The sequence below is a fragment of the Pseudomonadota bacterium genome (assembly GCA_041395565.1).
In the GTDB taxonomy this organism is placed as follows: Bacteria; Pseudomonadota; Gammaproteobacteria; order UBA9214; family UBA9214; genus UBA9214.
Map to the genome: position 1 here is coordinate 340,157 of JAWLAI010000006.1, position 49,529 is coordinate 389,685.

A 49,529-nucleotide genomic window follows, 5' to 3' on the forward strand; every position below is an offset into this window, starting at 1 on the left:
CGGGTAATGCATGGCGTGGCTTGTGCGTGGGCATGGCGGTTTCCTTGCGCGGATTGGCAACAGCGGATCGCAGGCATTCTACCGATCCTGCGTGAAATGGCCAGCCTGCGCCGGCCGGCGGCGCTCAGTCCAGATAGCGGGACTGCCACTCCAGGAACTTCGCGTGCGCATGGGCTGCATACGATTCGCGGTCCTTGAAGTGCGCGGGATCGAATGCGTCGTAGATATAGTAGTTCACACGATGGTTGCGCGTGACGCTCATGTGCCAGATCTTGTGCAGCAGCGTCTGTGGACTGCGCCACTCGAAATCGTCCTGCGACTCATAGTGCAGGAATACCGGCAGGATCGGAATCCCCGTGCGCAGCGAGATATCGAAAGCGCCGTAGCGAAATGACTCGAAGATGCGCCGTCCCTTGCAGCCGCCTTCCGGGTACAGCGCGATGTTCTTGCCGGCGCTCAGTTCGCGCGCGATTTCCTCAGCCGCCGCATTGCGCGACTCCTTCGATTCACGCCTGACGTAGAGTGTACCCGCCGCCGCGCTGATGCGGCCCACGATCCACCAGTCCTTCACCTCGATCTTGGCCAGCGAATGGACGGGCAGGGCGGCGGGTATGCCGATATCCTCGAACGCCGATGGGTGGTTGGCGATCAGTATGTACTGCGCGGGCAGCCCATGGGTCGTGTATTTCTGATGCACGCGCAGGTCGACGCCGAGTGCCCGCACGAAGCTGCGCGACCAGGCCCGGAACAGGGGGAAATAGAAGCCTTCGATCAGGGCTTGCGGCAGCCAGGACAACAGATACATCGCCAGGGTGAATACGGCGAGCTCCAGCCAGCAGACGCTACGCCAGAGGACGCTGCAGACAAAGCGGATCACGACCCCTGCCTCCTCCTGCCATATGGTCTTGCCAGCATACTAACAGTCGCGCCCGGTTGCCAGCATGCGCATGTCGCAACGGCGGGTGGCCGACTGCGCGGCCGCGGCGCGACTCAGAACTGGAAGGCGTCCCCGCTAGCGGCCGTCCCGAGACTGTCCTCGAAGTATTCCAGCCGGTCCATGGCACGCTCGATCCTGCGCGGCTGTTCCTCGAGCTGGTTGGTTAGTGTCTCGACCCTGGCCGCGTTGCCGCCATCCAGCGGCACCTTGTCGTTGTCGATCAGGTAGGGCGTCACCAGCACGACCAGCTCGGTGTTCTGGCTGGTGATCAGCTTGTTGGAGAACAGGTTGCCGATGCCGGGTATATCGCCCAGGATCGGCACTCCCTCGCGGGTCTTGCCCTGGTTGCGGGTGATCAGCCCGCCGATGAATACAGTCTGTCCGCTTTCCACCAGCATGGAGGTGGTGACCTCCGTGGTCGACTGGGTGGGCAGACCGTTGAGCACGTCACCCTTGCTCACCTCGGGATGAATCTCGAGGAACACGCGGCCCTGCCCGTCCACCGACGGCTTGACCTTCATGATCACGCCGGATTCGAGGAACTCGACCGAGGTCGTGGTGACGTTGTCGATGGTGGTGGTGACGTTGTAGCCGAGCCGGTTGCCGATGATGGTTTCCGCCTCCTGGTCTTCCAGTGCCAGCAGCTTGGGTGTGGACAGGGTGCGGGTGCGACCACGCGTGCGCAGTGCATCCAGAAACAGTTCCACATCCGGCGTCACATAGTTGAAGAACAGGCCGGGCGATCCCGGGCTGCCCAGACCCTGGGTACCGATCGCCGCCTCGCCCGACTCGAAAACCTTGGCCCAGTCCAGACCGTAGGATTCGGAATCGCTCAGGGTAACCTCGAGTATCTTGGCCTCGATCAGGATCTGGCGTGGCTGGCGGTCCAGTTCCTTCAACAGCTGCTGGATGCGCCCGAGGAACGGCGGGGTGTCCTCCACGACGAGCAACCGACGCGCGGCCAGCGTGGTAACCTGGCCGTAGCTGGACAGGTGGTTCTTGACGATGCCAGCGATGACCTCGGGATCGGAGTACTGCACCTTGAAGGTACGCACCTGGGTCGGACCGCCCGGTTCCGACTTGCCGGCCTGATCACGTTCCAGGATGAAATAGCTGCCATTGCGATGTTCCACGCCGTAGCCGGCGGATGTCGCTATCGAGCGGATCGCCTCCTCGACCCCGACGTCGTAGAGGTTGACTGACACCTCGCCCTTGACATCATCCGACAGCAGGATGTTTACGCGTGCCGCGCGTGAGAGCATCTCCATGACCTCGGCGATCTCCACCTTGCGCAGGGTGAGCGTAATCCGGCCGTCGTGAATGATATCCGACGCCACGGCCAGCGCATCCCCGACCTGCAGCAACAACATCGCTGCCAGCAACAATCGCAGCATCCCCTGCCGCTGATTACCATGTTCCGTTGGCATGTACATCCTTTCCGGCTCCATCCTGTGCCCTGAGCTCGAGTACCCGCTGCGAACCGTTCCGCTCCAGCAGCACCTTGTGTTCTTCCACGACGACCACGCGGTAACCGTCTATGTCCTGGCCTACACCCACGATCCTGCCACCGATATCGGCAAACGAGTCCCGCCCTGCCAGCACGATCCCCCGCAATTCCATGCCGTCGCCTTCCGCCTGCGCGGCAGCACCGGCGGCGGCAGCCGGCGGCGGCACGAAGGGATTGACGCGCAGCGGTTCCTCCGCGCCGGCTGCCGACGCCATGCCCAGTGCCAGCAGCAGCAACACGGGCTGCAGGATCCTAGGCATCCGGCGCCTCCCGGTAAGACACGATCGTCAGGCTCGCGATCAGTTGCGGCGTCGAGTCCGTGACCGGCCCGGGCGTGATATCGAACTGCTTCACCACCACGTAGCCCAGCTCCTCGCGCATGTCCTGCAGCCAACGGTACAGATCGAAGTAGTCGCCGGACACACGCACATTGAACAGCACCTCATCGAACACCTGCATCCGGTTGCCCGTACCGGGTGTCACGCTCAGCAGCTCGATGTGATTGCGCCACGAGATGCCCTGCAGGCGCCCGATGATGAACGACTCCATCTGGTTGCTCGGCAGATCGATCATGTCGCCGTGCAAGCGATGCTGCAGCGCGGCCACGCGCTCCTGCAGCTCGGTCATTTCGCGCTCGAGCGTGTCGCCCCTGGCGGTGACATTCTCCAGCAGTCTGAGCGTGGTCAGGGATTTGCGGTAGTCGCGGTATTCGGGCCAGACCGCATAGGTGGCCACTGCCGTGACGACCACCAGGGCGGTGGACAACATGAGCAGCAGCAACGTGCGCGGCGGCGTATTGACCAGGAACGATTGCATCAGCTGGTACCGTGGCTGTTGACGGTGACAGCCAGGTTGAAATCCACAAACCGGCTGCCGCTGGCCACCGTGGTATTGAGGATGCGCACGTCCGCGATCTCCGGCTGCTGGTAAAGGCGCCGCACGAATCCGGACAACGCTGCATGATCCTTGGCCTGGCCACGAATCTTCATATGGGTCTCGATCTTCCAGGCCTCCTGGCCAGCGTTCTCGCCGGCGGCCGGTATGACGATGAAGTAGCCGTTGCTGCCGGGTTCCTGCTTGCGCTGCACCATGCTGCCGGCGCGGTTGAATTCCCAGCCGCGAAACCAGACGTCACCCTCGACCAGGGCACGATCGACGGCGGCGAACATCGCCGGGGCCGCCGCCCCGCTGCGCAGGCCATCGAGCAGGGCAAGACGGCTCTCGAGTTCGGCACGGCTGGCATCCAGTTGCGCAAGCTGCTCGCGCTGTTGCGCGGTGATCGCCTGGCGCGCCTGCAGCGCGGTGATACGGACTTCGGCACGGCCGGCTAGCAGATGCAGTGCCGCCAGTGCCAGCAACAGGCCCAGCACCACGCTCACCAGCATGCCCCCGATCGCGCGCGCCCGTCCCTGCAGCCAGATCCGGTTGCGGTAATCGGTCGGAATGAGATCGATCTCATGCATTGCCGATCAACCCGTTCATGGCAAGTCCAGTCGCAATCGCGATTTCCGGCGATGGCGTGACTGCCAGCGTCGGCCGGTTACCCGGCGTCCGGTGAAACGCCTGCAGCGGATCGGGGATCGTCTCCACGTCCAGCTTGATCAGCATGTTGAGCATGGCATCCGCACCCTGCCAGCGCGCCAGGCTGCCGAGCAGGTAGACGCGGCTGACCGGTTCGCCCCGGGTCTGCGACGCGGCGTAGATGAGCGTCCGGTTGATTTCGTCGGCCAGCTTGAGAAACGCCGGCTTGACGATCTCCTGCAGCGTGATCGAGGCCTCCCGGTCCATGCCTTCGCGCAACCGTCGCCGGTCCTTCACCCACGGGTCCAGGCTGTTCACGGCCACCAGCTGGCGCACCGCATCCAGGGGCAGCTCCAGTGCGTCGGCGATCAGCTCGAGCACCTGGTTCTCGCCGAAGCTTATCTCCTGGTCGAAGAGGAGACGGGCGCCGGAAATCACAGTCAGGAAGCTCGACTCGCGTCCGAAATTGATCGCCAGCACGTTGCGGTGCACCCCCTGCTCTCCCATCGCGCTGACCAGCCGGCGGATGGCCGATGGCCCGATCTCCAGATGCCGGGTCTGCAAGCCGCTCTTGCGCAACAGTTCCAGATAGTGGATCACGCGCTCGCGCTGCGCCACGGCAACGATCGCCAGGCGTTCTTCCATGCCCCGTTCCGAACGCACCGGCAGATAATCGATCACGTAGTCGCGCAGGTCGCCGTCGATACGGTCCGTCAGCGCGGCGATCACCGCCGCGTCTTCCGCGCCGTTCTCGGCAACCTGGTAGGACAGCGGCATGATCCTCACGTCGGAGGACGGCAGCGTGGTGACGATGGTGCGGCCGCTGAACCGTGCCTGCGCCAGGGCACGGCGGATCAGCGCGCGGAAGTGCGGCAGATCGGCCAGGATGGCCTCCCGGCTGTCGGGATACTCCAGCGATGTCGAGGCATGCAGGGTGATCTCACCCGTCGGGTCGACAGCGAGCTGCACCAGGTGCATGGCATGCTGCGCGCATTCCAGGCCGATATGCCCCGTACGCCGGGCACCGCTGCCCGTATAGACGCGTTGCAGAACATCTGCCAGTGCAGCCATGCGCGTGTTTTCCCCTGGATCCGCGAATCACCGTAGGTGACTGTCTTGAAAGTGGAATCTAGTACCACTTGATCGGCCAGGCAGGTCCGTTCTTGAGCTTAAGCGGGGCCCGCGCACCTGTCTGGCTGCGCCGGGGGAAGGCGGTTGTAGGCGGGTTGTGCGCGTGCTCAGGCGACGGTTTGCGCGCGTGCCGCGCCGTCCAGCAGCCGGCAGACGATATTGGCCTTACCGCGGAAGGCGGACTTGCGCTCCTTGGCGGCGTAGAGGGCGTCGTCGGCCGTGCGGTAGATCTCCTCCTGGGGCAGCACCACGCCGGCCGGGACACTGGCCAGCCCGACACTCAGGCCGATGCTCATGCCTTGGCACTGACCGTGGGCCTGCAGGATGGCGTGAATCTGCTGCAGGCTGCGCGTGATCAGTGCAACGGGTTGCTCGCTGACGAATAGGAGCGCGAACTCATCCCCGCCCATGCGGATGAGATAGCCATCGTCGCCCACCGCCGCGGCGAACTGCCTGCTGACGCAGCGCAATACCTCGTCACCGAAGTCATGACCGCAGGAATCGTTGATCGGCTTGAAATTGTCGACGTCCAGGTAGGCAAAGTGAAACGCGTGACCGGCGGCATGCCAGGCGGCGGTTTTCGCATCGAAGGTGTTTTTCAGGAAACGCCGGTTCCAGGCGCCGGTCAGCGGATCCTTGTTGGACAGGTGCAGGATCTTGCGGTTGGTCTGCTCCAGGTCGTAGCGTGTCTGCAGCTCCGCCTTGCGGATGGTGATGTTGCGCATCACCAGCAGCAGGCTGATCAGGCCGGCACTGAGCATGATGAACTGCAGCGACCAGAGCGTGGCGTTGTCGAACCGCTCGTAGGATGCCAGCGTCGAGACGGTGAACGTCAGATAGATCAGCACCGTCACCAGCAGGGCCTCGCGCAGGCCCCAGGGCACGAGCGGCGCGACCATGAACAGCAACGCCACGCTGGCGAACAGTACCTGATTGAAATCGCCGGTCTTGTGCGCCAGCAGCACGAAGGCGGTGCCGCTGATCATCAGCAGTGTGGTGCCGAGCATGTAAAGCGCCCGCGCATCGCGCGCGGCCCGCGCCGACACCATGATATGGGTGGACAGCAGCGCCAGCAGACCGCTGGTGTAGACGGTCGAGTTCGAGAAATGCAGGGTGTGGAACAGCACGGCACCGGCGCTGTAGATGCACAGCAGCACCAGCCCGAGCATGATCAGGCCATGCCGGGTTTCCTCGAGTGTGGCGCCACGTGCGAACAACGCCACCTCGTCCGAGTCATACCCCGTTGATGACCATGACTTTTTCATATTTTCGACAAAAAACCGGCGCATAAGCCACCCTATCGGCCAGTCGCGGGAAAAACATAGACTGCATCACACATCCCATCCCCGCGGCCTGGCCGGCACAGCGTGGTCGCGAACACATCATTCTGAATATATTCGATTTTTATCCCGACGCGCAGTCTGCAGGACCGGCCGGAATGCCGGACATCAGAGATCCAGGGCGAGACGCGAGCCGGTATGGACGGTCTTGGAGCCGGGAAAGATCATGAACATCACCCCCTCGAGCTGCTGTTCGACCGCGGCCTGGAGCTCCGGGCACAGGTCGGGCGTCAAGCCGGTGAGCTGCCAGGCGACCGGCTGCGCCTGCGACTGGCAGGACGCTTCCCCGTCCGCAGGACCCAATGCGCAGAGCTGCGCGGCAAGATGCAGCACGGCCGTCTCGACAGCATGGTCGAGCTGCTGCGCGGGGCGCACATGCTGCATGACCGGTTCCCACAGACTTTGCGGCAGGCCCCAGCGCGCGAGCAGCTCGCCGCCCAGGCGGGCGAAGTCAAACCCCAGCAGCTCCCGCTCGACCTGGTGCAGCGCACGCTGTTCCGCGTCGGCACGCTGCAGTGCCGCCCGGGCTTCGTGCGGGATCGACTGGTACATGACCAGATGCCCGATATCCAGCAGCAGACCGCCGACGAACAACCGCTCGCGCTCGGGCAGCCGGCAATGTCCGGCGAGCGTACGCGCCGCGATGGCACGATAGACACTGCGGGTCCAGAACGCGTGCATGTCGATCACGTCGATGGGGATGGCTGCGAAGGTCTGGGCCACCGAGGTGGCCAGGACCAGATCGTGCACCTGCTGCGAACCCAGCAGACCGACGGCACGCGCGATCGTGGCGACCTGCGCGCTGAAACCGAAATAGGGGCTGTTGGCCACGCGCAGCAGGCGGGCTGCGACGGCGGGATCCGAACCGATGGCATCCTCGATGTCGGCCACCGTGTAATCGGGGTCGTCCAGCACCTCCTTCAGGCGCAGATACACGGCCGGCAGCGTCACGAGCTGCGCGTCCGCGGTGACCTTGTCCCAGAGCGGGGTGGTAAGCGGTTGGTCCATCAGCCGTACCTCCTGGATTGATATCGGTTGCCCGGCTGCGGCCTTGACTCGACGGCAGGGCTGCGCGGCGCGGGGTGCGTCGTGATCGTGCAGAAGGCTTCCGTCTGCAGCACGACCAGGCGCGGGTCAGTGTTTCGTGTCATGCACCGGACCCTGCCATACCCCCCGAGACCGCCCCTGCACCGCCCGTACCTAGGGCGCGCACTGGATCTGGATGTTGTCGAAGAACACGTAGTCGGAAGATCCCATGTTTGGCGATGTCAGGATACGCAGCACGGCGTTGGCGGAGTTGTAGGCGCTGATATCGACGCTGTATGGCTGGTAGGCAGTCTCATTGGCCGGTCCCGCAATACGCGCCACCTCGGTCCAGGGACCGCTTGCCCCGGCGGTCGACATCTGGATCGAGGCGTAGTCGCCGCTGTCGTCGAGTCCTGCAGGCTTGTAATCGAAGGACAGGGTCGCCGTCGCGGCCCCGCTCAGGTCGAGCGCCCGCATCACCCCCTCGCCGCCGCCGTCGTTGTCGCGCACGTGCAGCTGGTAGGTCGGCATGGGGGGCGACTCGTACAAGTCGGCGAACACCCGTTCGTCGTTCAGGGTCGGTCCGTCCGCCTCGTTCACTTCGATCCAGTCACTGGCCCAGGTGAGCGTGCCGTCACTGCCGGAATAGACCTGGGCGTTGAATTCGTCGCGGAAGGTACCATTGCAGCCGCCGCTGCCGCTCCCGCCGCCACCGCTGCCGCCGCCACTGCCGGTCGGCGGCACCTGGTCGGCGTTCACCAGCACGATGCCGCGCGGGCGGGCCAGACCGGAGACGAGGGTCTCCACGTTGCTGCCGTCCGGGTCGGCGCGCTGCACCAGCATGTTGAGCGCGTCCACCCAGTAGATGCGGTCGTTGTCGGCATCGTAGGCGATGTCCTGCGGCGCATTCAGGCCGGTCACGATGGTCTGCACACTGCTGCCGTCGAGGTTGGCGCGCTTGATCCAGTCGTTGCTCGCGCCGCCGCTCCAGAACATCCTGCCGTGCACCAGGTCCAGGGCGCTGCCGACCGCGCCGGTCGGCCCGGTGGCCAGCGTGGTCACCTGGGTGCCATTGAACTTCATGCGCGAGACCTGCCCGCTGCCGAACTCGGTCAGGTAGATGTGGCCGGCCGCCTTGTCCAGGGTGAGACACGACGGCCGGTTGAGCGTGTTGTTGACGAGCGTGGCAGCGCTGCCGTCGAGGTTCGCGCTCATGATCCGGCTGGAGCCGTTGTCGTGGGTCCAGTACATCTTGCCCCCTGCGACATCCAGCTTGATGTCGAACTTGACATAGAGATCGGAATACAGGACCTCGCTGTTGCTGCCGTCCAGGTCCGCGCGCATGATCTGGTAGTTGTTGGTCCAGTACAGCTTGCCGTTGACGGTATCGATATCCAGGCCGGTAGGCCGGTTCAGGCCGGTGAGCACGTCCTCGACATTGCTGCCGTCCTCGTCCGCACGCTGTATCTTGTTGGCCACGTCGTCGGTCCAGTACACCTTCTTCGGCGGTGTGGGGAGGATGGCATCGACGCCCCACTGGATGGCGCGCTGTATCAGCAGCCGGCCGTTGTTGTTGAGGTAGTCCCAGTTGAACTTGTCGCTGCGTCCGACGGGAAGCATGGCACGCGGACCGGGCGCCGTGCCCCCGCCGGCCAGTGTGCCGCCCGCTTCGACGACTGCAAGACTGCTTGTGCCGTTCAGCCGACCCAGCACCTGCAGGCCCGGTGCCGGCGTGCCGCTGACGATCTGGCCCTCCATCGGCGCACGGCCGAGCGGAATCACGCCGAGCGGGAACACGGCCGTGATGTAATGCGTGTTGTCGGTGATCTCGATCTGCGAGGTGACGGCCTCGCTACCGGCACTGGCCATCCCCAGGTTGTCGAGCTGATTGCGCTCCTCGCTGATGACGGCTCTGGCGGTGGCGGCGAGCTTGTTGCCCAGATCGCTATCGCTCACCGTCTCCGAGACGTAGGCCATGTCGTTGTTTGCCAGGGCGCTGTCGAAACTGGTTTGCGAAGCCTCGTCGTCGATCAGGTTCACCACATAGCCCCAGGCCTCGAACAGCGCCTGCTTCTTGAGATCGGCCGCCGCCGGACTGACAGCGTTGCCGACGACCAGCAGGATGCTGCCGGTCCCTTGCGGCAGCATGCAGGTGACGCCGCATTCGCAGGCCAGGGTGACGGAAAGCCGGGGATGCAGGGATGGATCGCTGTGATCGCTGCTGGCAAAGCGCGCATTGACCGCGTTGCCGCTGACTGCCTTGAGTAACATACCGCGATCACTGGCAGGATTGTCCAGCCAGGTTTGCGCCAACGCGGTGAGATCCCAGCCGTACCAGCTGCCGTTCACGCCATCGACGCTGGTGGTCGCTGCAGCGACAGCCTGATAATCCCCTCCCGGGGTTGCCCATGACACACCGGTTTGACGATCATCCCAGGTCGCCGTCATTTCCTCCCATGCGGCGCGAACCGGATATAGGCTCATTCCGACCGGCGCGGTAAAGCTGTCAGCGTTGAGGAAATTCAGTTCGAGAGTCGCAGACTGAATCTGTGCCCCGGGCGGGAGCAAGGACTGCAGCTCGAAATCCAGCAGGGTATGACCGCCGCTCGTAGAAACACGCAGCTCGGAACCATTACCGTAATTCGTCCGATGTTCGTTACCCGTGCGATTCGCAAGATAGGTGTCGTTTCCCGCGCCGCCGGGTTGCAGGACGAATGTTACGGTTGGCTGGTAGAGCGGTACCTCTGCACGCACGATTGTGTGGCTGGCACCGCTGTCCAGCGTGCCGGTCGCCGTGACCGAGGCGCGGTCCGACAGGCTGCCGTCCACGTACTTGAGCTCCAGGTAGGGCCGCTGGCTGGCCGTGCTGTCCTCCTTGCTGGTGAATTCCGAGGTCTTGCTGCCGAGCAGGTCGGGTGGCGTGATGACGACACCGTAGTTTGGCTGGCTGCCGTTGACCCAGGCCTGTACCTGTGCGGTCAGATTGACGTCGACATACTGGTTGATCGGCGTGCCGGCCGGGATCGTCGCGGCCGTTGCGATATCGATGCTCGAGCTGACGCTGTTCCACGTCACCGTCGTCTCGTCCCAGTCTGCGGTCACCCGGTGCACCTGGACGGCGCTGGTGTGGTCGAAGCGCAGCACGTACCAGCGCGCGACGGCGGAGACGATGGTGGCACCGGCCGGTATACCGGCGTTTTCCAGGTCGAAGCGGTAGTACGGCCACTTGTAGTTGCCGCCGAGCAGACTGCCCTCCAGGCGCAGCTTGTTGTCGCTGCCGTGATTGGTGTCCTTGCTTTGATAATCGGTCCAGGCGTCGTCGCTGACCGGGACGCTGACGGTCGTGATGAGGCCGCTGACACTGTTGGTGGTCACAGTGGTCGAGTAACGCTGGCTGCCGAAGGGCTCGTCGCTCAGGTCGGCGTACGGACCGCAGCCGGCCGTGGCGACCTGCTGCAGGGCGTGCTGCAGACCGGCGCGGGCGGTATAGACGGCCTGGGCCTGCTCATCGGCACCCGCCGTGGCCCGCACCTCCAGCACGGCCTCGTCGTTGAGCATGAGCGCGGCCACGGCGATCAGCGCCAGCAGCAGCACGACCGGCAGCAGGACGTAACCGCGCCCGGCCACCGGGGTGCATGGGCGCAGCCGCAGCGGAGCGGACCCGGCCCGCATCACAGGTCGCCTCCCACCCGGACGCGGGTCGTCAGGCGCACGCGCTCGCCGCTGTCCGCATCGGTGAGGGCCAGGGTGATCTCGACCTGCGCGTGAGCGCCCGGCACATCGGGCAGTCGCTCCACCCGGAACTCGCTGACCTGTTCCGCAACGGGCGACTCGATGAAATCCTGCCCGTTCACCTGGCCGTTGCCGGATTCGTCCCAGGGCACCGGCAGACGCATGAGCAGCGTGGTGCCCACGAGGCGGAACACCACCGGGTCGAGCCAGTCCTCGTCGGTAGCGCCGTCCTCGTCGTCGTTGTCGGCGCCGCTCTCGTCGACACTGCCGTCATTGTCATCGTCGACGCCGCAGATCCCCGGGCAGCCGTCGCCGTTGAGGTCGGCTGCAGGGTCCTCGTCGATGCTGCCGTCGCCGTCGTCGTCGACGCCGTTGACCGCATCCTCGTCGGCGTTCGCCCCCTCGTCGTCCGAGTTCGCGTTGCCGCCATCGGTCGTGCCGTCGCCGTCGTCGTCGACCTGGTAGATGCCGGCGGCCGCGTCGAAGGTCCAGTCCGCGGGCGGGTCCTCGTCGAAGCGGCCGTCGCCGTCGTTGTCCGCGTCGGGCACGCCGTTGCCGTCGAGGTCGGTGGTGTGATCGAGCGTCACTGCCAGCACCGTGTGGATGTTCTCCGCGCGCGCGGTGGCGGCATTGTCGGCGAGCGGCACCAGCAGGTGCGGACTGCGCGCGACGGCGCGGGTGATCTGTTCCAGGGCGAAGCGTGCCTCGCGATTCAGGCTATTGGTCCGGCTCACGCTGTCATGCGTGGCGAGCACATGGCCGGTCACCCCCTTCAAGGCGGCAATCAGCAGGACGCCGAGCGCCAGTGCCAGCAGCAGCTCGAGCAGGGAATAGCCGTGCTGCCGGGTGCTAGTCATAGGCACTGAGCAGGGTTTCCAGCGTCACCCCGCTGGTCGCGCCGGCGACCCGCACCCAGAGCAGATCGTCCTCCGTACCGGTGAACGGATCGTCGTCGCCGTCGGCGTTGTCGCCGTCATAGCGGGACAGGTACACATTGCGCGTGATCCGGCGCCCGCTCGGCAGCAGCACGCTGTCGCTGTAGCTGCTGGGCACGGTCGCGGAACCTGCCGCCTGTGCGGCGGCATCCAGATCGGCGAAGGGCTCGGCCAGCAGTGCTTCCAATCGCCCGGCGAGCGCGTAGTGCTCCTCGACCCGGCCGGCATGGATGCCGGCCCCGGCCACACCGGGTGCCAGCGCCTCCAGTGCCGGCGCCAGCGCCACCATGATCAGCACTGTCGCAACCAGCACCTCGACGTAACTGAGTCCGGCCTGGCATGCCGGAAACCGTACCTGCGGGCCGCTGCGCTGACCAGGCGCGCAGCAAACGGGACGTGACGACAGCGCCGGGATGCGCACGCGTCCCGCTCCGGTGGTCGCAGCGTCAATCACGCCCGGCACGCGCCCGCCTAAAGCTGCAGGCCCAGCCCTGGGGCCAGCAGGCACAGACCGGCACCGGCCAGGCGCGGATGGCGCAGCAGCCAGCCGTCCCATACGATCCGCGGCGTCAGGACCTCCCGGTTCAGCGCCTGCTCCAGCCATTGTTCGCCGCGCATGCCGATGCGCAGCGACACGAGTTCCCGCCCGCCGCAGGGCGCGTTGAGCCGGCGTTCCAGCACCGGCACCCACCCGGGGACCAGCAGATAGAGCATGCCGACCATACCGGTGGCGGTACAGATAATGAGCATGAGTGTAGCGGGCATGTGCACGGTTCCCTCCCTGAACATCAATGACCCAGGTGACCTGCAGCCAGCGGTGTCGGCCTTGTCATTGCACCGTCACCCGCCCGCTGACACCGTCCAGCGTCACGACGCGGTCCAGCCCGGACCGCCCCAGGCGCAGCGTGGCCTGGCGCAGGAACACCCCGTACGGGTTGCGGCAGACGGGTCGGCCGCTGGCATCGAACACGGCATCGGTACTGCTGTTGCAGGTCGCCCGGTAGACGGGGCTGCTGGCCAGGGCATCGATGCCACGCGTGCTGTCGCCCTGCAGGCTGACGTCGTAGAGCCGCTTGCTGACGGGATCGTAGACATCGTAAACGGGTGTCGGTGGACTGGTGCCCATATCGGCGCGGAATACCCGGATGCGCTGCTCTGCCGGTATCACGCTGTAGCCGTAAGGGGTGCCGGTACGCAGCGCCTCGCTGCGCGCGAAGCGGATCGCCTCGGCGTAGACCCGGGCTGCCGCCTCCAGCCGCTGGGGATCGACACTCGACAAAAAGGGGATTGCCGCGACAGCGACAATCCCCAGGATTGCGACGACCACCAACAGCTCGACCAGGGTTACGCCATGACTAGACCGCATCTGAACAGGGTCTCATCGCAACCCGCTGCCGCGCTCAGTACAAATCGTAACTGACGCCGTTACCGTCGGTATTGGTATCGTCGGCGATGAACTTGCCGGAGGTGGTGTCGTAACGCCAGCCGCCCGCGGCGCCGGCGCCCGTCATGGCCAGGTTGCCCGTGGTCACGACGGTGATGGTCGCGACCTCGGAGACCGGGTTGGTCGGGATATCACCCTTGATGTAGGGACCGAACGGAAACTCCGGGGTACCGTCGGCGTCGATGTCGCGGATACTGCAGGTCTGGCCGTTGGCGTTGGAATAGAATTTCAGCTGTTCGGAAAAGGCCGCCGCCGTGTCGGCATTGCCGGTGCCGGCCGTGCCGCCGGTGCAGGTGCCGCCGGTCGAGGCCACGGCACCCGGGTAGTTGTTGCTGTGCTGCTGGTTGTACAGGTCGATGGCGCTGCGGATCCCGGCCAGGTTCGAGCGCAGGGCCGAATCCCGCGCGTCGGCCGTGGATGATGCGAACTGGGGCACCACGATCGCAGCCAGGATGGCCAGGATGATGGCGACGATCAGCAGTTCGACCAGCGTGAAACCGGCTTCCCTGCCGGCAACGGGTGTACGAGTTGTCATGGTCCTCTCCTGGAAACCCGAATTGTTCAGAATGCGAACGGGTTATCGGCGCCGCCGCCGACTGCTTTACAATTTTTTACAGCAAATCAATGCCATTGGAATTTTCTGACGCGACCACCGGCGCCCGCCCCGGCGCCGGTATTAATACTTTCGTATTAGGAACTTAGTGACGGATAGCGCAGCCATGGCACGGACGGGGTCAATGCACCGCCTGCGACAACTTGAAAATCGGCAGGATCAGCGAACTCACGATCAAGCCCACCACGGCGCCCATGACGATCAGCATGACCGGCTCGACCATGCGCGAGAAGGCGGCCAGCTGCTTCTGCAGTTCGCGTTCGTAATAGTCCGCGACCCGGCCGAGCACGCGCGGCAGACTGCCGGTCTCCTCGCCGGTACTCACCATCTGGCGCACCAGCGGCGGGATGAATTCCTCCTGCTGGAACGCCGCCGCGAAACCGCCGCCCTCCTTCACCCGCTCCTCGATGGTGAGCAGGAACTTGCGGAATACACGGTTGGAAACGACCTCGCGGCAGGATACCAGGGCATCCGGTACGCTCACGCCGTTGGCCAGCGACAGGCCGAGGACGCGCATGGACTGGACCAGATAGATCTGGATGAAGATGCTGCGCAGGCCGGCCACGCGCAGCTTCAGCCGGTCAAGCGTCGCGCTGCCGCCCGGCGTCCGCAGCCACCAGGCACTGCCGCCCGCAATGGCGGCCACGGCGAGCAGGAGCAGCGGCCAGTACTCGACCAGCACATGGCTGGCATGCATGAGCACGATGGTCGTCGCCGGCAGCTTGTCCGCGATGCTGGCGAACAGGGTGGCGAACTTGGGAAACACCACGACCAGCACGAACACCACCACGAACAGCGAGAACACGATCAGGAACGCGGGATAGGTCAGCGCCGAGACGACGGTATTGCGCAGCTGCTCGCGCTTCTCGTCCATCCGCAGCAGCTCCAACAGCACCGTGTCGAGGAAACCGCCGTCTTCCGCGGCCGCGACCAGTTTCACGTAGGTTCCCGGGAATAGGACGGGATACTGCGCCAGCGCCCAGGAGAACGGCTTGCCCCCGGTCACGTGCTCCTGCAAGCCGGCGATGATCTCCGCCATTTCCCGGTTCTCGACCTGCCGGCCGAGCGCCTTCAGTGCGGCGTGCAGCGGGGTGCCGGTTTCCAGCAGCAGCGACAGCTGCTCGGTGAAGAACATGCGCTCGCGCACCCCGGCCTTGCCGCGTCGCCGCCGCATGCGCACGGGCTTGCCGGGCGCGGCCGCCTTGCCCGGCCCCTGTCTTGCAGCGGTGATCTCAATCGGCATGCACTGGCATCCTAGGCGTTGATGACACGCGCGATCTCCTCGATGGTCGTTTCGCCGTTGCGCACATGCTCGAGTCCGTCGAGAAACAGCGTGTGGAAGCCGCGCTCCCTGAGATAGGCATTGAGCTCGTCGCGTCCGGGATTGGTGGTGATCAGCCGCTGCAGAGCCTCGTCGCTGGCGAGCACCTCGTGGATGCCCATGCGCCCGCGGTAGCCGGAGTCGTAGCACTCGTTGCAGCCGCGACCGCGCGCGAGGTGGATCTGCCGGCTGCTGTCCCAGCCGAAGCGCGCCACCAGCTCGGGCTCGGCAATGTAACTGGTCCTGCAGCTCGGGCAGATCGCACGCACCAGGCGCTGCGCGACCACGCCGATCAGCGCGGTGGACAGCAGGTAGGGTTCCACGTCCATGTCGATCATGCGCGTGATCGCGCCAACGGCATGGTTGGTGTGCAGTGTCGAGAGCACCAGGTGGCCGGTCAGCGCGGCCTGCACCGCGATCTCCGCGGTCTCGCGGTCGCGGATCTCGCCCACCATGATGATGTCCGGGTCCTGGCGCAGGGTATGCCGGAGTATGGTCGAGAAACTCAGACCGATGTTGTCGTGCACCTCGTTCTGGTTGACGATCTCGATCTGGTATTCCACCGGATCCTCGATGGTCACGATGTTCTTTTCCATGCTGTTGAGGTAATTCAGCGCCGCGTACAGCGAGGTGGTTTTGCCGCTGCCGGTCGGGCCGGTCACCAGGACCAGGCCGTGGGTGCTGTCGAGCAGCGACTTGAAGGTCGCCAGGTTGTCCCTGCTCATGCCCAGCTTGTTCACGTCCAGCAGCGCCTGGTTCTTGTCCAGCACGCGCAACACGATCTTCTCGCCGAACAGGCCGGGCAGCGAGCTGAAGCGCAGGTCGACCGCGCGCCCCTGGGTATGCACCTGGATGCGGCCGTCCTGCGGCAGCCGGCGCTCGGCGATATCGAGATTCGCCATGACCTTGAGGCGCGAGACGATCGCCGGATGATACTCCGCGCTGAGCGTGTTGACCTCGTAGAGCACGCCGTCGATACGAAAGCGCACACGCGTGCGCTGGCGCGAGGGTTCGATATGGATATCGCTGGCGCCGTCGCGGATCGCGCGCTGCACCAGCGAGTTGACCAGGTTGATGATCGGACTGCCTTCCGCCATCTCGTCGATGGCCGCGTAATCGTCGCGGGCGAGGTTCTCGACGATCGCGAAATCCTCGTCCACCTCGCCGATCAACTCGATGGTATCGACGTTGCCGGCATAGGCATCGTTGATGGCGTTCAGGATATCCTCGCGCCGCGCGATCACCGGCCGCACGCGGCACCCGGCGAGTTTCTCGACTTCGCCGAGGGCGGGGATGGCCTGGGGATCGGACGTGGCCAGATACAGTACGCCCCGGATCCGCTGCAGTGGCAGCACCTGCAGGCGGCGGGCCACCCGCCGGTCGAGGGTGTTGATCACCGCGGGGTCGTAGATGCCGGCGCGCAAGCGCACGCAGGGGATTCCGAGCTGCTCGCCGAGCGCACTCAGCACCTCCTGCTCCGAGACCCAGCCCTTGTCGATGATGATCTGGCCCATGCGGCGTGCGGTGCGCTGCTGCAGCACGATCGCCTCGTTGATGCGCTCCTCGGACAGCAGGCCGCGCGCCAGGAGGATATCGCCCAGGCGCTGCGCCCGCCCGTGCGGGCCCGGCTGGGCTGCGGGATCGGCACCCATCAGGGTGACGTAGTCACTGAAGGATGTCAGCGCCAGGATGTCCTGGATCAGGCTGTTGGCATGCACCAGCTTGAGCCAGCCGCCGCGCCGCACGGCCTGCTCCTGGAGGTCGACCAGCGCCTCGAGCGCGGCGCTGTTGAGCAGTCGCACCGAGCCCAGGTCGACGACCAGCTGGGTATCGCCCTGTCGCAGACAGTCCGTGGCTGCCTCGGTCAGGGAGCGGATCTCGCCGTCATTGAGCAGCGCGGTGCGCGGCACCAGGTGGGTCATCACACCCACGCGCGTGCGCAACACCTCGTCGGCGCGGTAATCCGGCGCCGTGCTCACGCCCCGCGCCTCATCGCTGCGGCTGCGTCGGTGGCTGCGCTATATGCCTGCCTGTTGTTCATGGCACGTCGGCACCGCGTGCCCGCTAGCCGGCCCGCGCCGGACGTTCGCTGGCTAGGCCTGCCAGAAATTCCTCCAGCGGCCTGGGCTTGCCGATGCCATAGCCCTGCAGGTAATCCACACCCATCTGTGTCAGGCGTTCGGCGAGCGCGGCGTTTTCCACATATTCCGCAACCGTCTTCAAGCCCATGACGTGACTGACCTGGATGATCGACGCGACCATGGCATGCGACACCTTGTCTTCCAGGAGATTGCGCACGAAAGTGCCGTCGATCTTGACGTAGTCGACCGGCAGTTCCTTGAGATAGCTGAAGGAGCTCAGGCCGGTACCGAAATCGTCCAGCGAGAAGTGGCAGCCGACCGCGCGCAGTCTTTCCATGACGGCGAGTGCCGTATCCCGGTTGCCGATGGCGGCCGTCTCGGTCACCTCGAAGCAGAGGCAATCGCTGGCGATGCCGTAATGCCTGATCTTGGCGATGATGAACTCCGCCAGCGACGCATCGGCCAGCGACTGTCCGGACAGGTTGATGCTCACCATGCCCTGCCCCGGCGTGCGCGCCAGACCCGCCACCGCCATCGTGGCCAGCGTCTGTTCCACCACCATGCGGTCGATCGCGGGCATCAGGTTGAACCGCTCCGCTGGCGGCAGGAAGCGGTCCGGACTGAGGATTTCGCCATTCTCGCCGACCAGTCGCAGCAGCACTTCGAAATGATACAGTTCTGCGCTCGCGGCAACCGGCTGGATGACCTGGCAGTACAGGCGCTGGCGCTGTTCCCGCAGTGCGCGCTGGATCAGGACCACGCACTGCATGCTGTTGCGCCGCGCCACCAGGTCCTCGTCGTCCAGCCGGAACGCCTGGATCTGGCCCTGCCCCTGTTCCTTGGCGGCGCTGCGCGCCAGCTCCGCGGCCTCCATCACCTCGCCGGCATCGTGCACATGCGACTCTATCGTGGTGACACCGGCCGAGATCTGCACCTCGCAGGTGATCCCGCCCCAGTCGACCCGCAGCTGCTTGACGCGGTCGCGCAGTGTCCGCGCCACCGTCATGCCTTCATCGATGCCGCAATTCTCCAGCAGCACACCGTAGCGGCCCTCGCCAAGATAGGCGACGCTGTCGGTGCCGCGCAGTTTGTCGCGCAGCAGCCTGCCAACGCTGCGGATGACATGATCACCGACCTCGCGGCCATGCGCCTCGTTCAGCACCTGCAGCTGGTCGATGTCGATGTTCATCACACACTGGACCGCATCGCCCTTGCCGGCCTCGTCCAGCTTGCGCTCCAGCAGGGTCGTGAATGCATGCTGGTTCATCAGGCCCGTCAGCGGGTCGTAATGCGACGTGGCGATCTTGGCGACCTTCTTTGCCATGACCCGGAGCAGGTTACGGTCGCTGTTGTAGAAATCCTGGCGGTAGATGTGGTTGAGACAGATGAGCACGCTGTCCACGTCGCCACGACTGTTCGTGACGGTGCAGGACAGCAGCTTGTAGGGCAGTTCCAGTCCCAGCTCGTCCCGGCGCCGGTCGCTGATGTCGTTGATGAGCATGCAGCCGACTTCCCGTTCCGCCTGCGGCAGATAGTTATTCAGCAGTTGCCGGATGAGCTCGCCGGGTTCGTGTACCGGATCGTGCTTGCCGGTGGCATACAGCACCCGCTCCCGTTCCGGGTACAGCAGCGCGACCATGTCCACGTCGAGGTAGTCGGCATAATCGTCGATCAGCTGCTGCAGGGTGACCGCCTCCTGCTCCATGTCCTCGCTGTCTTCCGTGTCATAGACGAGATTGAGCTCCTCGTAGCGCCCGGCCAGCTCCTGCGCCATGGTATTCAACTCGGCAGTCAACCGGTATTCCTTCTCGATACAGGCGGCAACGGCGCCGAAGGCCGCGTCCACCCGCTCTACATTCGCCCGTGCGCCCGCCACCTCGCTGGCCTGACCCAGCGCGACGAGCAGACCGGCAACCTCACCCGCAGGCGTACGGATGTCAGTCACAAAGGTCACCGTATCGTCGGCGGTGCCCAGCGCCAGCCGCGTTTCCGTACCCGCAGCGTTGTACTTCCTGATCCCGTCGATGCGCACGCTCGTCCGTCGGATCCGCGACCTGTTGGCGGGATCGGCGGTCAGCACCTTGCCGGCCAGCGTACACACGTATAGCTCCAGCGCCTCCGGCAACAGGAGGCGCAGCAGTGCGAAGTAGCGCTCGAAGCCGATGTCGTTCAACGGATTTGCTGACATGTCTGTGCCCCGCCGATATCATCGTGCTGGAAATATTGCTGCAACCTGGCAAGCAGCCGGCGGATGCTGACCGGTTTTTCCAGGAAATCCAGGTTACCCATGTCGCGCGACCAGGCACGGTGCTCGTCTTCCGCACGCGCGGTCAGGATGAAGATGCCGAAGCTGCGCCCGGGCATCTCCTGTGCGATCCGGCCGCACAGTTCCCTGCCGTTGAGCTGCGGCATGTCGAGATCGGTGATCAGGAGATCGGGCGGATTGGCGCGTACCTGCTCCAGCGCCTGGTTGCCGTTGCAGGCCTCCGCCACGTCATAGCCTGCCTTTTCCAGCGCCAGCCGCATCACCCGGATCACATGGGGTTCGTCGTCGACGATCAAAATCCGTTTCTTTGTCATACCGCCTGCCGTAGTAGCCCAGCTTCCTTGTTGAACTCTATGATGAACTCCGACCCCTGGCCGGGGGTGCTGCTGACCTTCAGCGTGCCGTGATGCAGCTGGATGATCTCGCGCGCCAGCGGCAGCCCGAGACCGTGCCCGCTCCTGCTTGCCGCCGCCTCGTTATGCGAACGGTAGAACTTCTCGAAGATCCGTTCCTGCTCCGTGGGCGCGATGCCGATGCCGTTGTCACGCACCGAAATGCGCACGGTCTGCTCGGTCTCCTCGACCGACATCCTGACCATGCCGCCCTCGTCGCTGTACTTGATCGCGTTGGTCAGCAGGTTGTTGATGGCGATCCGCATCAGGTCCTTGTCGAGCGCCACCGGACTTATCTCCCGCGGCAGATCCAGCTCGAAATCGAGCCGTTTGTCCTGGCCGCTGCGCGCACAGGTGTTGAAGGCGTCCTCGAGCAGTTCGCGCAGCTTGACCCGCTTGCGCTCGATCGCAATGCTGCCGGTCTCGATCTTGGTGAGACTGAGGATATTGTTGATCAGCAGCGCCAGCCGCTCGACCTCGTCGTGGATGATGTTGGCGGCCTCGATCCGGAACTGTTCCTCGCGCCCCTCCTCGCCCTGCAGCATCTCGCTGTACATGGCGAGCACGTTCAGCGGGGTCTTCAGTTCGTGCGATACATGGGCGACGAATTCACCGCTGCTGTTGCGGGCGAGCTGTTCCGCGGTGATATCGCGAAACACGACCAGCGTGCCGAGCAGCTCCGAGGTGTCGCGCGGCGAGAACAGCGGGTAGGGCGAGATGGCATACGTGCGTCCCGGCATGGCGGCGGGCCGGTATTCCAGCGCGTCGCTGTGATAGCCATGGCCGCGCCGCCCCCCGCCCTGACCGGACAGGAAGGCGATGACCTCGGGATCACGGCACCAGTCGGCCGGCTTCTTGCCGATGATGTCATCCTGCGCAAGCCCCAGAATCTGGCCGATCCTGGCGTTCGCCAGGCTGACGCTGCCGCTCTCGTCCAGGACCAGGACCGCATCCGGAAACGACTGCAGCACCGACTCGATGCGCGAGCGCTTGTAGGAAAGCAGCTTGCTGGAGGTTTCCAGCCGGTTGCGATCCGCCTCCAGCTCGCCGATGCGCTGCTGGGCGCTGTCGATGAAGCGGTTGAAGCGCCCCATGAAATCCTGCAACTCCTCACTGGCGGCCAGTTCGACCTTGCCGGTCAGGCCGCCCTGGTCGAGCAGGTTGTCGAGCCGGTTGTTGACCTGCTGTATGGGCCGCACCTCGCGTCGGACCAGGAAGTAGAACAGCGGCGTCAGCAGGAAAATGGGCAGCGCGAAGGTTGCGATGAAAGCGATCTGGTCCGATTTCAGCCCGAATTCCGGCTTCAGGTAACCCAGCCTGATATGTCCCGCGACCGCGCCGGCACTGAACAGCGGGGCGTGAAATTCGATGACCTCGCGATCGCTCGCCGGCAGGGCCAGCGCACGCTGCCCGACCCAGCTGGAGGGATCCGATGGTATCGGCACGGCCGGGATGATCACCCCGCTACCGGCGATTTCTTCCACGGGATGCTGCTGACCGTCGACGATGGTCAGATAGGCCAGCGACGAGGTGCTGCGCGTCTGCTGCAGCACCGACAGGATGCTGGTCTTGCCGGGCTCCGGCGTGAACTGCTCGAATGGAATGCGCGACAGGATGCGTACCAGGCTGGCGCCCTGACTGCGGATATACGTCTCCTCGTCGCGCTGCTGATACTGGAACAGGAGCAGCACGGTGACGCTGATCACGGCAAGCGAGGCGACGATCATCGTCAGCCCGAGACGCTCGGTCCTCCACGCACTCACTACCTTGTTGAGCGGCATGCTGCTCTCCGGCCGGGTTGGGTTACACCGCTGTAGCGGCGGAAAACCGACCGTCTTGAATGGCTTAGCAATGCCTGCCGCGCTGCGCGCGGCCACGGATCATGGCTGCCGGCGCGTTGCCCCGGCGGGTGTCCGGGCGTGAAAAAACCGCGGCGGGCCAGCACCATGGCCCGCCCGCGGGATTATGGGATAGGTACTACTTCAGGTCGGCGAGAACCCTGACCAGGACGCTGCCGTCCTGCGGTCCGAGGCCGTGCTCGGCCGGGATCGTGACCAGGCGGGCGCGGCCGCGCAGGGCGGGCACATTGTTCATGTCCTGGCTGTACGCCGGCACGACGTAATCGCCCCAGCCGGCCGGGGTATCGGCCCGCACGATGGAGACATATTTGATGTCGGGATGCGGCTGGCCGTTCAGCCAGAACAGCAAGCTCCCGGGTTGCGGACGCACCAAGTCAACATACAGACCGCGTGAGCGCATGGCGGTATCGTAGAGATCGCCCCCGAAGAAGTCGGTCAGCAGCGAGAACGGGAAGGGAATATCGGTCGCATCCAGCGCCTGTTCGGCACGTACGGTGCCCAGATGCGGAGTGGCGATCGTGACCAGCGCCTTGACCGCCGGATATTTGCCGCGGACCAGGGCGGTCCGGGCCACGACGCCGCCGGCCGAGTGCCCGACCAGCACCTCGGGTTCCGCGCCGTGCCGCCTGGCGATGGCGTCGAGGATCCCCTGCAACTGGTAGACCTGGACCAGGACCGGCGCTTCCGACGGCAGGTCCACGGTATAGAACTTGTTGCCGGCCTTGAGACCCGGCGCGGGGACGAAGCCGGCGCCACCCGGTCCGACGCTGTAGACACCGGCACGCTGCCAGCCATGCTGCTGGAGTATCGTGGTCACCCCGCTCTCGTCCCAGTAATTGGCACCGCTCAGGTAACCGTGTACCAGCACCAGGACCTCGCCACGGACCGTGGCCGGTACCAGCATCACCAGGACCTGAAGGACGACTGCCAGGAAGACTCTGTTCATTGCGACACCCCGCTTTCCCCTGTGGCGTCCGCCGCCCGCGAACGGACGCGGTGGCGACGCCAGACTGTACCGCCCATCAGTATATATTAGTATTCTCTTAATAAGCAAATACGAATATTCAAAAAGCCACAGCCAGAGACGGGAATTATTTCCTCATCGTTAACATGAAGTTATGCCGGGAAGCTGGAACAATCCTCGCCGAGCCCCGTGACCGTCCGCCGGCTCCGCGCCAGTGATCTAATAATATTTCATATAATTCATAACGTTATAAAAGCCTGAGCGCAGGCGGGAAAAATTTTTTGCCGGGTTTCCGAATATTTCTACATTACACGTTTCCGATATACGAGCATTATCAGCCCACTACACCGGGCCTCTCGGTAATGCCCAAATTAACGCCAAATGATTGTGGTTGACACTCTCCGGCCCTGCGGGCGTAATCATATTCAATCATTGATCAGGTCGTGTTGCAGGAGGTGTCTCTTGGAAAACATAACCTTCGATGTTGACGAGTTATCCCGCCTGGGCAGGACCGAACAGGCACAACGCCTCGAAGAGGCCGCGCGCCGGATCGATGATGTGCAACGTGCTGCCGCTGATGATCCCGACTCACTCAACTGGGTCGAACAGCAGCGACAATACCTAGTTGAGATGCAGCATTTGATATTCGAGTGTTAGCCCGACACTTACCTCCATTACAACCCGCCCGTGTGGCGGGTTTCTTTTTTCAGGCCCGCTGAGATCCGGCGGGTCGCCGGCGGGTCCCGCACCCGTTACCCTTCAGTAACGCGACCCGTGAACGAACGAATCGGTATGGACATCCGGCTTGCCAGTGAACTCCTGCTCCTGCTGCTGATCGCGAACGGCACCCCCGTGCTCGCCGGCCTGCTGTTGCGCAGGCGCTGGGCGTACCCACTCGACGGCGGCCGGGTCTGCCGCGACGGCCGCCGCCTGTTCGGCGCCTCCAAGACCGTGCGCGGCCTGCTGGCCGCGCTGCTGGCGACCGCGCTGCTCGCGGCGGCGCTCGGTCTGCCCTGGTGGTACGGTGCGCTGTTCGCCGGCCTGGCCATGAGCGGCGATACCGGCTCGAGCTACCTCAAGCGCCGGCTGGGATACCCATCCAGCTGCGCCAGTCCCGGACTCGACCAGTTGCCCGAGTCGCTGCTGCCCCTGTTGCTGCTCCAGCGCGTGACGGCGACCGGCCCGGCGGAGCTGGCCGCCGTGACAGTCGCCTTCGCAGCGATCGACCTGTTGCTGTCCCGGCTGCTGAATCCCGCTCAGCCACGCTGCAGGTGATGCAGGGTGATCTCGGGCGGGCAGTTCAACCTGACAGCCACCCCGCACACGCCGGATCCGGCCGAGGTATAACCGGACATGCCGAGGTACTCCCAGGCGCCCGCGCAAAAGGCCCGCGGGCAGTCCGCATTGCACAGCAGGGGGACGCCGCCGGGCAGGCAGATCTGGCCGCCGTGGGTGTGGCCGCACAGCATCACGTTGAAATCGGCATGCGCCGCATGGCGGTAGATTTCCGGCGAATGGGCGAGCAGGATCGAAACGGCATCCTCCGGGATGGCGTCGGCGGCCTTCTCCAGATTGTCGGCGCGGTAGAAGTGCGGGTCATCGATGCCGGCCAGGTACAGACGCGACCCGGCGCGCTCGATGGCGACGTGTTCGTTCAGCAACACCCGGATGCCCATCGCCTCGATCGCCGGCAACATGCGGATCGAATCGTGATTGCCCAGGATGCCGTAGACCGCCGCGCCGAGTTGCGCCCGGACCGTCTGCAGACCCGCCATTGCGGCATCGCAGCCGCCCCAGGTCTCGGCGCGGTAATCGCCGGTCAGCACGCACAGGTCGTATTCGACCTCGCGCACGGCCTCCCCCAGCACGTGCGGCATGTCCGGCGCGATGTCGAGATGCAGATCGGACAGCTGCAGGATGGTGAAACCCTCGAACGCGGCAGGCAGCCCGGGTATCGCGATGGTGTTGTGCCGCAGCGCGATGCGGCGCGCGTTGCGCCGGCCGCGGCCGAGCAGCAGCGTCGCGCGCAGCGCGTTGCGGATGATCGCGCGCAGGATGATCAGGTTCTCGATATGGAAGAAGGTGCGGCCCTGGCCGAACACCTGCTGGTGGTGCGCCGTCTCCAGTCCCAGCCGCTGCCGCAGATGCGTCTTGCCCACCCGCGTCTGCAGCAGGCGCAGTGTCTGTTCCTCGATCTCGGCGTTCATCATCACCCCATTGTCCGGCGCCACCCGTCCATTTTCAATCCGCGGACTGTGGTGCCGATCTAACACGGGCGCGCGGCGTTCTGGTACTCTGGGCGCCGCACCCGACCCGGACCGGCACCCCGGCCGCGCTACCGGGCATAGCCAATCAGGAGTGTCCCATGAACCTGGAGAAAGTCGTATTCGCATTCTTCATCGTCCTGTCGCTGACCCTCAACTTCGGATTCTTCATCGGCGAGCTCGATAACCCGAACCACCACAATGTCTACGAGCTCTATGCCGCACTGGTCGTCAGCCTGATCGCGACCATCATGAAATTCGGCGACCGAGCCCATATCGGCGCCGTGCTGCTGGCCACCAGCCTGGTCGCCGACCTGCAGCTGATCGCCGCCGCCATCGTCTGGACGGTGTCGGAACACGGTACCGGTGCCGGTCTCACGCCCATGGTCATGTCCAGTATCGTCTCGCTGTCGGGCGGCGCCCTGCTCGCCAACATCACCTCGGTCGTCATCCTCGTCACGGAAACCGTCATGTTCCGCCGCTAGCGCTGCGGGGTTGTACGCATGAAGAACGTGATCTACCTGCTGCTGCGCCGCATGCGCCTGCCGCTGATCGTGGTGATCCTCGCGTACACGATCTCGATCACCGGACTGGTGCTGATACCCGGCGTCGACGACCAGGGTCATACCTGGCACATGACGATCTTCCATGCCTTCTATTTCGTCAGCTACATGGGCACCACCATCGGCTTCGGCGAGGTTCCGTACGCCTTCACCGACCAGCAGCGGGTGTGGACCAGCCTGGCGATGTACCTGACCGTCATCTCGTGGCTGTACGCCATCGGCGCCCTGTTCGCCATCCTGCAGGACCAGGCCTTTCAGCGCGTGGTGGCTTTCAACGCCTTCACCCGGGCGGTGCGGCGGATCAAGGAACCCTTCTATCTGATCTGCGGGCTCGGGGATTCCGGCTACCTGGTGGCGCGGGAACTCGCCGCCGACGGCATTCAGAGCGTGGTCGTGGACAGCGACGACACCCGCGTGCAATCGCTGCGGGTGGAGAACTTCCCGGTCGACATCCCGGCGCTGTGTGCCGATGTGACCGATTCCTCGGTGCTACTGGCGGCCGGACTCGCCAAGCCCGAGTGCGCGGGCGTCATCGCACTCACCGGCGACGACCATGCCAACCTGACTGTGGCCATCAGCTGCAAACTGCTGGCGCCCGAGCAGCGTGTCATCTGCCGCGCCGAAACCCACGACACCCAGGCCAACATGGACTCCTTCGGCACCGACGTGATCATCAATCCGTTCGACACCTTCGCCGAACGCTTCGCCATGATGTTCCGTTCGCCGAGCATGTTCCTGGTGTACGAATGGATGACCAGCATCCACGAAACGCCGCTGCGCGAATTCGCCGTGCCGCCGCGCGGCACCTGGGTCCTGTGCGGCTACGGGCGCTTTGGCAAGGCCGTGCAGAAGAGCCTGTCCTTCAAGGGCATCCAGACCGTCATCGTCGAGGCGGATCTCGCGGCCACGGCGGCGCCCGAAGGCGCCATCGAAGGCCGCGGCACCGAGGCCATCACCCTGTACGAGGCCGGCATCGAACATGCCGACGGGATCATCGCCGGCACCGACGACGATGCCAACAACCTGTCCATCATCATGACCGCGCGGGACATGAATCCGTCCCTGTTCACGGTCGCACGCCAGAACCTGAGTAACAACGACAATATCTTCAACGCCGCGCATATCGATCTCACCATGAAATCGGGCATGATCATCGGCCGCCGCGTCATCGACCTCCTGACCAATCCCCTGCTGTCTGACTTTCTGCGCATGGCACATACCCAGACCGAGGGCTGGGCGAACGTGCTGGTCAGCCGCGTGGTCGGCCTGCTCACCGACGAGGCCCCGGAGACCTGGACCCTGACGGTGTCGGAACGGCACACCCCCGCGCTGCTGGAGGCCTTCCGCAAGGGACTCACGGTCTCGGTGCGCCATATCGTGACCGACCCGCGCACGGTGACGCAGAACCTGCCCTGCGTTCCGCTCTACCTGCGCCGCAGCGACCAGCGCGAGGTGCTGCTGCCCGAGGACGATCTGCAGCTGCAGCCGGGCGATCAATTGCTGATCTGCGGACGCCGGCACGCCGAAACCCACATGCGCTGGACCGCGCGCAATTTCCACGCCCTCAACTTCATCATCACCGGCAGCGACCGCCCCAGCGGGGCGATCTGGCGCCTGTTCGCCGGCAAGCACAGCGACTGACCCGCACGGCCCGGTGCGACGCGCTGCCGGCCCTGCCGCGGCGGCCGCCGTGGCGGCGGCCTGCAATGGCATGTGAAATGCATGGTTATTAGCGTATCCCCTGACAGACCGGACCGCCGGCAGTGGCAGGCAACCAAGGAGATCTAGAAATGAAAACACTGGAACTACAGCTGGTTACAGTTGGGCTGGATGATGGTAAGCAGGGTATTTTCGTGGGCCTGCCGCTGGTCACCGAGCAGACCGCCGAGGAGAACGGTCAGGTCGAAAACATCTGGTTTTCCAACGTGAAAGAGGTGCCGAGCAACCTGACCATGCAGGAACTGATGCACCTGATCGGCAAGCAGCTGTTCGACAAGCTGGCGACGCTGCAGTAGCCAAAAAACGTCACGTTTCTGACGCGCAGCGGCCGGATTCCGTCACAAACCGGCGTCGCGCGGCACCCGGAGCCGGCAACCGGACACGCCGATCGGATTCTGGTAAACCCGCGGCCGGCGCCTGCCGGGCTTGCCAGCCACAGGTGCCGGCACGGAACCGCAGCGCGCCGCGCAGACCGCCGGAGCGGCAGCGCCGGCACAGGATACACAGCCAACCATGAGCGCGAACATCATCGATCTCGGCGCGGGCCGCATGCCCGCACTGCCCGGCAGCTGCGAACCGGACGACGCCACCCTGCAGCAGCCGGAACTCTACAGCAACCGGTTTCACAGCCTGCTGGAATTCAATTACCGCGTGCTCGCCTACGCCAGGGACGCAGCGTTCCCGCTGCTGGAGCGACTCAAGCACCTGTGCATCACCAGCAGCAACCTCGACGAATTCTTCGAGATCCGCATCGCGGTCCTGAAACAGCGCCTTAAATCGGGCGCGATGCAGGCCGGCCCCGACAACCGCACGCCCGGCGAACTGCTGCAGACGCTGTCGGCGCAGGTGCGCGACTTCGTCGAGGAGCAGTATCGCATCCTGAACGACGAGCTGCTGCCGGAACTCGCCAGACAGGATATCCGCTTCCTGAAGCGCGCCGAATGGAGTGCCGCCCAGGAACGCTGGCTGCGCAATTTTTTTCGCAACGAGCTGGCCCCGATCCTGAGCCCGCTCGGGCTGGATCCGGCGCATCCCTTCCCGAAGGTCATCAACAAGAGCCTCAACTTTCTCGTCTCCCTCGAGGGCAAGGATGCATTTGGCCGCGATTCCGCACTGGCCGTGATCCAGGCACCGCGGGTGCTGCCGCGCATCATCCGGCTGCCGGCGGAGATCTCCGCGGGCAACCGGCATCTGTTCGTGTTCCTGTCCTCGATCATCCACGCCTTCATCGACGAACTGTTCCCGGGCATGACCAGCACCGGCTGCTACCAGTTCCGGGTCACCCGCAACAGCGACCTGTTCGTCGACGAGGAGGAAATCGAGGATCTGGCCCGCGCGCTCGAAGGCGAACTGCGCTCGCGGCGCTACGGCGACAGCGTGCGCCTGGAGGTGGCCGACAACTGCCCGGAAGAACTGCGCAAGTACCTGCTCACCCATTTCGGGCTGGGCAGCGACGACGTCTTCCAGGCCAACGGACCGGTGAATCTCAACCGCATGCTGGCCCTGTACGACCTGGTGGACCGGCCGGACCTGAAGTTCAAGGGTTTCACCTCCGGCATGCCGGCGCGTCTCAAGGGCAACAAGGACCTCTTCGCCGCCATCGCCCAGGGCGATATCCTGCTGCATCATCCCTACGAGTCGTTCCTGCCGGTCATCGACCTGCTCAAGCAGTCGGCCGCCGACCCGAACGTGCTGGCGATCAAGCAGACGCTGTATCGTACCGGCCCGGATTCGGCGATCGTCGACGCCCTGGTCAGCGCCGCGCGCGCCGGCAAGGAAGTCACCGTGGTCATCGAACTGCGCGCCCGCTTCGACGAGGCCGAGAACATCGGTCTCGCCAACCGCCTGCAGGCGGCCGGCGCCCACGTGGTGTACGGCGTGGTGGGATACAAGACGCACGCGAAGATGCTGCTGATCGTGCGCCGCGAGCCGCAGGGCGGCCTGGTCCGGTACGTGCATCTGGGTACCGGCAACTATCACCCGCGCACCGCGCGCCTGTACACGGACTATGGCCTGCTGACCTGCAATCCGCAGATCGGCGAGGACATCCACCACGTCTTCATGCAGCTGACCAGCCTCGGCAAGTTCCAGAATCTCAACTGCCTGCTGGAATCGCCGTTCACGCTGTTTCCGGCGCTGCTCGAATGGATCGAACACGAGGCACAGCAGGCACGCCAGGGCGGCAGGGCGCGCATCGTCATCAAGATCAACGCCCTGACCGAGATGAAGGCGATCCAGGCGCTGTACCGGGCATCGCAGGCCGGGGTGCAGATCGATCTGGTGATACGCGGCATGTGCTGCCTGCGCCCGGGCATACCCGGCATCTCGGACAACATCCGCGTCCGTTCCGTCGTCGGCCGCTTCCTCGAACATACCCGCGTCTACTATTTCCACAATGGCGGTAACGCCAGGCTCTACTGCGCCAGCGCCGACCTGATGGAACGCAACCTGTACCAGCGGGTCGAGGTCGCGTTTCCGGTGCTTGACGCGCAGGCGCGATCGCGCATACTTGACGAACTGGCCATCTATCTCAGCGACAACACCCAGGCCTGGATCCTCAATGCTGACGGCAGCTACACACCCGTTCATCCCGGCGCCGCGGAACCGGTCTGCGCGCAGTCCGCGCTGCTCGAACGGCTGGCCGACAACTGACGCTCCGGACCGCCGCCGGGGCCAGCCCGGATGACGGCCCGCACCCTCCTGCTCCTGCGCCACGGCAAGTCCGACTGGGACGCCGGCGCCGCCGACGACTACAGCCGCCCGCTGGCCAAGCGCGGCAAGCGTGCCAGCAAGCGCATGGGCCAGTGGCTGGCCGCACATGCCCCGCGTCCTGACATCGTGCTGGTTTCGCCGGCGGCCAGGACCATGGACACCGCCAGCCTGGCGTGCGCGGCGCTCGACCTCCCGCCGGAGCGGATCGTGCAGGACGCGCGCATCTACCTGGCGAGCCACGCCACCCTGCTCGGCGTACTCCGGGCGCTGCCGGCAGACGTGCGCACGGCTATGCTGGTCGGACACAACCCGGGCCTCGAGGAGCTGCTGTCCGCGCTGCTCGGTGCGGACCTGCCGCGACCGGACGATGGCAAACTCATGCCCACCGCGGCCGCGGCCCGACTGGAGCTGGACGGCGACTGGCAGGCACTCGGCAGCGCGCCGGTCCGGCTGGTCGGGCTGGTCCGGCCCCGCAGCCTCGCCGAGGACTGACTTCCGCTCCGCCGGCGGCGGCACGATTACGCTATAATCCGGCGCAGTCCGGTTACCCGCAGAGCCCGCCATGGCACGCGTGAAAATCTACAGTACGGCCAGATGCCCGTTTTGCGACAAGGCGAAACAGCTGCTGACCAAGTGGAAGATCCCCTACGACGAGGCGATGATCGACTCTGACATGGCCGCCAGGCGCGAATTCGCGCGGGTCACCAACGGCGCCCGTACCGTGCCGCAGATCGTCATCGACGGCACCTGCATCGGCGGCTTCACCGAACTGACCGAACTGCATATGGAGGACCGGCTCGATCACCTGGTCGAGGACCCGCGGTAACCCGGCATCCGCATGAAAGAAAAGAAGATCTACCGCATCTCGTTCTACAATCACGGCAACATCTACGAGCTGCATGCCCATAGCGTCCAGCAGGGTGGCCTCTATGCCTTCGTCGAGGTGGAGGGCATCATCTTCGGCGAACGCAGCTCGGTCGTGGTGGACCCCGCCGAGGAACGCCTGAAATCCGAATTTCAGGGTGTCAAACGCACCTACATACCGCTGCAGGCGGTCATCCGCATCGACGAGGTCGAGCGCGAGGGCAACAACCGCATCATCGAGGGTGGCGCCGGCACTGGCACGGTCATGCCCTTCCCGCTGCACCAGCCCGACCGCAAGCGCGACACCTAGGCGCAGCGCCGCCGGCACTCTTGCCTTATGCGGCCAAGTGTCGTCCAATTAGGCTGGAACCTATCTCACCATTCCCCGCGGCCGCAACCGTGGCGGTTTTGGTTCCTGGCAAGGCGGGGCACGCGTGTTCCAACCGTAGCCACTGCGCGAGCCGCAACCCGGCATGGGGCGGAATTCGTCCGGCACCCAAGGGGTTGCGCCCGGCCTGCGTGCCTGCTTTGGGGCGCCGCTTACCCGCGCGCCGAGGCTGCGCCGCACTGGCGTGGTGCGAGCGACGACGCGGCGCGACGGTATTATGAGATGGGTTCCAACAACGACAATCAGAAACGCGGAGAAGCGGCATGGACTATTCCAACATCATCACCCCCAAGCGCCTGACCAACATGCAGGAAATGGAGGTTCACGTGAGCGGGCCGGATGGTGCCAATCGCCTGTTCATCTACAGCGGCATGGCCGAGGTCGAACTCTGCGGCGGCATGCCCCATCCGCGCTGGTCGCTGGAGATCATCTGTTTCGACATCGGCAGGAAATACGATTGCGACAACGGCGAGGACGTGATCGGTATCGTGGCCTCGGCCGCGCTGGCGGGCAACCGCACGGATGGCGTGGCCAGCTTCGCCGGCTGGCAGATCTTCGGCGCCGCCGGTGAGCTGGACAAGTCCGATTGCCGGGTCCGCATGAACATCGCCGCGGGTGCGCGCGACACCCAGGCCTTCCTCGAGCAGATCTGCTTCCATGTCAACGTGCTGGCCAAGGTCAGGACCTAGCCGGCAACTCGGGGACAATGGCGCCGGACCGGGCTGCCGATAACGGCGCGGCAGCCGTTCCTCAACCCGGCTGACCCGGAGCCGGCAGCTGCATGGCTGCCGGCCAGACACCCAGATCGATACCCCACACACGCGGCAGCAGGAACCAGACGCAGGCCGTGATCAGGACGATGCCGATCAGATTGAGCCAGAAGCCCGCCTTTGCCATCTGCTGGATCGTCACGTAACGGCTGCTGAAGACGATGGCGTTCGGCGGCGTGGCGACCGGCAGCATGAAGGCGAACGAGGCGGCCACCACCGCCGCCACCATGACCCCGAAGGGATGCACCCCGATAGCAGCCGCGAGCGCCGCCATGACCGGTAACAGCAGCGAAGCGGTAGCGGTGTTGGATGTCACCTCGGTCAGGAAAATGACCAGCGTCACCACGCAGGCGAGCAGCAGCCACAGGTCGATGCCCTCCAGCGCGACCAGCCGGTCGGCCAGCCATTGCGCCAGCCCGGTCTCGTTGAAGCCCTGCGCCAGCGCGAAGCCCCCGCCGAACAGGATGATGATGTCCCAGGGTATGGTCACCGCGGTTTTCCAATCGAGCAGGAACTCGCGCCGTTTGAGATCGACCGGGATCAGAAACAGCAGCAGCGCCCCGGCGATGGCGATGGTGGAGTCCTGCACCTGGCGCAGTGCCGCCGGCTGGTAGAAGCCGCGCAGCACCCACAGGCAGGCTACCGTGAGAAACACCGCGGCCACCTGCCGTTCCTGGCGCGTCATCGGACCGAGCCGCAGCAGCTGCTCGCGGATGTATGCCCGCCCACCCGGCAACTGCCCCCCTGCGCAGCGAAACTGGACGCGGGTCAGGTACAGCCAGGTCAAGACCAGCATCACCAGCGCGACGGGCAAACCGAAGGCCATCCACGTGCCGAAGCTGATGCTGTAGCCGAAGCTGCGCTCGACCACCCCGGCGAATATGGCATTGGGGGGCGTCCCGATCAGCGTGGCCACCCCGCCGATGGAGGCGGCATAACCGATACCGAGCATCAGGGCGACACCGAAACCCGCCGCACCGGCGTCGGTTCCACCGCGGCCCTCCAGCTCGCGCAGTACCGCGGCGGCGATGGTAACCATCATCATGGTGGTAGCCGTGTTGCTGATCCACATGGACAGCAGCGCCGTGGCGAGCATGAAACCCAGGACGATACGCCGCGGGGTCACGCCGACGATGCGAATGGTGTGCAGGGCGATACGGTGGTGCAGGTTCCATTTCTCGATGGTGACCGCGATGAGGAAGCCACCCAGGAACAGGTAGATCAGATGATGGCCATAGGCGCGCGTGACCGCCGCCCCGTCCATCACGCCGAACAGCGGAAACAGTGCCACCGGCAGCAGCGCGGTGGCGGGGATCGGGATCGCCTCGGTCAGCCACCACACTGCCATCAACGCCGCCACGGCGGCCATGCGCATACCCGCGGGCGTCATTCCGGCCGGCAGCGGCAGGGCCAGCAGCGCCAGCAGCAGCGCCGGTCCGAGCAGCAGGCCGACCAGGTGGCGCCGCTCAGGCAAGACTCAGCTCCTGCTGCGCCGGGACGAGAACGAGCTGCCGCAGCAGCGCGGACTCGCGCCGGTAAAAACCCTCGGTGTGGAACGAATCGTCCAGACCAAGGTATTCGTAGTCGAGGTGGTGACAGAGCTCGTGCAGCAGGGTGCGCAGAAATGTCCTGTACGCCACGACCCGCCGTTGCTGCGCGGTGCGCATCCACACGCTGATACGCGCCCTGCGGCGCCGGTCAGCGGGCTCGTACAAACCATGCAGTTCGCCGCGCGCATCGTGCGGACGCGCGCTCAGCACGCGGGTCTGCACGGGAACGACAGCGAGCTGGCCGGTGATGCCGTCGGCCAGCCGCTGGCAGTGCAGCCCGACCCTGGCGGCATCGCCGTGTGCGAGCGCGGCCTGCAGGGCAACGGCGCAAGGTTGCAGCGGCGCCGGGTCCGGCAGCGCAACCGTGTGGATCCGGTCGCTGGCGCGGTAGACGGCGCGGGCCGCGGGAGCAAGTCTGCTGTACCAGGAGAACGCCACGCAGGCATTATCGACCGCCGCCGCGCTGCACGCAAACAGGGTGCAGACGACCGCCCGCGCCGCTCAGAGCGCCGTCATGCGGATACGCCAGCGCGCCGGGAAATCGAGGATGCCCCGGGAACGGCGCAGCCAGCGCAGGTACCGGCGGGAGGCACGGAAGCCTTCCCGGAACGACAGTTTCATGTGGTCGACCCGGTCCAGCTGACCGCCCTTGAGGCCATGCTCGAAACCTGCGCAGAAGCGATCGCGCTGCAGCGTGGAGGGTATCCTGATACCGAGCTCGGCGGGTGTGGGGTAGTGGCTGTCCATCGCGGCACCTCATATTCACGATAGCTTCATTTGCACTATCGGCTACCGCGCCGGAGCGTTGAATATCCGCAACACGCTGTTATCGGGCAGATAAATTTTCCTGCAACGAATATCCCGGGGCGCTGTCCATTAGCAGTACCGATCCAGACCGCCAGGACGTGCACATGAAAACACCCGCTCTCCGCCGCTGGCTGCTCGCGCTGCCACTGGCACTCGCCGCTGCCTGCGCGACCGCGGCACCCGCCAGTGCCGCTCCCGGCACAGCCGTGGCGACCTTCGCCGGCGGCTGCTTCTGGTGCATGGAACCCCCGTTCGACAAACTCGACGGCGTAATCTCGACAACCCCGGGCTATACCGGCGGGCACAAGGAGAATCCGACCTACCAGGAGGTATCCGCCGGCGGGACCGGGCATGCCGAGGCGGTGCAGATCGTCTACGACCCCACGCGGGTCAGTTACCAGCAATTGCTCGACGTATACTGGCACAACATCGATCCGACCTCGGCCGACGGCCAGTTCTGCGACCGGGGGGATCAGTATCGCAGCGAGATCTTCTATCACACCCCGGAGCAACAGCGCCTGGCGCAAGCTTCGAAGGCGGCGCTGGAGCGGGACAAGCCGTTCGAAGACCCGGTCGTCACGCGCATCAGCGCGGCAGGCACCTTTTACCCGGCGGAGGAATACCACCAGGACTACTACCTGAAGAACCCCTTGCGCTACAAGTTCTACCGCTTCGGCTGCGGCCGCGACCCGCGCCTGGAGGAGCTCTGGGGCAAGCCCGGGTAGCAGCCGCCCTCAGTGCCGGAAGAAGAACTCGATGGTCGGGTTGCGGTAATGCCGCCCGAGCCTGCGCTCCTGCCAGGCGATGGCAACCAGCGCGGCGCCGGCGCTGATCAGGACCGTGGCAACGATGATCGCGAGCAACGGCGGAAACAGCACCAGCAGGATGCCGGCTGCGATGAGAAATATTCCTGCACCCATAGCACACTCCGGATATCGATTCGGTTCACCTGCTAATATCGGGTCGATTCGAGCCATTGCAAGGCATGGCAGTCGCATGGAAAAGATCGTTATCCACAAACCCGGCGGCTATGACCGCCTGGTCATCGAACAGCACCCGGAACCCGCAATCACAGCGGATGACACGGTAGTGATCGATGTCCGCGCCGCCGGCGTCAACTACGCCGACTGCGTGACCCGCATGGGGCTGTACGCCTCGGCCCGGCATTACGTCGGTTACCCGGTCACGCCCGGCTTCGAGGTGGCCGGCACGGTACGAGCAACCGGCGCCGCGGTGACCGATCTCGCGCCCGGCACCGCCGTGATCGCCGTCACGCGCTTCAACGCCTATGCCACGGCAGTGGCGGTGCCGCGCCGCCAGGTCTTCCCGCTGCCGCCGGCACTGTCATTCGAGACTGCAGCGGCACTGCCCACAGTCGCCCTGACCGCCTGGTACGGGCTGTTCGAGCTCGCCCATCCGCATGCCGGAGACACGCTGCTGGTGCACTCGGCCGCCGGCGGCGTCGGCAGCATGCTGGTACAGCTGGGGAAGCTTGCCGGCTGCCGGGTGATCGGCGTGGTCGGGGCGGCCCACAAGGCCGCTTACGTCTCGGCACTGGGCGCGGATGCGGTCATCGACAAGTCCACGCAGGCGCTTTGGCAGACGGCAGCACGCCTGGCCCCTGGCGGCTATCAGGTGATACTCGATGCCAATGGCGTGGCGACCCTCGGCGCGAGTTACCGCCACCTCGCGCCCACGGGCCGTCTGGTGATCTACGGCTTTCACAGCATGCTGCACACGCGCGCGGGCAAACCGGGCCGCCTGCGCCTGGCGATCGACTGGCTGCGCACCCCGCGCTTCAGCCCGTTCGACCTCACCACGCGCAACCGCGGCGTCCTCGGTTTCAACCTCAGCTACCTCTTCGAGCACGGCACCACGCTGCAGCGCGGGATGCGGCAGATCCTCGACTGGCAGGCTGCCGGCGCGCTACGCCCGCCGGCGGTGACACCCTACCCCTGGACGGAGGTGGCCGCAGCCCACCGTGCGCTGGAATCCGGCGCGACCACCGGCAAGCTGGTGCTGGTCATGGCGTAAGCGATGCCGCCGCGCCGTCCGGCGCTGCGCACACCGGCACGAGATTCTCGAAGAACTGCCGGCTGGCCGCCTGCCAGGTATGACGCAGCGCTTCCGCGCGGCAGCGCCCACGGTCGAGCTCGAGCGCGGCCAGCGCGGCCTTGCGCAGATCGTGATCGAGGATACCGGTTGCGCCCGGCGTGACCACGTCGCGCGGCCCGGTCACCGGGAATGCGGCCACCGGCACGCCGCAGGCCATGGCCTCCAGCATGACCAGCCCGAAGGTATCAGTCAGGCTGGGAAAGACGAACACATCCGCGCTGGCGACGTAGCGCGCCAGTTCCCTGCCGAAGCGGTACCCCGCAAACAAAACACCGGGCCAGCGTTTTTTCAGCCGTTCCAGATCCGGGCCGTCGCCGACAACGCATTTGCTGCCCGGCAGGTCGAGCGCGAGGAATGCCTCGAGATTCTTTTCCACTGCCACCCTTCCGGCATAGGTGAACAGCGGCCGGGCAACGGCGAGCGGCTCGCGCTCGTCCGGAGTGAAGACGGCGGTATCGACACCGCGCGACCAGCGCACGATGTTGCGGAAACCCCAGTGCCGCAGCAACGCCTCCTGGCTGGCGGTGGCAACCATGGTGCGCGCTGCGGCGGCATGGAAACGCCGCACGAAGGCATAGGACACACGCAACGGCAGCGGCACGCGCTTGCGCACGTATTCGGGAAACTGGGTGTGATACGAGGTCGTGAATGCCAGACTGTTGCGCAGGCAGTAACTGCGCGCCGCCAGCCCGAGCGGACCTTCGGTCGCGACGTGGATATGGTCCGGCTGCAACGCATCGAGCTGTGCGTGCAGCCGGCGCGCGGGCAGCAGGGCCAGCCTGATCTCCGGATAGGTCGGACACGGCACGGTGCGATGGTCGAACGGGGTCAGCAGCCGGACCGTGCAACCCATTTCGGTCAGACCCGCGCACGTATGCTGCAGGGTGTTGACGACGCCGTTCACCTGCGGCAGCCAGGCGTCGGTCACGATGGCGACAGTACGTGCACTCGGAGACCGTGTGGTGACATTTGCTGCGTGCGCGATCACGGACGCAGATTCTTCCCGGCGCAGGTTACCGCACGATTACACCAGGGTTACAGCTGCGTTACGCCGCCGCGGCAGCCGCGGCAGGTGTCATAAAATCTACACGGAACGGTAACGCAACTGTTGCAATCCAGTGGCAGTGTGGATAACGGACAAAGCTGAGGGAGAGCGATACCCGTGTCCGCCTCCACGTATGCCGGCATGTTTTACAGCGTGGCCCGCAAACTCGACAGCGCCGACATCAGCGTCTGCGCGTATTTGAACCGGCTCAGCCGGCGCATCCCGGTACGCGCGCTGTTTCGTACCGTCAGCCGGCTGGGTGACGGCGTCATCTGGTACAGCCTGATGGCGCTGCTGCCGCTCGTCGGCGGCCGCGACGGCCTGTTTATCAGCCTGCACATGGCGCTGACGGCACTCGCCGGCCTGCTGGTTTACAAGGTCACCAAGCGCTGCTCCGGACGCGAACGGCCCTTTGTGCGCCATTCCACACGGGTGGCCTGCGCGATGCCGCCGCTGGACCGCTACAGCTTCCCCTCCGGACATACCCTGCATGCGGTCAGCTTCACGTTGGTGCTGTGCAGCTATTTTCCCCAGATGCTGTGGGTGCTGCTGCCGTTCGCCCTGCTCGTGGCGCTCTCGCGCATGATCCTGGGCCTGCACTACCCGAGCGACGTGCTCGCCGGCGCGTTGATCGGCGCGCTGCTCGCACTGGCCAGTTTCAGCCTCTCCGGGCTGTTCGGTGGCGTCACGGTCAGCTGAAGAACCGTTCGTATATGACCGTACCCCAGCACAGCAACACCAGCCAGAGACTGAAAAACACTGCGGCGGAACCCATGTCCTTGGCCTGGCCCGAGAGCTGGTGGCGGTCGGCGCCGATGCGGTCGATCGCTGCCTCGATGGCAGAGTTGAGCAGTTCCACGACCAGCACGAGTAGACAGCTGCCGGCCAGCAGCGCACGCTCCACGGCGTTGCCGCCGACCCAGAACGCCGCCGGCACGAGCACCAGGCACAACACCAGTTCCTGGCGGAACGCCGCCTCGTTGTCCCAGCCGGCGCGGATACCGGCCAGCGAATACAGACCGGCATTCCAGATCCGCCGCAGCCCGCCCGCCTGATTGTGCTTGGCCATGTCGACCCCCTGTTGAGGAACGGCAAGTGTACACAGACTCATTCTGCGCATCCAGCCGCGCCACCCCGGCGGCTGCAGTAACGGCACGTACAACTGCACATCACCGGAGCATCCAACAGGAGTCGACGCATGCTTGAGGAACACAGTGCAAAATCGCACCACAGCGCGCATTACCGGGCCATCTGGCTGTCCGACATCCACCTGGGAACGCGTGGCTGCAAGACCGATTTCCTCCTGGATTTCCTGCGCCGCAATGAGTCGGATTACCTCTATCTCGTGGGCGACATCATCGACGGCTGGTCGCTGCGCCGCGGCTGGTACTGGGACCAGAAACACAACGATGTGATCCAGAAGCTGCTGCGCAAGGCCCGCAAGGGCACCCGCGTGATCTACATTCCCGGCAACCATGACGAATTCGCGCGCGCCTACGCCGGCATGAACTTTGGCGGCATCGCCGTGGAGCGGCATGCGATACACCGGCTGCACGACGGCCGCCGCCTGCTGGTGACGCATGGCGACGAATTCGACGGCGTCATACGCTACGCCCGCTGGATGGCGGTGCTCGGGGACATTGCCTACCAGGCGGTGCTGGCGCTGAACCACTGGTTCAACAAGGCGCGCCGGCAGCTCGGTTATCCCTACTGGTCGCTGTCGGCCTATCTCAAGCACCGCGTGAAGAATGCCGTGCAGTTCATCGAGGACTTCGAGTCGATGGTGGTGCGCGAGGCGGCCATTCACGGCGTCGACGGCGTGGTGTGCGGACACATACACAAGGCCGAACTCCGGCAGATCGACGACCTCCTCTACTGCAACGACGGCGACTGGGTGGAGAGCTGCACCGCGCTGGTCGAGACGCGGGAAGGCCGGCTCGAGATCCTGCACTGGACCGACGCCGACAACGTGATCGATCTCGATCGCGGCGAACAGCAGGCGGCCGCCGCCTGATCCCACGACTGACCGGTCTATCACATGAATATACTGATGCTATCGGACGTGTATTTCCCGCGCGTGAACGGCGTGTCGACCTCGATCGCCACGTTTCGCCGCGCGCTCGCGGAACAGGGCCACCGGGTCTGCCTGGTCGCCCCCGACTACGGCTACCCGTCGGACGACGAGACGGACATCATCAGGATCCCGGCACGCCGGCTGCCGTTCGATCCCGAAGACAGGCTGATGCGGACCGGCGCGATCCTCGCACTCGAGGACCGGTTGCGCGAACAGCAGTTCGACCTGCTCCACATCCAGACCCCCTTCGCCGCGCACCGGACCGGCATGCAACTCGCGCGCCGGCTTGGCCTGACCGCCGTCGAGACCTATCACACCTATTTCGAGGAGTATCTGTATCACTACATCCCGCTGCTCCCGCGGCAGCTGTTGCGCGCCGCCGCCCGCTACTTCACGCGCGCGCAGTGCAACCGCCTCGCCGCCGTGGTCGTCCCGTCACAGGCCATGCTCGACGTGCTGCGGGGATACGGCGTCCAGCGGCCGATCAGTATCATTCCCACCGGGCTCGAGCCGCAGAGCTATGGCAACTACTCGGGTCAACGGTTCCGGGAGCAGCACGGCATCGCGCCGGATCGGCCGGTGATGGTGCATGTCGGGCGTGTCGCCCACGAGAAGAACATCGGTTTCCTGCTGGAGGTCGTCGCGGCGGTAGCCGCAGTGCTGCCGCATGCCCTGCTCGTGATTGCGGGTGAGGGACCGGCGCGCCGGCAGCTGCGGCGGCAGGTGGCGGACATGGGGCTGCAGGACAACGTCATGTTCATCGACTACCTGCCGCGCGGCCCCGCGCTGTGGGAATGCTACAGCTGCGGGGACGTTTTCGTCTTCGCATCGGCCACCGAAACCCAGGGGCTGGTGCTGCTGGAAGCGCTGGCGCTCGGGATCCCGGTCGTCTCGACCGCCCGGCTCGGCACCACGGATATCCTGGCGGCCGGCAGGGGCGCACTGGTTGCCGATGCCACGGTCAGTGATTTCGCGGCCAAGGTGTGTGCCGTGCTGGGCAGGACCGGCCTGCGCGAACGCCTGGCGCAGGAAGCGCGCGACTACGCACGCGAATGGTCGGCCGGGAAGATGGCGCAACGGCTGACCGAATTCTACGCACACCTCGCGCCCGCCCGCGCTTCCGTGCGCCTGCCGGGCCGGCGCAAGACCGCGCCCGCCGGCTGACGCCGGCACGGCGCGGCGCGGGCTCAGTCGGCGAATTCCAGGCGCTCCTGTACGCCGTCGAGTCCGCGCTGCGCGCACGCCGCATCCTTGTCCCCGCCCGGCGCGCCGCTCACGCCGACGGCACCGATCAGCGCGCCGGCCGCCGTCACCGGGAGTCCGCCCTCGAGCAGCAGGACGCCGTCAAGTTCGTTGAACTCGTCGCGCACCGCCGCCATGTTCTGGCGCAGCGCACCGGACGCCAGGCCCGACATCACCACGGCATTGGCCTTGTTCTGCGCCAGCTGCAGCATGTACTTGCTGGTGAACACATCGCGCATCACGACCACGGGGTCGCCGCTGCGGTCCGTCACCACCACGGCGACCTGGTAGCCGTCCTTGCGGCAGGCGTCGATCGCGCCCTGCGCAATGTCGCGCGCCAGGTCCAGGCCCAGCAGGCGCGACGGCACCACATCCTCGGCCCCGGCGCCCACGGCAGCCACCATGCCGGCAGCCAGCGCCAGGCACTCGTACAGTCTTGCTTTCATGGCTCCACCTCCTGTTGCAGTCCCAGGCCCCGGATGCGCTGCAGCGTATCCGGGGCCACCTCCAGCAGTCCGGCATCGACCAGGCGCGGCACGAGCACACGCCAGCCGGGATCCGCCCTGAATGCCTGCTCGAATACCGGCAGTGCGGCATCGACGCGCTGCGCATTCACCAGCGAGACGGCGTGCCAGAATTTCATCTCGGCATTCTCCGGGGCCAGCGCCTCCGCCGCGCTGTAATGCGCGAGCGCGCCGTCGATGTCGTCGCGCTCGAGCGCATGGTCGCCGGCGTTCATCTGATCGTAGGCGGTCTCCAGCGTCAGCAGGCGGCGCAGTTCGCGCAGCGGCGCCGGGTTGTCCTCCACGTGCAGGTTCACCAGCGTGTCCTCCCAGGGCCGCGCCGTCGCCTGTCCGCGCACCACGAGCAGCGCGGCTGACTGCCTTCCGCGCAGATCGCCGCCGGCCGCCTGCGCCGCCTCCAGCGCCGCCAGCATGCGCTCGGCGAGAGTGCCGCGGGCGGCGCGGAAGGCCGCGGCCATGGCCGCGGGCACGCCGCTGCCGGACATCAGGTTGGCCTGGACCGCGAAATCCGCGCCGGCCAGGTGACCGGCGTACGCGATGCACTGGCCGCCGGTATGCTGGGCAATGCGGCCCCGGGCGTCGATCATTCCGACCTGGCGCAGCGCCGGCGTGGGATCATCGTGCAGCAGCCGCTCCAGGGCCTCCGGCGCGGAGCTGCCCTGCTGCATCAGCGCCAGTCCTTCCACGCCGTAGCGCACGTCGATGAAAGACTGGGTGGCGACCGCGCCGACCCCGGCGCGCGCCCATGGCACGAGTGTGCCCACCGCGAACCAGTGCGACTGCACCGCGACGCCGAGTTCCCCGGTATCCGGGTCACGCGCCACGATCGAATAGGTATGCACCGGACGCCGCGGCTCCGCTGCCGCCTGCGCGGCGGACAGCAGGCAGCCGATCACCAGCAGCACCATCAGGGCGCGCATGCCTTGTCTCCGCAGGTCATACCGTGCACACTCATGCAACGCTGTCGCTCCAGCAGTCCCGGCACATAGTATGCGAACCATCCCGCCCCATGTCACCCTGGCACTGCTCCTGCTGCTGCCGCCCGCGCTGACCCAGGCCGCGGAACCGCGCGCCTTGCGCGGACCCTACGTCGAGACCGACGCGCTGCAGGTCGTGCTGATACCGCGCACACCGGAGCAGATGGCCGCGTTTTACGAGGCCCGGGGCTTTCCGCCTGCGGCGATCGAGCGTATCCGCAGGACCTGCTTCGTGACCGTCCATATCGAGAACCGGAGTCGGGATATCATCTGGCTGGATCTCGATCAATGGACCTTCACCAGCGCCGGCCAGCCGCTGCACCGTCTCGCGGGCACGGACTGGAACGCGCAGTGGGACGAGATCGACCTGCGCCAGGCCAGCCGCTCCACCTTCGGCTGGACCCAGCTGCCGGCGCTGCGCGATCTGCAGCCGGACGAATCGGTCGGCGGCAACCTCGTATTTCCCGGTGACACCGGCACGCTGACCGTCGCGGCCCGTTTTCCCGTCGGCGCCGGGCGTCAGGGCAAGGCGCTCGCCGTCGGCTTCGGCGGCATCCAGTGCGGCCAGGCGGCGGCGACGCCATGACTGCCGCGCTCCGCCTCGCCTGCCTCCTCTGCGTGCTGCTGCCGGCAGTGACCGCGCACGGCACCGATCTGCCCCCCGGTATCCTGCACGTGGACGGCGTACCCGCGCCGGCACTCGCGCTGGCCGACCTCGACGGTACGCCCTACGACCTCGCGCAGACACAGGGGCACTGGCGCTTCGTGCACTTCTGGGCGAGCTGGTGCGGGCCGTGCCGCCGGGAGATGCCCAGCATTCAGCAGTTGCTGCCGCTGCTCGGGGACACGGATCTCGAGATCGTGCTGGTCAACACGGCCGAGACCGAAGACGAGGTATTTGCCTTCCTGGCGGCCGTCGCACCCGACCTCGTCCCGCTGCTGGACAGCGACGGACTGGTCACGGAAGCCTGGCAACCGCGCGGCCTGCCCGCGACCTTCCTGGTCGACCCTGCCGGCAGGATCCGCTATCAGGCCCTCGGCGGACGCCCGTGGACAGAACCGGCCTACGTCGGATTCCTGCACCGGCTCGCGCCGGCACAATCCGCGCGCTAGAGCCACTCCAGCAGGTAATAGATGAACTGACCCTCCGAGGATTTGGAGGGCCCCACGACACGCGCGGCGTGGCGCTGCCGTGCCGGGTCGGCCGCCGCGCAGGCCGCCGCACGGGTGGGGAACAACTCGACGCAACCGGCCGGGTAGCGCTTGCGGCTCGGTCGCGGCGTGAAGATCACGGCGAAACGCTCCTGCGATACGCCGGTTTCGGGATCGGGCGGGACGATACCGCGCAGGCTCATGACGCACCCGCCGCGCCGCACAGTTCCGGGCGCAGCAGCCACTCCAGCACCCAGCGCTCGTGCGCGCCGCGCGCCAGGCACAGCACGGAACCCGGCCGGAAGCCGACCAGCTCCCGCTCCGCATCCTGCACCAACAACAGCGCGACCAGCCGCGCCATGAACGGCAGGTGTCCCACCACCAGGACATCCTCCTGCCAGACATCGGCGTCGGCGATGAATTCCCCGACCGCAGCGTTCGGCCCGAGTCCCGTGACCGCCTCGACCCGGCCCCGCGGCATGACACGCCGGGCCAGGATTTCCGCGGTTTGCAGCGCCCGCGGCTTGCCGCTGTGCCAGACCCGCTGCACCCGCACACCGGCCGCACCCAGCGCGCGCGCGACGCACTCCACCTCCGCGCGCCCGGCCTCGCTCAGCGGGCGCTGCGGGTCCTCCGCCTCGCTCAGTGCCTGGCCATGCTGCGCGAGGTAGAGCTTCATGCCGGCGTTCCCGGCAGCATTGGCGCACCTGCCGCCGGACCGCCGCGGCGCTGCCGGGCGGCCCCGGCCGGCATGGCGAGGCGGGATGCACGGGCGCTGAGCGCAGGCCGCGTGGGACGGGGATGCAACATCTCAGCAGCTACGCCCGCACCTGAGCTGCCGCACGACCAGGACGACCAGCAGCGCGGCCAGCAGCAGCGGATCGACGGCGCCGCCACCGCCGCGGTAGGAGTCGCGGTAGGACACGGTGACGCTCTTGTCCTGCTTGATGCGTTCGCGGAAGCTGTCGAGTTCGGTCTCGAGATTGCCGGTCATGTCGGCCATCGCGGCGGCGAAACTCTCCTCGCGCGCCGTGCGCAGCACCTTGCCGCTGCCCACCAGGGTACTGGTACGCGAGGCACGGTGCACGCCCGGCGCCCGGAACAGCAGCTTGTGCGTGTTGACGTCGAAGATCGCCGTATCGACGAAGGTCTGTACGTCGGTATCGCTGCCCTTGATGATGTAGGCACCGACGATGGTCCAGTAGAACAGCGAGGCCTTGTTGTCGTCGCTGTTGGCGACCTGGTCGTAGGATACCAGCGCCATGACGTCGAGCCCGTACAACCGCGCGATCTGGTCGACGCCCTCGAAGCCCTTGCTGGAGCGCAGATAAGTGTCGGGGATGATGGTGATCTCGCTGATGAAATCGCGGTCGGCGAAGCGCTGCCGCACCTGCTCCAGCAACTGCGCCTTGCCGGCCTCGGACAGTCCCGGGGTGTTGTTGGTACCGGCCGGCACGAACGCCAGTCCGACGTGCAGGGGCACCTCCAGGTGCGGGATGTTCTGGTCGTGCTTCGGCGGGATCTTGCCGTCCGGGTAGAGATAATCCACCAGGCTGCTGGAGACGCCCTGCCTGGCATGCCGGCCTTCGAAATAATCCTGCCACAGCGTGGTACACCCCGACGCCAGCAGCGCGACGAGCAACACCGGCAGGACACGCCCGCAACTGAATCGCATAATCTCCTCCCCGTTGAATGGAACCCGTGCCGCACACCCGCGCCAGCGCGGCCGTCGCGGCGGTCGTCCTGGCGCGACGCACACAGCGGCGCGTAGCCGATGCTACATGAGCGGACCGCCGCAAGGCCAGGCACCGGGATCGCCCGCCCGGGGACCGGCCCCGGTGCCGGGGCATGCGCGCGGCAGGATCAACGCCCGGCGATGAAATCCACCACCGTGCGCACCGTCTCCCGGTCGCGCAGGATACGACCATGGCCCAGCCCGCGGGTCTTCAGCAGGCGCGCCCCGGGCCAGGCCGCGGCGATGCGCGCCCCCTGCTGCCAGGGCACGCTGCTGTCGAGTTCGTCGTGCACGATCAGGGCGGGACCCGCGAGTCGGCGCACGTTGTTCTCGGTGGAGATGCGGGCGCGGAAATCCCCCGCGAAGCGCGCCTCCAGCCGCCGGTCGAGGTCCCGCACCACGGCCGGGTGCAGGCTCAGCGTGGCGGCGAAACTCTCGAGCAGGAAATCGACATCGGCCGGCGCGCTGATACAGACCACGCGCTGCACGGCCAGGCCGTGATTCATCGCGTAGGCGAGCACCATGCCCCCGAACGAGTGCGTGATCGCCCCGTGCAGCGGACCGTGCTGCCGACCCAGCGCCAGCAGCACCTCGGCGCATTCCAGGACATTGGTGCGGGTACCCGGGGTCGCGCCGTGCCCCGGGGCGTCGAGCGCGATGACCTGGTAGCCGGCATTGACCAGCGGTTCCACGAACGCGGCCACCTGGCTGCCGCGTCCGGACCAGCCATGCATGAACAGCACAGCGGGCCCGCTGCCCCAGCGATAGACCGCCACCGGGATATCACGCACCATGAGTGTCTCGCGCAGCGACGCGTACGCGGCCTGCCGGCCGGCGGCGGATTCCGGAAAACGGCGGGTACTGAACCAGAGCGCGTAGGCCCAGCGCCCCAGCAGCCGCGGCGCCAGCCCGCCGACCGGCCCGAACAGGAAGCGCATGACGCGCAGTCCCGGCGGCAACGGCCGGTGATCCGGGCGCGCGCCGTGCAGTTGTTCCTTGCGAGTGGACATGGGGATCACCAGTCCGCCAAGCATAGCGCGGGAACCGCCGCAGCGGCAGCCCGCCGCCCGGCGGCAAGCCACAATCGCACTGATATACATCGATTTATCCGCAGCCCTTCCGGCTCGTACAGAAATCCGTATGATGGCCCACCATTACCCCGCCTCCCCGCGGCGGGCGGATCACGGCACAGCAACGACAGTGGAGCGACCATGGCAACAACGGTAGATGAACTGACCATCCGGTATGAGGAAGACGGCATCGAAACCGTGAAGGAACTGGACAAGCAGATCCTGACCAAGGGCGCCTGGTCGACGGTGATCTACCGGTACCAGGACTGGGACCGCGCCAAGCAGGCCTATGGCCCGGACAAGTACTCCATTCGCCGATACCAGAAGCGCGGCGGCGAATACCAGATGAAATCGAAATTCAATATTTCGAGCAAGGAGCAGGCGGAAAAGATCATCGCCGCCCTGCAGGCCTGGATCGGCTAGGCCTGCCCGGCCGCATCGGCGACCCGCGCCGCCGCCAGCGCATCCCGGGTTACCGCCTCCCCGCGCAGGAGCGCCTCGAACAGTGCGCGCTGGCGCGATGATACGTGCGCCGCTTCCGCATCCAGGCAATCGAAATGATATTGCAGGGCCGCCCTGACCATGGCCCGCGGACGCCGGCTGATCTCGACCCGGCCCGGCGCGCCGGTGCAGCCGGCCTCGATCTGCTGCGCCAGCGCATCCAGGGTATAGCGCGCGACCTGGGCACAGTCCGAACCGCCGGCAGGATAGGCGGCGGCGGCATACGCGCGGATCGCTCCGCACAGGATATCCCTGACCTCGGTGTCGCAGGTTAGCTGGAGTTTGCCGGCGGCCATACCCGATTCTAGCGCGCGCCGGGCAAAAAAACGGCCGGAGGACCGGCCGGACGGAGTGACACTGCCGCGGTGACTATTCGTCGGCGAACACGTCGTAGAGCTGTTCCTTCAGGAGTTCGTCTTCCTGCATCATCTCGAGCTTGCGCCTGGCGAGGGCCTTGCGCAGCGCCTTGAGCGCGGCCATCCCCTTGCGCCGTTTTTTCCTCCCCCGTTTCTTTTTCGGTACCACATCCTGAGTGACTGCGCTCATGACTGCTCCCCCCTGGGAAATCTGCGGTGCCAACCGGCTGGGCTCTGGAGGTCTATCGGCCATGCCGGAAACGCGCTTTAGACGCCCCCCGGCAGGCCCGGCCGGGGCACCGTCGAAATGTCTACAGCATCCTGTTTTCGCAAGATATTTGACGGGAAACGGGGTCAGGCGGACGGGCCCGCAGGACGGCCGCGCTACTGCGCCGGCGCCGGCGGTTGCGCTATCCTGAACCCGACGACACGGCAGGGGTCAGAACAGCGAGGTGACGCAATGAAGCTTGCGGGATGGTTGTGCTGGGGTGTGCTGACATGCCTGCCGGTGAGCGGCGGGAGCGCGCCGGTCTATTCCTGGACGGACGCGGACGGCGTGACCCATTACAGCGAGAGCCCGCCGCCGGACGCGGCGACGGAACACGCCACGCTGGAACTCGAGCCCGCGCCCGTGCTGCCCCCGCCCATGGCGGACGACTACTATTCCGTGGCCAACCAGGCCGCCCGCATGGAGGCCCGGCGCCTGGAGCAGGAACGCCGGCGCGCGGAGATCCGGCGGCTCCAGGCCGAGGCGCAGCGGGCGGCGGCGGAAGCCGCTGCCGCGGCGGCACAACCACCGGAGGCGGCGGAGGCACGCACCGAGGTGTGGTATCCGCTGTATCCCTGGCAGCGCTTTGGTTACCGTCCCTACCCGCATGCGCACGAATACCCGCAGCGTCCGCCGCAGCGGCCGCCGCCGCAACGCAACAAAAAGCTCGTGATCGAGCCGGAGCGGCACTGAACGACCGCGGCGGGCCCGGTGGCTGCTACACTCTGCCCAGTCCACAATTGAACGCTATTCCGCATGAACGACGAAGACAGCGCCCTGCAGTTTCCCTGCCTGTTTCCCATCAAGGCCATGGGCAGAAGCGGTACCGACCTGGATCTGGTCGTGGTCGAGATCGTACGCCGGCATGTTCCCGACCTGGCCGAGGGCGCGGTGCGCAGCCGCGCGAGCACGCACGGCAAATATATCTCGGTGACCGTGACCGTCACTGCCACCAGTCGCGCCCAGCTGGACGCCATCTACCAGGACCTGGTCGATTGTGACACCGTCATCATGGCGCTGTGACCCGCCCGCGCACCCCATCCGTCCGGATGGCGCAGCGGTCGACGCCCTGCGGGTCCGCCGCCGCGGCCGGCTCGATTACCGTGCCGCCTGGCAGGAAATGCAGGACTTCACGGAACAGCGCACGGCGGCGACAGCGGATGAACTCTGGTTCCTCGAACATCCCCCGGTGTTCACCCTCGGCCGTAACGGCAAGGAGGAGCACCTGCTCGATCCCGGCACGATCCCGGTCATCCGCGTGGACCGCGGCGGCCAGGTCACCTACCACGGACCCGGACAGCTGGTGGTCTACACCCTGCTCGATCTGCGGCGCCGGCAACTGGGTGTACAATCGCTGGTCAACCGGCTGGAGCAGGCGGTGATCGACCTGCTCGCGGCACAGGCCGTCCCCGCCCACCGGCGCGCGGGCGCGCCCGGCGTCTACGTCGAGGGGCGCAAGATCGCCGCACTGGGACTGCGGGTACGCCGGGGCTGCAGCTTCCACGGGCTCAGCCTCAACGTGGACATGGACCTGGCGCCGTTTGCCCGGATCAACCCGTGCGGCTACCGCGACCTCGAGGTGACCCAGCTGGCAGACCTCGGCGTATGCACCACCCCGGCCGCGCTCAGCACGGCACTGCAGGACCACTTGGAAGAACAGCTAGCGCAACGGCCATGAACGACAGCGACAGAAAGCAGCGCGGCGCGGCGAAGACCGCCCGCATCCCCATCAAGGTCGAGACGACCACGCGCCCGCCGCGCAAG

General features: G+C 66.0%; 57 protein-coding genes (1 of these 57 cut by a window edge). 21 read left to right on the forward strand and 36 right to left on the reverse strand.

Annotation, left to right across the window (positions count from 1 at the left end; all coding sequences use genetic code 11):
* The 21 genes from R3F42_11485 to R3F42_11585 form a co-directional block, all read right to left on the reverse strand.
* Positions 1 to 34, reverse strand: the beginning of a protein-coding gene (locus R3F42_11485) for a DUF481 domain-containing protein (protein MEZ5542653.1). It extends 1,004 nt beyond the left edge of the window; 34 of the gene's 1,038 nt are visible here — the first part of the coding sequence; its start codon is at positions 32 to 34; its stop codon lies beyond the left edge, outside the window.
* 90 nt (positions 35 to 124) lie between these two features.
* Positions 125 to 877: a lysophospholipid acyltransferase family protein gene (locus R3F42_11490; protein MEZ5542654.1), complete on the reverse strand. Its 753-nt coding sequence runs from the start codon at positions 875 to 877 to the stop codon at positions 125 to 127.
* Between the two features lie 113 nt (positions 878 to 990).
* A complete protein-coding gene (locus tag R3F42_11495) occupies positions 991 to 2,364 on the reverse strand; it encodes a hypothetical protein (protein ID MEZ5542655.1) in 1,374 nt (457 codons plus the stop codon).
* Positions 2,345 to 2,704 (reverse strand): hypothetical protein, encoded by a 360-nt coding sequence (locus R3F42_11500; protein MEZ5542656.1) that lies wholly within the window; start codon positions 2,702 to 2,704, stop codon positions 2,345 to 2,347. The genes R3F42_11495 and R3F42_11500 overlap by 20 nt, the downstream gene beginning before the upstream one ends.
* Entirely contained in the window at positions 2,697 to 3,260 is a 564-nt protein-coding gene (gene pilO / locus R3F42_11505) for a type 4a pilus biogenesis protein PilO (GenBank protein ID MEZ5542657.1), read from the reverse strand. Before pilO ends, R3F42_11500 begins: the two co-directional genes overlap by 8 nt.
* Positions 3,260 to 3,907: a PilN domain-containing protein gene (locus R3F42_11510; GenBank protein ID MEZ5542658.1), complete on the reverse strand. Its 648-nt coding sequence runs from the start codon at positions 3,905 to 3,907 to the stop codon at positions 3,260 to 3,262. The genes pilO and R3F42_11510 overlap by 1 nt, the downstream gene beginning before the upstream one ends.
* Entirely contained in the window at positions 3,900 to 5,036 is a 1,137-nt protein-coding gene (gene pilM / locus R3F42_11515) for a pilus assembly protein PilM (protein MEZ5542659.1), read from the reverse strand. The genes R3F42_11510 and pilM overlap by 8 nt, the downstream gene beginning before the upstream one ends.
* A gap of 167 nt (positions 5,037 to 5,203) precedes the next feature.
* Positions 5,204 to 6,361, reverse strand: a complete 1,158-nt coding sequence (locus R3F42_11520) for a GGDEF domain-containing protein (protein MEZ5542660.1) — start codon at positions 6,359 to 6,361, stop codon at positions 5,204 to 5,206.
* 183 nt (positions 6,362 to 6,544) lie between these two features.
* Positions 6,545 to 7,444, reverse strand: coding sequence for an HDOD domain-containing protein (locus R3F42_11525; protein MEZ5542661.1), 900 nt, complete (start codon positions 7,442 to 7,444; stop codon positions 6,545 to 6,547).
* A gap of 192 nt (positions 7,445 to 7,636) precedes the next feature.
* Positions 7,637 to 11,089 carry a DNRLRE domain-containing protein gene (locus R3F42_11530; protein MEZ5542662.1) on the reverse strand — a complete coding sequence of 1,151 codons (3,453 nt, stop codon included), beginning with the start codon at positions 11,087 to 11,089 and terminating at the stop codon, positions 7,637 to 7,639.
* A 44-nt stretch (positions 11,090 to 11,133) separates the two neighbouring features.
* Positions 11,134 to 12,051: a prepilin-type N-terminal cleavage/methylation domain-containing protein gene (locus R3F42_11535; protein ID MEZ5542663.1), complete on the reverse strand. Its 918-nt coding sequence runs from the start codon at positions 12,049 to 12,051 to the stop codon at positions 11,134 to 11,136.
* Positions 12,044 to 12,583, reverse strand: a complete 540-nt coding sequence (locus R3F42_11540; GenBank protein MEZ5542664.1) for a hypothetical protein — start codon at positions 12,581 to 12,583, stop codon at positions 12,044 to 12,046. Before R3F42_11540 ends, R3F42_11535 begins: the two co-directional genes overlap by 8 nt.
* Positions 12,584 to 12,600: 17 nt before the next feature.
* Positions 12,601 to 12,894 (reverse strand): hypothetical protein, encoded by a 294-nt coding sequence (locus tag R3F42_11545; GenBank protein ID MEZ5542665.1) that lies wholly within the window; start codon positions 12,892 to 12,894, stop codon positions 12,601 to 12,603.
* Positions 12,895 to 12,958: 64 nt separating this feature from the next.
* Entirely contained in the window at positions 12,959 to 13,495 is a 537-nt protein-coding gene (locus R3F42_11550) for a GspH/FimT family pseudopilin (protein ID MEZ5542666.1), read from the reverse strand.
* Positions 13,496 to 13,529: 34 nt separating this feature from the next.
* Entirely contained in the window at positions 13,530 to 14,108 is a 579-nt protein-coding gene (locus R3F42_11555; protein ID MEZ5542667.1) for a prepilin-type N-terminal cleavage/methylation domain-containing protein, read from the reverse strand.
* Positions 14,109 to 14,307: 199 nt separating this feature from the next.
* Positions 14,308 to 15,429, reverse strand: a complete 1,122-nt coding sequence (locus tag R3F42_11560; protein MEZ5542668.1) for a type II secretion system F family protein — start codon at positions 15,427 to 15,429, stop codon at positions 14,308 to 14,310.
* Positions 15,430 to 15,440: 11 nt separating this feature from the next.
* On the reverse strand, positions 15,441 to 17,486 hold the full coding sequence (locus tag R3F42_11565; GenBank protein MEZ5542669.1) for an ATPase, T2SS/T4P/T4SS family: 2,046 nt from the start codon (positions 17,484 to 17,486) through the stop codon (positions 15,441 to 15,443).
* 85 nt (positions 17,487 to 17,571) lie between these two features.
* Positions 17,572 to 19,776 carry an EAL domain-containing protein gene (locus tag R3F42_11570; protein ID MEZ5542670.1) on the reverse strand — a complete coding sequence of 735 codons (2,205 nt, stop codon included), beginning with the start codon at positions 19,774 to 19,776 and terminating at the stop codon, positions 17,572 to 17,574.
* On the reverse strand, positions 19,758 to 20,168 hold the full coding sequence (locus R3F42_11575; GenBank protein MEZ5542671.1) for a response regulator: 411 nt from the start codon (positions 20,166 to 20,168) through the stop codon (positions 19,758 to 19,760). Before R3F42_11575 ends, R3F42_11570 begins: the two co-directional genes overlap by 19 nt.
* Positions 20,165 to 22,027 carry an ATP-binding protein gene (locus R3F42_11580; protein MEZ5542672.1) on the reverse strand — a complete coding sequence of 621 codons (1,863 nt, stop codon included), beginning with the start codon at positions 22,025 to 22,027 and terminating at the stop codon, positions 20,165 to 20,167. Before R3F42_11580 ends, R3F42_11575 begins: the two co-directional genes overlap by 4 nt.
* Before the next feature lie 196 nt (positions 22,028 to 22,223).
* Positions 22,224 to 23,051, reverse strand: coding sequence for an alpha/beta fold hydrolase (locus tag R3F42_11585; protein ID MEZ5542673.1), 828 nt, complete (start codon positions 23,049 to 23,051; stop codon positions 22,224 to 22,226).
* A 480-nt stretch (positions 23,052 to 23,531) separates the two neighbouring features.
* Between R3F42_11585 and R3F42_11590 the strand changes: the two genes are divergently transcribed.
* Together R3F42_11590 and R3F42_11595 are read left to right on the forward strand one after the other, a co-directional pair.
* Complete coding sequence (locus tag R3F42_11590; GenBank protein ID MEZ5542674.1) at positions 23,532 to 23,726, forward strand: hypothetical protein; 195 nt, start codon at positions 23,532 to 23,534, stop codon at positions 23,724 to 23,726.
* Positions 23,727 to 23,843: 117 nt separating this feature from the next.
* Positions 23,844 to 24,344: a CDP-archaeol synthase gene (locus R3F42_11595; GenBank protein MEZ5542675.1), complete on the forward strand. Its 501-nt coding sequence runs from the start codon at positions 23,844 to 23,846 to the stop codon at positions 24,342 to 24,344.
* On the opposite strand, the gene R3F42_11600 is transcribed toward R3F42_11595, so the two are convergent.
* The gene (locus R3F42_11600) at positions 24,326 to 25,279 is read right to left on the reverse strand and encodes a metallophosphoesterase family protein (protein ID MEZ5542676.1); all 954 of its coding nucleotides are present in this window, start codon (positions 25,277 to 25,279) and stop codon (positions 24,326 to 24,328) included. The two genes, R3F42_11595 and R3F42_11600, sit on opposite strands and share 19 nt — an antisense overlap.
* Before the next feature lie 155 nt (positions 25,280 to 25,434).
* Here R3F42_11600 and R3F42_11605 point away from each other — a divergent pair, with 155 nt between their 5' ends.
* From R3F42_11605 to R3F42_11640, 8 genes are all read left to right on the forward strand, one after another.
* Positions 25,435 to 25,818 carry a DUF6394 family protein gene (locus tag R3F42_11605; GenBank protein ID MEZ5542677.1) on the forward strand — a complete coding sequence of 128 codons (384 nt, stop codon included), beginning with the start codon at positions 25,435 to 25,437 and terminating at the stop codon, positions 25,816 to 25,818.
* Between the two features lie 18 nt (positions 25,819 to 25,836).
* Positions 25,837 to 27,537: an NAD(P)-binding protein gene (locus tag R3F42_11610; GenBank protein MEZ5542678.1), complete on the forward strand. Its 1,701-nt coding sequence runs from the start codon at positions 25,837 to 25,839 to the stop codon at positions 27,535 to 27,537.
* 149 nt (positions 27,538 to 27,686) lie between these two features.
* Positions 27,687 to 27,911 (forward strand): hypothetical protein, encoded by a 225-nt coding sequence (locus R3F42_11615; protein ID MEZ5542679.1) that lies wholly within the window; start codon positions 27,687 to 27,689, stop codon positions 27,909 to 27,911.
* Positions 27,912 to 28,164: 253 nt separating this feature from the next.
* Positions 28,165 to 30,267, forward strand: coding sequence for a polyphosphate kinase 1 (gene ppk1 / locus R3F42_11620; GenBank protein MEZ5542680.1), 2,103 nt, complete (start codon positions 28,165 to 28,167; stop codon positions 30,265 to 30,267).
* Positions 30,268 to 30,297: 30 nt separating this feature from the next.
* A complete protein-coding gene (locus tag R3F42_11625; GenBank protein ID MEZ5542681.1) occupies positions 30,298 to 30,819 on the forward strand; it encodes a histidine phosphatase family protein in 522 nt (173 codons plus the stop codon).
* Positions 30,820 to 30,889: 70 nt separating this feature from the next.
* Entirely contained in the window at positions 30,890 to 31,153 is a 264-nt protein-coding gene (locus R3F42_11630; protein MEZ5542682.1) for a glutaredoxin domain-containing protein, read from the forward strand.
* A gap of 12 nt (positions 31,154 to 31,165) precedes the next feature.
* Positions 31,166 to 31,501 carry a DUF1820 family protein gene (locus R3F42_11635; GenBank protein MEZ5542683.1) on the forward strand — a complete coding sequence of 112 codons (336 nt, stop codon included), beginning with the start codon at positions 31,166 to 31,168 and terminating at the stop codon, positions 31,499 to 31,501.
* A gap of 341 nt (positions 31,502 to 31,842) precedes the next feature.
* On the forward strand, positions 31,843 to 32,268 hold the full coding sequence (locus R3F42_11640) for a hypothetical protein (protein ID MEZ5542684.1): 426 nt from the start codon (positions 31,843 to 31,845) through the stop codon (positions 32,266 to 32,268).
* A gap of 61 nt (positions 32,269 to 32,329) precedes the next feature.
* Here the strand turns inward: R3F42_11640 and R3F42_11645 are convergent, their stop codons facing one another.
* From R3F42_11645 to R3F42_11655, 3 genes are all read right to left on the reverse strand, one after another.
* Positions 32,330 to 33,823 carry a DASS family sodium-coupled anion symporter gene (locus R3F42_11645; protein ID MEZ5542685.1) on the reverse strand — a complete coding sequence of 498 codons (1,494 nt, stop codon included), beginning with the start codon at positions 33,821 to 33,823 and terminating at the stop codon, positions 32,330 to 32,332.
* Entirely contained in the window at positions 33,816 to 34,337 is a 522-nt protein-coding gene (locus R3F42_11650; GenBank protein ID MEZ5542686.1) for a hypothetical protein, read from the reverse strand. The genes R3F42_11645 and R3F42_11650 overlap by 8 nt, the downstream gene beginning before the upstream one ends.
* A gap of 63 nt (positions 34,338 to 34,400) precedes the next feature.
* Positions 34,401 to 34,646 (reverse strand): hypothetical protein, encoded by a 246-nt coding sequence (locus R3F42_11655; GenBank protein MEZ5542687.1) that lies wholly within the window; start codon positions 34,644 to 34,646, stop codon positions 34,401 to 34,403.
* Positions 34,647 to 34,810: 164 nt separating this feature from the next.
* Here R3F42_11655 and msrA point away from each other — a divergent pair, with 164 nt between their 5' ends.
* A complete protein-coding gene (gene msrA, locus R3F42_11660; protein ID MEZ5542688.1) occupies positions 34,811 to 35,431 on the forward strand; it encodes a peptide-methionine (S)-S-oxide reductase MsrA in 621 nt (206 codons plus the stop codon).
* A gap of 9 nt (positions 35,432 to 35,440) precedes the next feature.
* Here the strand turns inward: msrA and R3F42_11665 are convergent, their stop codons facing one another.
* Positions 35,441 to 35,626, reverse strand: coding sequence for a hypothetical protein (locus R3F42_11665; GenBank protein ID MEZ5542689.1), 186 nt, complete (start codon positions 35,624 to 35,626; stop codon positions 35,441 to 35,443).
* Positions 35,627 to 35,702: 76 nt separating this feature from the next.
* On the opposite strand from R3F42_11665, the gene R3F42_11670 reads away from it, so the two are divergent.
* Positions 35,703 to 36,740 (forward strand): medium chain dehydrogenase/reductase family protein, encoded by a 1,038-nt coding sequence (locus R3F42_11670; protein MEZ5542690.1) that lies wholly within the window; start codon positions 35,703 to 35,705, stop codon positions 36,738 to 36,740.
* On the opposite strand, the gene R3F42_11675 is transcribed toward R3F42_11670, so the two are convergent.
* Positions 36,730 to 37,749 (reverse strand): glycosyltransferase family 1 protein, encoded by a 1,020-nt coding sequence (locus tag R3F42_11675; protein MEZ5542691.1) that lies wholly within the window; start codon positions 37,747 to 37,749, stop codon positions 36,730 to 36,732. The genes R3F42_11670 and R3F42_11675 overlap by 11 nt on opposite strands.
* Positions 37,750 to 38,007: 258 nt before the next feature.
* Between R3F42_11675 and R3F42_11680 the strand changes: the two genes are divergently transcribed.
* The gene (locus R3F42_11680; protein MEZ5542692.1) at positions 38,008 to 38,565 is read left to right on the forward strand and encodes a phosphatase PAP2 family protein; all 558 of its coding nucleotides are present in this window, start codon (positions 38,008 to 38,010) and stop codon (positions 38,563 to 38,565) included.
* On the opposite strand, the gene R3F42_11685 is transcribed toward R3F42_11680, so the two are convergent.
* A complete protein-coding gene (locus tag R3F42_11685; protein MEZ5542693.1) occupies positions 38,558 to 38,935 on the reverse strand; it encodes a diacylglycerol kinase in 378 nt (125 codons plus the stop codon). The genes R3F42_11680 and R3F42_11685 overlap by 8 nt on opposite strands.
* 129 nt (positions 38,936 to 39,064) lie before the next feature.
* Between R3F42_11685 and R3F42_11690 the strand changes: the two genes are divergently transcribed.
* Positions 39,065 to 39,880 (forward strand): UDP-2,3-diacylglucosamine diphosphatase, encoded by an 816-nt coding sequence (locus R3F42_11690; GenBank protein MEZ5542694.1) that lies wholly within the window; start codon positions 39,065 to 39,067, stop codon positions 39,878 to 39,880.
* Positions 39,881 to 39,904: 24 nt separating this feature from the next.
* A complete protein-coding gene (locus R3F42_11695; protein ID MEZ5542695.1) occupies positions 39,905 to 41,104 on the forward strand; it encodes a glycosyltransferase in 1,200 nt (399 codons plus the stop codon).
* Positions 41,105 to 41,127: 23 nt separating this feature from the next.
* Here R3F42_11695 and R3F42_11700 read toward each other — a convergent pair whose 3' ends face one another.
* Positions 41,128 to 41,628 (reverse strand): heme-binding protein, encoded by a 501-nt coding sequence (locus R3F42_11700; GenBank protein MEZ5542696.1) that lies wholly within the window; start codon positions 41,626 to 41,628, stop codon positions 41,128 to 41,130.
* Positions 41,625 to 42,626: a DUF1028 domain-containing protein gene (locus tag R3F42_11705; GenBank protein MEZ5542697.1), complete on the reverse strand. Its 1,002-nt coding sequence runs from the start codon at positions 42,624 to 42,626 to the stop codon at positions 41,625 to 41,627. Before R3F42_11705 ends, R3F42_11700 begins: the two co-directional genes overlap by 4 nt.
* 70 nt (positions 42,627 to 42,696) lie before the next feature.
* Here R3F42_11705 and R3F42_11710 point away from each other — a divergent pair, with 70 nt between their 5' ends.
* Entirely contained in the window at positions 42,697 to 43,269 is a 573-nt protein-coding gene (locus R3F42_11710) for a hypothetical protein (GenBank protein ID MEZ5542698.1), read from the forward strand.
* Complete coding sequence (locus tag R3F42_11715) at positions 43,266 to 43,796, forward strand: TlpA disulfide reductase family protein (protein MEZ5542699.1); 531 nt, start codon at positions 43,266 to 43,268, stop codon at positions 43,794 to 43,796. The genes R3F42_11710 and R3F42_11715 overlap by 4 nt, the downstream gene beginning before the upstream one ends.
* Here the strand turns inward: R3F42_11715 and R3F42_11720 are convergent.
* The 4 genes from R3F42_11720 to R3F42_11735 form a co-directional block, all read right to left on the reverse strand.
* Positions 43,793 to 44,038 (reverse strand): hypothetical protein, encoded by a 246-nt coding sequence (locus R3F42_11720; protein MEZ5542700.1) that lies wholly within the window; start codon positions 44,036 to 44,038, stop codon positions 43,793 to 43,795. The genes R3F42_11715 and R3F42_11720 overlap by 4 nt on opposite strands.
* Positions 44,035 to 44,514: a phosphohistidine phosphatase SixA gene (sixA, locus tag R3F42_11725; GenBank protein ID MEZ5542701.1), complete on the reverse strand. Its 480-nt coding sequence runs from the start codon at positions 44,512 to 44,514 to the stop codon at positions 44,035 to 44,037. The genes R3F42_11720 and sixA overlap by 4 nt, the downstream gene beginning before the upstream one ends.
* Positions 44,515 to 44,646: 132 nt before the next feature.
* Positions 44,647 to 45,510, reverse strand: coding sequence for a rhombotarget lipoprotein (gene rhlP, locus R3F42_11730; GenBank protein MEZ5542702.1), 864 nt, complete (start codon positions 45,508 to 45,510; stop codon positions 44,647 to 44,649).
* A gap of 188 nt (positions 45,511 to 45,698) precedes the next feature.
* Complete coding sequence (locus tag R3F42_11735; protein ID MEZ5542703.1) at positions 45,699 to 46,580, reverse strand: alpha/beta fold hydrolase; 882 nt, start codon at positions 46,578 to 46,580, stop codon at positions 45,699 to 45,701.
* Positions 46,581 to 46,781: 201 nt separating this feature from the next.
* Here R3F42_11735 and R3F42_11740 point away from each other — a divergent pair, with 201 nt between their 5' ends.
* Positions 46,782 to 47,063 carry a hypothetical protein gene (locus R3F42_11740; GenBank protein ID MEZ5542704.1) on the forward strand — a complete coding sequence of 94 codons (282 nt, stop codon included), beginning with the start codon at positions 46,782 to 46,784 and terminating at the stop codon, positions 47,061 to 47,063.
* On the opposite strand, the gene R3F42_11745 is transcribed toward R3F42_11740, so the two are convergent.
* Both R3F42_11745 and R3F42_11750 read right to left on the reverse strand, forming a co-directional pair.
* Entirely contained in the window at positions 47,060 to 47,437 is a 378-nt protein-coding gene (locus tag R3F42_11745) for a hypothetical protein (GenBank protein MEZ5542705.1), read from the reverse strand. The genes R3F42_11740 and R3F42_11745 overlap by 4 nt on opposite strands.
* Positions 47,438 to 47,510: 73 nt before the next feature.
* Positions 47,511 to 47,687 (reverse strand): hypothetical protein, encoded by a 177-nt coding sequence (locus R3F42_11750; GenBank protein ID MEZ5542706.1) that lies wholly within the window; start codon positions 47,685 to 47,687, stop codon positions 47,511 to 47,513.
* Positions 47,688 to 47,957: 270 nt separating this feature from the next.
* On the opposite strand from R3F42_11750, the gene R3F42_11755 reads away from it, so the two are divergent.
* The 3 genes from R3F42_11755 (at position 47,958) to lipB (ending at position 49,443) form a co-directional block, all read left to right on the forward strand.
* Positions 47,958 to 48,458 carry a DUF4124 domain-containing protein gene (locus R3F42_11755; GenBank protein ID MEZ5542707.1) on the forward strand — a complete coding sequence of 167 codons (501 nt, stop codon included), beginning with the start codon at positions 47,958 to 47,960 and terminating at the stop codon, positions 48,456 to 48,458.
* A 63-nt stretch (positions 48,459 to 48,521) separates the two neighbouring features.
* Positions 48,522 to 48,788 carry a DUF493 domain-containing protein gene (locus tag R3F42_11760; protein MEZ5542708.1) on the forward strand — a complete coding sequence of 89 codons (267 nt, stop codon included), beginning with the start codon at positions 48,522 to 48,524 and terminating at the stop codon, positions 48,786 to 48,788.
* A gap of 46 nt (positions 48,789 to 48,834) precedes the next feature.
* Positions 48,835 to 49,443: a lipoyl(octanoyl) transferase LipB gene (gene lipB / locus R3F42_11765; protein MEZ5542709.1), complete on the forward strand. Its 609-nt coding sequence runs from the start codon at positions 48,835 to 48,837 to the stop codon at positions 49,441 to 49,443.
* The last annotated feature ends 86 nt before the right edge of the window (positions 49,444 to 49,529 follow it).

Excerpts from the sequence above, each read along its gene's own strand:
- R3F42_11535 (MEZ5542663.1), bottom strand. The coding sequence starts at position 12,051 with ATGACTAGCACCCGGCAGCACGGCTATTCCCTGCTCGAGCTGCTGCTG.
- R3F42_11495 (MEZ5542655.1), bottom strand. The coding sequence starts at position 2,364 with ATGCCAACGGAACATGGTAATCAGCGGCAGGGGATGCTGCGATTGTTG.
- pilM (MEZ5542659.1), bottom strand. The coding sequence starts at position 5,036 with ATGGCTGCACTGGCAGATGTTCTGCAACGCGTCTATACGGGCAGCGGT.
- R3F42_11500 (MEZ5542656.1), bottom strand. The coding sequence starts at position 2,704 with ATGCCTAGGATCCTGCAGCCCGTGTTGCTGCTGCTGGCACTGGGCATG.
- R3F42_11735 (MEZ5542703.1), bottom strand. The coding sequence starts at position 46,580 with ATGTCCACTCGCAAGGAACAACTGCACGGCGCGCGCCCGGATCACCGG.
- R3F42_11755 (MEZ5542707.1), top strand. The coding sequence starts at position 47,958 with ATGAAGCTTGCGGGATGGTTGTGCTGGGGTGTGCTGACATGCCTGCCG.
- pilO (MEZ5542657.1), bottom strand. The coding sequence starts at position 3,260 with ATGCAATCGTTCCTGGTCAATACGCCGCCGCGCACGTTGCTGCTGCTC.
- R3F42_11525 (MEZ5542661.1), bottom strand. The coding sequence starts at position 7,444 with ATGGACCAACCGCTTACCACCCCGCTCTGGGACAAGGTCACCGCGGAC.
- R3F42_11740 (MEZ5542704.1), top strand. The coding sequence starts at position 46,782 with ATGGCAACAACGGTAGATGAACTGACCATCCGGTATGAGGAAGACGGC.
- R3F42_11605 (MEZ5542677.1), top strand. The coding sequence starts at position 25,435 with ATGAACCTGGAGAAAGTCGTATTCGCATTCTTCATCGTCCTGTCGCTG.
- R3F42_11705 (MEZ5542697.1), bottom strand. The coding sequence starts at position 42,626 with ATGCGCGCCCTGATGGTGCTGCTGGTGATCGGCTGCCTGCTGTCCGCC.
- R3F42_11600 (MEZ5542676.1), bottom strand. The coding sequence starts at position 25,279 with ATGATGAACGCCGAGATCGAGGAACAGACACTGCGCCTGCTGCAGACG.
- R3F42_11510 (MEZ5542658.1), bottom strand. The coding sequence starts at position 3,907 with ATGCATGAGATCGATCTCATTCCGACCGATTACCGCAACCGGATCTGG.
- R3F42_11690 (MEZ5542694.1), top strand. The coding sequence starts at position 39,065 with ATGCTTGAGGAACACAGTGCAAAATCGCACCACAGCGCGCATTACCGG.
- R3F42_11720 (MEZ5542700.1), bottom strand. The coding sequence starts at position 44,038 with ATGAGCCTGCGCGGTATCGTCCCGCCCGATCCCGAAACCGGCGTATCG.
- R3F42_11745 (MEZ5542705.1), bottom strand. The coding sequence starts at position 47,437 with ATGGCCGCCGGCAAACTCCAGCTAACCTGCGACACCGAGGTCAGGGAT.
- R3F42_11630 (MEZ5542682.1), top strand. The coding sequence starts at position 30,890 with ATGGCACGCGTGAAAATCTACAGTACGGCCAGATGCCCGTTTTGCGAC.
- R3F42_11550 (MEZ5542666.1), bottom strand. The coding sequence starts at position 13,495 with ATGCGGTCTAGTCATGGCGTAACCCTGGTCGAGCTGTTGGTGGTCGTC.
- R3F42_11560 (MEZ5542668.1), bottom strand. The coding sequence starts at position 15,429 with ATGCCGATTGAGATCACCGCTGCAAGACAGGGGCCGGGCAAGGCGGCC.
- R3F42_11710 (MEZ5542698.1), top strand. The coding sequence starts at position 42,697 with ATGCGAACCATCCCGCCCCATGTCACCCTGGCACTGCTCCTGCTGCTG.
- R3F42_11655 (MEZ5542687.1), bottom strand. The coding sequence starts at position 34,646 with ATGGACAGCCACTACCCCACACCCGCCGAGCTCGGTATCAGGATACCC.
- R3F42_11695 (MEZ5542695.1), top strand. The coding sequence starts at position 39,905 with ATGAATATACTGATGCTATCGGACGTGTATTTCCCGCGCGTGAACGGC.
- R3F42_11670 (MEZ5542690.1), top strand. The coding sequence starts at position 35,703 with ATGGAAAAGATCGTTATCCACAAACCCGGCGGCTATGACCGCCTGGTC.
- R3F42_11520 (MEZ5542660.1), bottom strand. The coding sequence starts at position 6,361 with ATGAAAAAGTCATGGTCATCAACGGGGTATGACTCGGACGAGGTGGCG.
- R3F42_11700 (MEZ5542696.1), bottom strand. The coding sequence starts at position 41,628 with ATGAAAGCAAGACTGTACGAGTGCCTGGCGCTGGCTGCCGGCATGGTG.
- ppk1 (MEZ5542680.1), top strand. The coding sequence starts at position 28,165 with ATGCCCGCACTGCCCGGCAGCTGCGAACCGGACGACGCCACCCTGCAG.
- R3F42_11570 (MEZ5542670.1), bottom strand. The coding sequence starts at position 19,776 with ATGTCAGCAAATCCGTTGAACGACATCGGCTTCGAGCGCTACTTCGCA.
- R3F42_11580 (MEZ5542672.1), bottom strand. The coding sequence starts at position 22,027 with ATGCCGCTCAACAAGGTAGTGAGTGCGTGGAGGACCGAGCGTCTCGGG.
- R3F42_11585 (MEZ5542673.1), bottom strand. The coding sequence starts at position 23,051 with ATGAACAGAGTCTTCCTGGCAGTCGTCCTTCAGGTCCTGGTGATGCTG.
- R3F42_11760 (MEZ5542708.1), top strand. The coding sequence starts at position 48,522 with ATGAACGACGAAGACAGCGCCCTGCAGTTTCCCTGCCTGTTTCCCATC.
- R3F42_11625 (MEZ5542681.1), top strand. The coding sequence starts at position 30,298 with ATGACGGCCCGCACCCTCCTGCTCCTGCGCCACGGCAAGTCCGACTGG.
- R3F42_11680 (MEZ5542692.1), top strand. The coding sequence starts at position 38,008 with ATGTTTTACAGCGTGGCCCGCAAACTCGACAGCGCCGACATCAGCGTC.
- R3F42_11685 (MEZ5542693.1), bottom strand. The coding sequence starts at position 38,935 with ATGGCCAAGCACAATCAGGCGGGCGGGCTGCGGCGGATCTGGAATGCC.
- R3F42_11635 (MEZ5542683.1), top strand. The coding sequence starts at position 31,166 with ATGAAAGAAAAGAAGATCTACCGCATCTCGTTCTACAATCACGGCAAC.
- R3F42_11615 (MEZ5542679.1), top strand. The coding sequence starts at position 27,687 with ATGAAAACACTGGAACTACAGCTGGTTACAGTTGGGCTGGATGATGGT.
- rhlP (MEZ5542702.1), bottom strand. The coding sequence starts at position 45,510 with ATGCGATTCAGTTGCGGGCGTGTCCTGCCGGTGTTGCTCGTCGCGCTG.
- sixA (MEZ5542701.1), bottom strand. The coding sequence starts at position 44,514 with ATGAAGCTCTACCTCGCGCAGCATGGCCAGGCACTGAGCGAGGCGGAG.
- R3F42_11665 (MEZ5542689.1), bottom strand. The coding sequence starts at position 35,626 with ATGGGTGCAGGAATATTTCTCATCGCAGCCGGCATCCTGCTGGTGCTG.
- R3F42_11715 (MEZ5542699.1), top strand. The coding sequence starts at position 43,266 with ATGACTGCCGCGCTCCGCCTCGCCTGCCTCCTCTGCGTGCTGCTGCCG.
- R3F42_11545 (MEZ5542665.1), bottom strand. The coding sequence starts at position 12,894 with ATGCCCGCTACACTCATGCTCATTATCTGTACCGCCACCGGTATGGTC.
- R3F42_11575 (MEZ5542671.1), bottom strand. The coding sequence starts at position 20,168 with ATGACAAAGAAACGGATTTTGATCGTCGACGACGAACCCCATGTGATC.
- msrA (MEZ5542688.1), top strand. The coding sequence starts at position 34,811 with ATGAAAACACCCGCTCTCCGCCGCTGGCTGCTCGCGCTGCCACTGGCA.
- R3F42_11555 (MEZ5542667.1), bottom strand. The coding sequence starts at position 14,108 with ATGACAACTCGTACACCCGTTGCCGGCAGGGAAGCCGGTTTCACGCTG.
- R3F42_11750 (MEZ5542706.1), bottom strand. The coding sequence starts at position 47,687 with ATGAGCGCAGTCACTCAGGATGTGGTACCGAAAAAGAAACGGGGGAGG.
- R3F42_11640 (MEZ5542684.1), top strand. The coding sequence starts at position 31,843 with ATGGACTATTCCAACATCATCACCCCCAAGCGCCTGACCAACATGCAG.
- R3F42_11610 (MEZ5542678.1), top strand. The coding sequence starts at position 25,837 with ATGAAGAACGTGATCTACCTGCTGCTGCGCCGCATGCGCCTGCCGCTG.